Genomic DNA, 57,671 nt, shown 5'->3' with positions numbered 1-57,671 from the left:
TGAATGGCGGCAAAATGGCAAACAGATGGCAACCAATGTCGGCACTGACATGGTGCGGCCCCAATTCCCGCTCGACCAATTTCATGGCTGTAAAGATCGGGCGCTCCGGGCATCCTGTACAAAATCCGGGTGGGCGGGCATGAACCGCTTTCAGCAGCGAATCTTCCGGCACAAAATTGGCGCGTTGTTCCCCGACGGGCAAAGTGATCGCGGGAATGCGTACCTGACAAGCCGCTGCCGTGACTTCAGCCTTAATCTTGCCATAACGTTCAAGAAAAGCCCGAAGCCCCGCCAGCACGGTGGCGGTGTTGTATTCTCCTGCCATTGGCAGCAGATCTTTGCCGTGTAAACGGGTGGTAATGCCACGTTGATGCAGGATATTGGCAACATTCTGCTCCACAAAATTGGGCTGGCCCTCTTCCAACACTAAAATGGCCTGCTTGCCATGACAAAAGCGGTCAAACTCTTCGTCGATCAGCGGATAAGCGACATTCATCACATATAGCGGGATCTGGCTGTTTCCGAAAACATCGGCCAATCCAAGCAAATTCAAGGCTCGAATGACGGTGTTATAGCATCCGCCTTGCAGCGCAAGCCCTACATCATCCGCCCGTTCAGAAAAAAACTCATTTAGACTGTGTTGCCGGATAAAACTCACCGCAGCAGGCCAGCGTTGCTCAACTTTTTCTTTCTCATGCAGAAAGCTGGCGGGAGGCAGAACAATCCGGTTCAGATCGCGCACTGGGTGTTCCAACGCATCTTTGATAAAAAACGATGAGGTACGGTTCTGCGCACAGACAAATCGGCCATGTACGTGGCAGGCACGAATGCGCATCTGCAACATAACCGGCGTGTGGCTGGCTTCCGAAAGCTCAAACCCCATTTTCACTGCCTGAACAATTGAAGGTAAATTGGGGCGCGGATCGAGCAGCCAAATCTGGGATTTCATCGCAAAAGCATGGCTGCGTTCCTGCATGATCGAAGAACCTTCACCATAATCTTCCCCGACGATAATCAACGCGCCGCCAAGTACGCCACCCGACGCGAGATTAGCCAGCGCATCCGAGGCAACATTGGTGCCAACCGTGGCCTTGAAGGTGACGGCACCACGCAAGGGATAATTAACGGATGCGGCGAGTGTTGCAGCGGCAGTCGCTTCACTGGCACTGTTTTCAAAACGAACACCATATTCGGACAAAATATCTTGTGCATCTGCCAGCACATCTATCAAATGTGAAATCGGCGCGCCCTGATAACCGGCCACATACGCAACCCCTGACTCCAGAAGTGCTTTTGTCACGGCAAGTATGCCTTCACCACTGAAAACGTCGCCCTGACCCAGACGCAATTTTTTTACTTCTTCGACAAATGATCGCTCTGCCATGCTCACCTCGTGGTATCCGTTAATAAGATTCGCCTGTATTCGTTTCAGGTTTTTTAATTATTTTTGCCTGCCAGTGTTTCGCCTTTAATTACGCTTTTATGTCATTCAGAGTCTATGTAATTCAGAGATGGATTAACGGTCAATGCATGATTCGTCATGCAATTGTCATTTATGCAGTGGTTGGATAAAGCGTGCAGCAAGCGGACAAATAATCAGTAAAAACAGGCGGGAGATAGGATTATTCGAAATAAATATACCTATTCTTAAGCGGTGGCTCTCTAATTCAAACAACAACACATTTTATTAACATAAACACAATCACCTCACTGTTCGAAATATAAGCGCAACTTCACATTTTTTTCATTAAATTCAGCTCGAAATGGAACATCCACAATAAGCAACCATACTTACACGAAGCCATTTTGTTACCAAATGGTTAATTAAAAGTATCCGTTAATTAAAAGCATCAGCAAATCCATTGAGAGGCATCACCTCTATTTTGCCCTTAATAAGCGATGTGCTGATAAATAAAAAAAGATCCTTAAGGAGAATGCTAAATGAAAAAGGCATTTTTATTCACACCTGCGTTGCTGGCTATTTTAATCAGTCCCCTTTCCCAAGCTTTTATCGATGAAGATTTATGTATCATTGGGGATAGCTTAAGTGATACAGGAAATGTCAAAGCAATAGTAATAGCAAAGGCAAAGGCAGAGGCAAAGGCAAAGGCAAAGGCAGAGGGAAAGACAGAGGCAGAAGCAGAAGCAGAGGCAGAGGCAGCTGCAGAGGCAGCGGCAAAAGAACTCCAGGCGAGTTACACCACGGATGGGAACACATCAATGCTTTGGCATGAAGAATTTGCCGGCCGCAAATCAACACCTTCCTTATTAGGTGGCACCAACTATGCCGTGGGAGGCGCAACCGCTATCGAAAAATTTAACCTCAGCAACCCCAACAACACGACAGCAAATCAACTCATAAATTGTCAGAGAAATAGAACCACCCCAAACAGAATTTATGTTCATTACATAGGCGGAAATGATATCAAAGCCGCATTGGTGATGAATCAGGAGATGCTGTTTAACCTCAAAGACTTCTCCGCCTTTAATCCCGATTCGTTGATCAAAGAAAGTGCAGACGCGGCTGTAACACAAATCAACGCATTGACATCAAACAGCAAAAATTTAGTTATTGCCCCTACCATTCCTGATGTGGGTGCAACGCCAATATTGTTGGAAATGGTGTTGAAAGCCGGCATAGAAATGAAAGTCAATACCATTATGAATACCGAAATGGAGAAAATACCCCCATTTTTCCGTCCCTTAGCAGAAGCTATTATCCAAGCTAAAACAAAAGAACAAATAGAAAACATTTTAGGATTAGTCCACTTAAAGATTAATAAGGCAACTATCCCTAACGAAGAAGCCCGTCAATTAGCCCTCCAAAAAGTATTTGAGGAACTCGGCCAACAGGCTGGAAAAAAAGTTCAAGACATGACTGGGAAAAGTCTTAAAGATATTAACTTGGATCCCAAAACCATTGAGAAAGAGCTCGCCGAAGGCTATGCCAAAGCCAGTGCTGTGGCGACAGCCTTGACTGAGGCTTATAACAAGCGAGTAGACGACAATATCAACGGGAATATCTTACGTGTTGATTTTGATGGACTGCTGCGTGAGGCCATCGCTAATCCATTGATTTATGGCTTCGGCAATAACCTCGGTTATGCCTGTGGCTTGGGGGTCGCTGCCAATCAATGTTCTTCCGAACCGAAAGGCAGCGGCAAGCTCGGCCCTAAAGATTTTGATGGCAGCAAACAATTTATTTTCTCTGATGGTTTCCATCCATCGCCGTTGGCACACAAGATCATGGGCCAATCTCTGAAATCCTCCTACATCGCGCCAATACAGGTCATGACCTTGAATCAGGTCAACCGCTTGGCCGTCAATAACACCCGTCATTCCCTTGATGCGCATTTACAACAGCTGCGCAAAGGCGGTAATGAACAAGGGAAAATTGGCGTCTTCGGTGCTTATACCGGCAACCGCCATAACTCCTTTACGCTGGGTGGCGATTATCAATTGGCCGAAAACTTTTTGCTGGGCGCGCTGTATTCCAATGACAAATTCGATCGCTCGTCTACCTCCGATTTCAACTATAATGGAACGGCTCACGTCGTCACTGGCTATGCCTTATGGAATGCCTTTGACAACGCATGGCTGAACGCCGATTTCCATTATGCACGTACGAAATATGATGATCTGACCCGCAGCATCCAACTGGGTATGGCGACCCGCAGAGAAACAGGCGCAACCAAAGGTAACCAGTGGGGTGGCCGTCTTTCCGCCGGTTGGGATATTCCTGTGACCAACGCCATCAGCACCAGCCCAATTTTCCAGTTCGCTTGGGATAAAGGGGATATAGATGGCTATCGGGAATCCACCCAAAACAGTACTTCCATGCGTTTCGGTGACCAGAAGTACACGTCTAAAGTCGCTACATTAGGCTTACGTGTCGATACCCAATTAGGCCGTTTCAATCCTTATGCCTCTATCAAGTTCAATCACCAATTCGGGGATAACCGTTACACACTGCGCAGTGCCATTAAATCCACCAGAACGTCCTTTGTGATGGAGAGTGACCAACAGAAAAGAAACTGGCGCGAATATACTATAGGCGCAAACGCTAATCTGGTCGGTAATGTGCGTGGTTTTGCTTCCGCCACCCGCAATGAAGGCCGTTCGCAAGACCCTAAATATTATTTCACTCTGGGTATCAATGCCAGTTTCTGAATATTTAACGTTTAGTACGAAAAGGACGCCGTTTTATTGCTGAACCAATATCCCGGCCAGAGAGCCGGGATATTGAATCCAATAACGTGATATCAGTGATCACCAATTCATCAATCACCCAATTCACAAACCGCCATATTCTCTCTCATATAAATCAGCAATATCTTCTTGCTTGTGAGCAAGCAGCTCATAAAAAAGAGGAATAAAACGAATAAAAATAGAAATAATGATAATCGCTGATGCTGAAACTATTAATGCAGATACATAGCCATAATTGGATATTATAAACGGTGTCAACAATAAGCCAAGTGGATTACCAATCCCAATAAATGCATTATGAATAGTTTGAACTTTCACGCGATTTCTTTCAGGGATTGCAATAGAGCGGCTTGATTCAATACTGACATTGTTCATCACTATGGCTATACCGATAATAAATGCCAACACACTCCAAACACCAATATGATTAGTGAACGAAAATAATAAGAAACAGGCTCCTATAGTGAAAAAAGAAAGAATCACACTGCGAGATTTGCCGATAATGGGTTCGATTTTCTTTTGCAAATAACAGGATGAGAAAATAGCACCGCCCGCCGCACACCCTTCAATTAACCCAATCGTGACAGGCTCCCCGCCAACAACTTTTGTTATAAAGTAAGGAATGATAAATGACGAAAATGAAACCAGAAACATGTTGACTACCATTGAAGAAAAAGCCCACCAAGGCTCGAAGCGATAGCCAATAAATATCGCCATTGCGTTTTTCATGTTATTACTGGTAAGCGATGAATTTGAAGAAGCGGGAATACCTTTACAGTTTATGGAATTAAGAATAACCAAAGAAATTAATGATAGGAAAATAATAGCCCATATCATATTATCAAACCCGGCTAATTGATATGCTCCCATGCCAATAGCAATCCCAAATAAATTATTTGAGGCTTGAATCAGAAAAGTCTTTCTGAATGCTTCAATGATAAAGTTGTTATCCACTATCGTCGGGATAAAAGCATTCACAATAGGTGCAAAAAATGCCTCGACAAAGCCCACCCCAACAGCTATGGGCATCAGTGCCAGCAAGCTCACCGGCATGGATTTGAGGAGCATCGTTGCCAGCAACATACAGATAAATAATAATATTAATTGGATAAGCAGCCGTTTTTTGCCGAATTGTTCAAACTTATGTGCGAGAAAAAAACCGAATACACTTTTTGATAAGAAATAGATGGCAAGAAAACAGGACGATAACCAGACATTGTCGTTATGCAGAAGGTAAAGTGTCATAATAGAAATAAAAATGCGTGACGACAGTATATATATCGATTCACCATAGCGTATTTTCCAAAAGTCACTTGTCATTATGTTTTATAACTCCTGATATAGCTTTATTTCGATTAAATTGACCAAAATATTATTTCCGGTTGGTATAAGTTTAGTATGGTTTTTGAATGAATTATGGCGACATTTTTATAATTGAATTCAACATATGTTAACCACAAAGAGTCTATGTATTTTTTATCTATTGTCTATTGATTGTTTAAAAACACACGCAGTACATTCATGGCTAATTTCTCTAATAATAAATAAATTCAATATCATGTGAGAAAACAGCTTTTATTAACAATGCAATGCTTCGTAAGACAGATAATCTCAATGTATTCGCCCTCCATAGTTCCCTCTATTTATAATAAATATACGATGATAATAATTGTGAAAAACTATTTAGAAAGCATTTAAAAAAAATATGGATACTGTGAATAGACAACGAGATAACGTTAACTGCACTTTTTTATTTATTCATATTTATTTGATGGAGGCATCTGACATGGTGAACAACAGTACTTGGCCTCTCTATTCAGAACCCAAATCTTCTGATTCGAAATGCGCGGATCCCAAATATGCCGTGCCAAAAATTGAGTCTCATCTCAGTTCACCAGAACATTTGCTTTTTGCATCCAATGATCTTGATGAAATTAAATCGATGGTTGGACGGGTGATGCAACCTCATCAACTCAATATATTGGGCAACAATCAAAAGCTGGATGCCCGAATGCACTATATTCCGCTGGGGAGTTTTTCCATGAGCCGCTTGCGTTACGGCGCCAATGTGAACATCGATCCGGGGGAATTAGGTGACTTTTTTCTCGTTCAGATGCCGTTGGCGGGCCGCGCTTGCATTGAAAGCGGTCACCAACAACTTAATTCGACTCCGGATATGGCATCAGTATTGAGCCCCAATCAACAGACTTCCATGCACTGGCATGCGGATAATGATCAGTTCATGGTCAGAATTTCGCGCTCTTTGCTGGAAAGAACGTTAATCGGGCAGATTGGGCATCCGCTGGATCAGCCCTTGGTATTTGAGTTGGGGTTTGCATGGCGGCATTGTCAGGCATGGCGGTGTTTGATGCTTTATTTGTTGGAGTGCGCAACTCAGGTGCCTGATATCCTGCAATACAGGATGATCACCAATCAGATGGAACAATTGCTTTCCGTCACCCTGCTGTCCACACACCAGCACAATTACGTTGAAGCGGCTAACCGCCGCTGCGCTATTCGCCCACGGCATGTACGGCGAGTGCAGGAATATTTGCAGGCACATGCCCACGAACCCATTACGGTCGAGCAACTCGCCCAAGTTGCGGGAGTTAGTCTGCGTAGCCTTTATTCAGGTTTCAAAGAGTTTCTGAATATCAGTCCGATGCAGTATCTACGCGATCTGCGCATGGAACATGTCCGCACAGAACTGCTGACAGGAGAGGCTACCAGCGTTACCGGTGTTGCCCTGCGTTGGGGGTTCGCCCATATGGGACGATTCAGCGCAGAATATAAAGCTCGCTATGGTGAAACACCGAGTGAAAGTTTAAAACGTGGTTAATTTATTATCATCAAAACAGGTTACAGCTCGCTGTTTATCTCCAGAAAAAATCATTTGTTGCAGGATGGGCTCCTTCATGAGGATAAAACACATCCAATTGATTTAGCTGATAATCCCTGACGCAAAAGAAATCAGTCCCTCTATTCGTTACATGGTACCGGTTACGAATTTCACCTTGAGGGGCACAAACAGGCACAGTTAATTTATCAGCTAGATATTGCAGATATTGGCGAAAATGGTTATATATGCAGACAGTATATGCATCTGCAAAATGAGCACGATCTGCGGAGGCTATAAAAGACACAGCCACAAAAACAGCATCGAGCTTGTTATCCATGTTCATCCCTTGATTATTCTGCGTTAACTCTGGATCAGGTGTAATCCAAAGACCTTCATGCAATATTATTTCCCTGACATTTGAGTAAAACATCCAGGGAGTTATACTTGCATCCAGTAAATCATGACAACCCAGTACAGAGGTGAGAACTAGCACATTTGCCTTACCACCTGAATGATCAATAAAATAGCTAAGACTGAATGGGTGTGAGCCGAGCATTACTTCCGCCGCAGAAGTATGATTCTGGGGAGTATAATTACTATAGTCAGCAGGCCTAGGACGATCACCATAGTGATCCATTTGCTGATAAAAATCATGAAAAGACCTTCCCATCATTTTTCTCCTTAACTTACAAACTAAAGTTATATTCATCGTAAGGAAAAAGTAACATAACTTACATAAGTGATAGTTTATTTGGTTACAATCACAGTTTTGAAATTAATCCCTTTCCATGTCGATTATCTTCTGCATCCCTCCATATGAGTATTCACGATGTCAAATAAAAACGCTGCCATATTACTCAGCAGCGTTTTTTAGTTTATTAATCATGTTCTTATCTATTTTTCATCTATGTCTATGCAGTACTTAGTATTTGAATCCACAATGCAATATCAAAATGGCACCACCGCTTTCAAAAAAACCTGCGATCCTGCCGGACGGTTATTGGCAACAATATCCTTTTGCCATTTCAACGTCAGTAACCAGCCTTTATTATTGGCATAGCGAACGGAAGGGCCTAAACCGAATCCACTTTCTTTGCCCTGTGCTGAATTTGGCCCGTGATCATTGGTAATCTGCTGGAAAACATAGCCACCAACTCCCAGAACCAGACCGTTGCCAACTCCCCACCCCAATGCGTAATCCGCATGAATTGCCTGACCAGAGGTCGTGTTGGTCGCTTTGTTTTTAAAATTGATGTCATACATCACTTTAAGATCGGCATTGATGCCATAGGCAGGGGAATAACTCACCGCCATCGCCGGTTGCAGCCCCCAATGATTTTTTCCTACGCTGGCCGGATCTTGACGATTGTAGCGGCCTGTTGGCGCGTAGGTATCTAAACCAATAACATAGTCTAAATCAGGCTGCGGGTGATAACCCAAGACAGAGCCAACCGTGACATCCCCTATCCCCTTGTTGTTACTGGATTGACCATTTCCCTTGAGGGTCACATCCAATAAAGGCATGACCATATGGAAAGCCAGTTGTCCCCCTAAAATCTGTTTTTCAGTCACCCAAAGCGCCCTTGGGGCAAGGAAATTCACGTTAGCCTTAAAACCGGGAACCGGAAGCAGGGCACCATGATTTCCCCGCAATTCGGTATAGTGAATATTGCCGGCATAAAATGCCGTATGGAATCCCGGTGGTGGCAGTGCGCCTGACAAATAGTTATCCAAGCCATCGGGATAGAGACCGACACCCCCATTTTCTGTCGCCATTGCAGAAGTGCTCAACAGCGATAACGTGATTGCATAAAAAAACTGTCTGAATTTTGTTGCCATGCACTTTTCCTCTCAATAGGAGAATACACTTCGTATTTCAAACCGCCTCTTTGTTGGCTGCGCTCGCTTTTGGGGATGCGCCCCTTGCCACCGCGATGTAATTTGAAATCCATGTGGTGTATACGTAATAAATAAACTGTGAAATGTCTGGCTAATGTCGATTAACGTCGCGCAAGTTGACGGGCGACAAGATAGCCGGAAGTTCCGCCTAATCCGGGGCCGGGATGCGTTGAAGCCCCAATGTGAAATACATTGCTGACTGAGGTTTGATGCGCTTTTGCCCTTTGCAAGGAGGCAAAGGGGCGCAACCAGAAAAATTGGTCAGGTGAGCAAATACCTGAGTAGGGATCGCCTCCGACCAAGTTACAATTCAATGCCTGCAAATCCGCCGGGGAATAGGATTTACGCCCGACAATGGAAGATGAAAAACCGGGGATCACGGTTTCAAGACGCTCCTGTACACGATCCGCAACGGCCTCCCTAAGAGCCGCGTTCCATTTCCCGTCTGAAGGTATTGAGATTTCTCCCAAGGCATCCCCTTTTACATGAGTGGGCAATTCCTGCATTTGGATCCACAAGATCCACCCCCCTTCTGGGGCTCGGGAGGGATCAACTGCCGTGGGTTGCCCTATGGCCAGTGTCGGGTGACTCGGCAAATAACCATTGTTGGCCTGTGTTACCGATAGGCAGACTTGTTCCATGCTTTCAGTTAAGTGGATCAGTGGCACATGGAGCAGTTCCGGTTCACGCCATGCAGGCGGCGTGCTTAAAGCAAAGTGGATTTGCATTCCGCCACGTCCATAACGATAACTTCGCGCACGTTGCAGGACGGCATCAGGCTGGTCATCCAGCAACTGCCCATACAATTGTTGGGGGGTCACATTGCAAACCACCGCCTCGCTGGCGTGATAAACCTTCCCTGCCACCACAACGCCGGAAGCTCGGCGGCTTTTTCCTTTCCCTTGTGTGATGATCCGATCCACCTTGGCATTGGTGATAAGTTGACCGCCATGTTGCTCGATAATGGTGCTGAGGGCTTCTACAATTCGGGAACTGCCGCCTTTCACGACCGGCATCCCCCCGGCAACCACAGCAGCGAAGGTCAGTTTGCCTATCAGGGCGGAGCTGGCATCATCAGGCCCCAATCCGGTATGCAGTACCCACGGTGCTATCAACGCACGACTGAAATCAGACTGTAATTCACGTTCAGACCAGCGCCGGAACGTTTCCAGCGAATGACCTGAAAATTCAGCCAATCCATCAAGGCCCCGCTTTCGCCATTCAGAAAAGAGCAATTTGAACATTCCCAATCCATATGGATTTTGCCCCAGCAAACCAAAAGTCAGTGCGGCATCATCTTGGAAAACTTGTTGCGCCATGCGCTGCAATGCTGCGCCATCCCCCAAGGCAATGTTATCCAGCCGCAAGCCGGAACTGGCAATATCCCGCGTTAAGGCAATCCCTTTGCCGTTTGGTTGTATCAGCCCGGTTGAATAATCACTTTGCACGAACGCCAAACCCACTTTTTCCAAAGCCGGTTTCAATATCTGGTAAGCCGGGCTGCTCAAAAACAGCGGATACCAGCAAGAAAGCACATCGTGGGTGTAACCGGGAAAAAGTTCTTCTGTACGGATACAGCCGCCCAATATGGCATTCCGCTCAAGTACCAGCACAGATTTTCCCCACATTGCCAACAGTGCAGCACAAACCAACGAGTTGATGCCACTGCCGACGATGATGATGTGTGGTTGCGATCCGGTCATTATGCCGCCACTCCTGACAATGGATCGACCAGCGCCAGAACACGCAGTGGACTGCCTGAACCACCTCCGATTTTCAAGGGAGCCGCAATGAGCACCGTTCCGATGGGCGGCAGTTGATCGAGGTTTTTCAGGCATTGCAGGCCATATTTATTCTCTCCGTGCATTAAGGTATGGCAAGGATAAGCCAATGGCCATGCGTAGGATTGGCCTGCATCAGTATTGATGGTTTCTACCCCGAATCCCCGGATATCGCGCTCATGGATAAGCCACTCTACGGCTTCCTGAGTGGGGCCGGGGGTATGCGCACTACCGTCTTGCATATTGAGGAAGCGAACCGGATCTTCTGCCCGCTTCGACCAATCTGTTCTGAACAGCACCCACGCGCCTGCGGGAATGCGCCCATATCGCGCTTCCCACCCCTGCAAAAATTCAACGGTCAGAAGCCAGTCCGGATCCTGTGCCACCTGTTGGCTGGCATCCACCACCACCGCAGGAGCCACAAAGTTATGCAGGGGAATGGTATCGACACTGTTATCCGGGTGATCTTTGCCGCTTATCCAATGAACCGGGGCATCAAAATGCGTGCCGGTATGTTCACCACAACTAAAATTGTTCCAGTACCAGCCCGGCCCATTCTCGTCATAGTGGGAAATGCGCTCCATTTTGAATGCCCAGACTTGCCCAAATTGCTCAGGCAATTGCAGGGCCGGAAAATCCGGGGTTAATGTCTGGGTAAGATCGACAATCTTCACACTTCCCTGATTCAGCGCACAAACCAGCGCATTTAATGGATTTTTCATGAGTATTCTCCTGAGTGTGTTCCAACCCTATGAATAGGCAGACTAAAAGCAGCAGAATGGCTTTATATTCCGCGCATATCATGCAGCCCAGTGAACATACCGCCATGAAAAACCAGTGGCCTGCCTTCAATGCTGGCAACCCGCCTTACTTGCCCAATCATCAGTAAGTGATCCCCCACATGCGTTTGCTGATGGTTAGTACAAACCAGCGTCGCTATTGCGCCTCCGATTGAGGGGATCCCTTCCGGCGTCTCCTGTACCTCAATATCCTGAAATTTATTTTCTACCCTTGGATTCGCAAAGCGCAGTGCCAACTCCTGATGTTCACACCCCAGAATACTGACCGTGAAATATTCACAATCGCGAAATACTTTCAGGTTTGGCGAGTGGTTAACCAAACTCCAGAGGATCAACGGTGGTTCCAGAGAAAGCGAAGCGAATGAATTGATCGTCAGCCCTACATTGCGCCCATCGAGAGTACGGGTGGCAACCACGGCAACACCGGTCGGGTAATTCCCCAAGATTGCCCGCAGCGTCCTCGACTCAAACCCAGTGATTCCCCATTCGCAATCAAACCCAGGCATCTGGCTGTTCAATATATTGATACTCATAGCAACACCTCTACGCTCTGACTTTTTCAACTGTCTGTGAATGTGTCAGTGAGCATGCCAATGAATGGATGAATTCCTCACAGGCATGACTCTCTTTCCACCATGGAAACAAGACAGGGGGATGATTGAAGGCATTGGCGATAGTACTTGCAAGTGCAGGTAAGTGTTGGGCGGCTCCCAATAAATGGAGGATGTGCGGTTCTGGCGGGGCAAGCAGATTGTTCGTCCATTCCACGACACAATGACCATATTGCCAAAATTGTTCGAAGGTATCGTTCATCCATTCGGCCGTAAAAGGTCTGTCGCCACGGGCAATGATCGCTTCATAGTATACTTTGCAGGCTTTGGTGGCATTGTTGGAACCTTGCCCGGTCAGGGGATCATTGGTCACTACCGCATCCCCCAAACCAAATACCTGCCGGCCCGATGGCAAAGTCAGTACGGGTTTGCGTACCACTGGCGCAAAACACCCGGCCAGAATGCCATTTGCATCGGTCAGCTCTACATTTTTACAACGTTCAGCTTCCCACGGCAGGAAAGTCTCAAGGATGTGCTTGCTATAGGCCAGATGTTCCGGCGGTGTTCTTGCCTCTCGCCAGCCATCCATAGCTCCCCCCGGAATGCCTTCAAATACCATAATGTCGCAGGGGCCATTGAGGGTCAGAGCCGGAAACACGAAGTATTCCCCTACTCCGGGGATCAGATTAAAAGACACACGGGAATAGTCGGGTGTCGGCAGCATGCCATTCACATAAGTCAGAGCCAATGCCCGTTGAGGCTTGTCATAGGGAGAACGGGATGCATCGCGCTCCAGCAATTTCACGATTTCACCCTTGCCTCCCGCCAAAATAACCAGCTCATGGTTAGCGGCCAGCTCTTCCAGCTCCGTGACCCCGACATCGCGGATCTCCAGATTGCCGCCACGGGCCGCGAATTGCTCCATCCAGATTGGCATCTTGATTCGTTGATCAACGGCTTGCGCATACTTATCAAGTCTGGCACTCCATGCAATCAGCTTATCACCGGGCATTTCAGGATGAGGAACCGTGAAACCAATGCCTTCAACGGGCGGACATTCCGCCTCCCACTGGTTCAATCCTAAATCACGTTCAAATTGCAAAGAAGAATCAAACATACACTGACTCGACATCACCCGACCATTGCGAACATCATCAGGAGTGCGATTGGTGACGACTGTTACCTGATAGCCCTTGTCCAGCAGCCCAAGGGCCAGAGGCAGTCCGGCTTGACCACCTCCCACGATAGCTATACGACGCATAATATTTTCCTCTTTCATTTTATTCTGGGCTGTGGAATCGAAACGCTTGCGTTATCCCCTTTTCGGGCATACTTACTGTTGTTGCACAGACGTTGATGGCGCATTTTGTTGCGCGGGTTCCGGTGGATTCGATTCTGGTGAAATAAAAGGCTCCGCCAAGCGTGGAATGGCTGGTTTTGCCTGCTCCGGCCCCATCGTCGAATAGCCGCCATCAACGGCATAATCAGCACCAGTCACAAAACTCGCCAAATCTGACAGCAGAAAAGCCACCACTTGCGCAATCTCTTCTGGATCACCCACGCGGCCAAGCAAGTGATAATCGGCGGCGACCTCGTCAGTTTTCTGGCGATTTCCCTGAGTCAGCTCATCCATGACTCGTGACCAAGTCCAGCCGGGTGAAACGGAATTAACGCGGATATGATCAGGGGCGTAATCCATTGCCATACTGCGGGTAACTTGCAATAAAGTGGCTTTTGACGCGGGATATAACCAGCGTCCCGTTTGGGCAACTGAAGATGAAATACTGCTGAAATTAACGATGGCGCCGCCACCTGCGGCCACGAAATAAGGGCGTACAAACTGAGCTGCCTTGATCGCACTGACCACATTGATATTCAAAGCAGTCAACCAATCTTCTCGGTTGGAATCAGCACCATCATCCAGATAGGTTGCGGCGAGATTAATGAGGAAATTCAGGCTGTCATAATACGCAACCACTTCATGGATTCCCTCAGAAAGCTGTTTGTCGTCTGTAATATCAACATGCCAAAACCGAATGGATTCCGGTTTTTGACTGGCAGCTTTACGCCCTCCTTCCTGATCAATATCGAAAATCGCGACTTTGATTCCATATTCACTCAATACTCTGGCAACAGCAGCCCCAATTTTGGTGGCACCACCAGTGATAATGGCAACTTTATTATTTAAGCCTTTCATGAGTGATCACCTTTATTTATTTAATCAATGATTTTTAGGGGATCATCATTACGTAAAATAAATAAATTCAATTAGCCGCTATATGCAGAAAAGATCCATTAAGTGCAGATATGTCATGAATATTTGGAAGGGAATGGGAAGTTATCCGAATCGTGAAATGATTATCCAATAAATAGCTCAACGCAATGAATAATTCAATGAATTATAACGGGAGTGAAAATGACAACCTATTTATTTTGGCAAAGGGAAGTCTGGTATAAAAAATCAGGTGCTCCAAAGTGGGAGAGCACCTTTTTTATATTAAGGTAATGTTTCAATAAAAATAAAAAATTATTTCATCAATATATAATTCAATACATCAGAATCGTCATTTTATAAATAGTCACTTAAAAAACCATTAATTAAAAACGATAGCCTAACCCAATATTGAAGCCATTGATGCTATGGCTGCCATTGTCAACTAATTTTGCTGATGAACCTTCATAGCCAGCATATACACTCAGGTTCGGCATTGGGTTCACTTCTACGCCAGCACCGTAAGCAAAATCGGTTGATTTTTTATCTACCTTCACGTGACGAGATTTTATTGGGCCGTGTTTATTTGTAAACATGTCCTTAATATCTGCATCTATTTTTGTATGGGCAAACCCTATTAGACCATATATGCTGACATAATCATTAATGCGGTAAGCAGGGCCAGCCATCAATGAATAATATTTCCCATCAAGGTGCCCTCTGGCGGAATAATATGCCCCTTCGATCGCCTCATATTTACGCTTGCCACTGTGGTTCTCACTGCCTTTCATATACGTAAATGAACCAATGATGCTGACAGGGGAGTCCCATTCATAGCGATAATGGAGATTCACACCGCGAATATTTTTAAAGTTTTGCACTTTACTTTGAGCATATCCAACGGCAACAGTATGAGAATCTGCATAAGCGAGAGAGACATACATAAAACCTGATACAACCAATGTTGCCAGAAACGCTTTTTTCATCACCATCAGCAGTTACCTTTTGAGTTTATAAACCATTTTAAATATTAAAAACTTAGCCAAGGAATTTGGGTAAAACAAAACAACCTCGATTAATATTAGTTTATTTATTCAGTTGCCAACCATTACATATAGATATATTTCATTTTAAAAACCAAATAATGCGCCGTTTAAATCAGGTATCAAATTGATATCTATTAACATTTATTTTTGATATTGCCCTATCTCATTGCCATTTTGTAAATTAGCCAATAATTCGCCTTGTTTAACAAGCTAACAATAAAGCAGAGTATGATGTGTTTTCACTGATGCTTTCATAATGAAATCGCTTTATTGGGACTCTCCATATCAAAACAGCTTCGTTCACCGGCAAGCAATAAAGAACCACTATCTCAATAGAATCAAACGCATCACGGTATTTTCGCCGTCAGTATTTTTGCAGGCCGTATTTTGAGTTTCAGTCTCAAATGTAAGTATCTCGTCACTAAACTAATAGGAAATGACAATGAAATTAGAAACTTTGTCCATCCATGCTGGTTATTCACCCGATCCGACAACAAAATCCGTTGCAGTTCCGATTTACCAGACCACATCTTACGCTTTTGATGATACCCAACATGGTGCCGATCTATTTGATTTAAAAGTTGCAGGCAACATTTACACCCGCATCATGAATCCGACAAATGATGTATTGGAAAAACGCGTAGCCGCTCTGGAAGGGGGAATTGGTGCGCTGGCCGTTGCATCTGGCATGGCAGCAATTACCTATGCCATTCAGACCATCGCAACCGTGGGGGACAACATTGTCGCTGTCGCAAAATTGTATGGTGGGACGTATAACCTGATGGCGCACTCTTTTCCCAATATGGGGATAGAAACCCGTTTCGTTGATCATAACGATATGGCAGCCATTGAAGCGCTGATTGATGGGAAAACCAAGGCACTGTTTTGCGAATCCATCACAAACCCTGCCGGGCATATTATCGATATTCAAGGGATGGCTGATGTTGCACATCGTCATGGCATCCCCCTCATTGTCGATAATACTGTTGCCACCCCTTATCTATGCCGCCCGTTTGAACATGGCGCAGATATTATTATTCATTCCCTGACCAAATATATTGGTGGGCACGGCACTTCCATTGGTGGGATGGTCGTCGATTCCGGCCGATTCCCTTGGGCGGAGCATCAGGATCGCTTTGCCATTCTGAGCACCCCGGATGCGTCGTATCATGGGATAATCTATACCGAACACTTTGGTAATGCGGCCTTTATTGCCCGCTGCCGTGTCGGGCCACTGCGCAGCACGGGAGCCGCCCTGTCTCCATTCAATACCTTCCTGATTTTGCAGGGGCTTGAAACATTGGCTCTTCGTATGGAACGCCATACTGAAAATGCCCTGAAAATTGCCCAATATCTGGAGCAACATCCGCAGGTAGCCTGGGTTAAATATGCAGGATTGCCCACCCACCCAGAATATGATTTAGCTGTCCGTTATATGAACGGAAAACCCGCCTCCATCCTCTCGTTCGGCATCAAGGGTGGTGAAGAGGCAGCAACCCGTTTTATTGATTCCCTGCAATTGGTTGTACGTCTGGTGAATATTGGTGATGCCAAATCACTGGCTTGCCATCCGGCATCGACCACCCATCGGCAATTAAATGAAAAAGAAATGCTCAAGGCAGGTATATCGCGGGATCTTATTCGCCTATCCATCGGGATTGAACACAGTGACGACATTATTGCCGATCTAGCCCAAGCATTAGACGCAGCAAAATAATGCCAAGAAAGAAATAACGCGGAGGCAGAGGAATCGCGCGGATAGTTTGTTCCTGCCCGCTGCCCCGTAAAAAAATAAGGGCTGACTAAAAGCCAGCCCCCTATATCAAGCCCTAAATCAGTATCAAGCCTTAAACGTGATCCACGGCCTGACTCTCGCTACAGATTGAATTAATCCCGCTTGTTCTTGTATCTCAATCACTGGCGTAATGGGTTTATAGGCTGCTGGGGCCTCTTCACGCAAGCGCTCACTTTTCAACGTAATACACTGCCAAGGCAAGTGACCATGTTGTTGGATGTTCGGCAACTTACCGCGCATTTCCTGACGCCGGACTGAGCGCCCTGCACCGTGAGAACATGACCACAGCCAATCGGGATGACCTTTTCCCAATACCAAATAGGAATAATCCCCCATTGAACCGGGAATAAGTGCCAGCTCCCCTGCTCGCGCTGGTGTGGCTCCCTTGCGATGAAGATTCATTCCCTGCTCAGGAAAAATAATATTGTGTGAAAGATCCACAATCAATTGGCTTTTGTCCTGTGTAAATACCTGCTGCCACGCGGAACGAACCAACTCCGTCAATACAATGCGATTCGCCCACGCATAACGCGCCGCCACCCCCATCGCCAGAAAATATTCCTGAGCATGTTCTGCGGTCAAACCAAACAGCCCCGAGGCCGGATATTTTTCTGTCGCAGGCCATAGCATCTTGGCTTTATCTGCCCAACGTTTGCCGACGTAAAAACCCACATCACGTGAACCGGTATGGATCATCATTAATACGTCGCCTTCACGCAAACCTGCTGCATAAGCGGCATGCCTGTCCAAAATAGTATCGACAATTTGCAACTCAACAAAGTGATTGCCTGAACCCACCGTGCCCAAACTGGCCGGGCGAATAATTTCCCGCTTTTCAAAAAAGGCATCAGGGGCGTATCGGCTATGTGCCTTGACGGCCTGCGTGCTCAACACCGCATTTAACTCGCCAGACATTCGTTTGAAATCGGCTTGTTGCCAAATTCCCCGACATGGCAATTCCTGTAACCAAGCCTCCAGGCCGTCATCAAACAAGGCATGAAATGAAGCCGGTGTCACCGGCACATCGCGTTGATCCAACAACAATTTATTTTTCAATTGCCGGATCAGTTCTGCTTTTTCTGTACTTGCTTCTTCATAATTCAGCCCCGTTTTGAGCAGACGCATGCCACAATTGATATCTGTACCAATTGCAGCGGGGATCACTAAATCCTCGGTGGTTGCCACAATACTGCCAACCGGAGCGGTTGTTCCCGGGTGAAAATCCGGCGTTGCCCGAGCCTTGCAAACCTTGGCGGCACTGCCCGGCACATGCACTGAAGCCAGATCGAGCAATTGCTGTACCGCTTTTTCTTCCAATGGCAACGATTCGGGCAGCAATACTTCTGCTGTAACTTGATTTCTATTGAGACGATAAACGTTGTTTTCGTAATGAGTTTCGATTCCCTGACGGGATAGACGTTTTTGTAATCGCTTAAATGTAGACATGTTAGCTACCTAGAAAAACAAAAATTCGCTTCTTCCGTTTTGAAGGGGAAGAAGTGTTGTTTTTCCTGCAGCAGCACAAATTCAGGAAGGTTTTAGAGGCGGCATTTTAACCACAATGGTGGAGGGTTGTAAATGAACAATCTACTTATTCGTATTAGCCATCACTCATTCTAACATTGTTGCTGAACTGGGCGGAATTTAACTGGCAGTCTACTTTGTGTCAGAATTAGGCGTTCATAGAGCAGGGTTGCACTAAGAGGCTAATCCAACTAGGAGGGCATACGAAAAGTTTGGGAATAACTCACCAGCATAAAAGAAGAATAAAGTATCATACCAACATGGCAGCATCTGCATAAATACGCCGCTATTTTTTCTATTGGGTGCAATAATGAGGCATTTATATCATTTCTTGTAAAAATGCATTAAGTTGACATTAATAAGCAACGGCTCGTTTGAATAACTCGGTCATCATGTCATAATTCATACCGACTCCACGTCTGTTGGCACAGAGCCATTCATCGCGTTCAATTTCACTCCACTCAATAGTGTAATCATTATAGTTTGCAATAAAATCGAATAGTATTCTTTGGGTTCGACCATTACCCTCCCTGAAAGGATGTAGCATATTGAATTCACAATAGTGCTCGGCTAATTTTTCACAAAATGGTTCCCACATCAAACCCGATAGCCACTGATCTTTTTCTAATGCAGAAAACAATCTCTTTGCTTCTGACTCTAGAAAAGACGCATTACAGAAACGGGTTTCTTCCTTTATTATGTCACAACGCCTCAGCTCTCCTGCCCACTCATAGATATCGCCAAACAAAGTTTGATGTATTTCTTTCATAGTTTGTAGGCTATAAGGTGGATCTCGAAAATTAATTTGTTCAGAAGCTTTTGCTGTTAACTCAGATTCTAACCCTTCAAGAATTGTAATATCTTGAATATTGAATAAATTTATTAATACATTAGTACCCTTATAACAATAAGGATCTCCATAGGTGGTTAAATACTTGTCCATGTATCCTCGCCATAAAATTAATTAATATTTTTTAGATACTTAGCTATTATTTCTTCTTTAGATAAGTTTGATATATTTGCCGGTATGGAAATTCCTTCCAACTTAGAAGATGCAGAAAAATTACGGGCTTTGTTCTGTTCAAAGCGCTCCCTAGCCCCAATGAGTTGTGGCTGTAAAAAACTTTTCAATGCCAAAAATTTCTCTTCAAGCGTTTTCCATGAGTGAGCTTTAATAGGGTAATTTAACTTTTTCGCAAGAAAGACTTTTAGCTCAGAAAAAGAATGTTGTTCCCGTAAACTATCCCATGAATCAAGTTCTCTTACATTGCCCTCTAACTCTGCCAACACTGATCGCAACTTACCCCAGCTTTCAATTTTCAGGGAAATACCCAAAAATTTTTTTATTTGGCTAACAGCAATTTTTAGCGAAACATTGCGTATTACAGAGTTATCCTCACGATAGAACCATATTCGCAGTTCGTTTAGCTGTAATATATGCACAAATTCCCCTTATGTTTAGTATCATCATTCATAGCCAATTTAGCGCTCATATCCGGAACGAAGAGTATCCATTTTAGTACGGCCATGAGGTTTGGAATAATCGCCATCTATAACTTCAACTTCTAACCCATTTACACAAGGTTTAATTCGGTTCTCTATCCACTCTGTTATTGAGCTATTTCCAGCAGCTTTCCTTTCATAATCGTAGTCATCAACCAGCGTCCCTCTTGGAGCCCTGATTATTATTATAACCTCCTATTTTTCCTGAACTTTAGCTTCAAACTCTGCGATTGATATTTTTCCCATCATTGCCTCTTACATTGCTTTTTTAATCTATTAAACATCTATAATTCTGCACTAAGTCAAAATTAATTCAATGTTAATTACTGGTTAATTATTGGGTTTCAACCTATAAAATGACACAAACATATAAGGCTTAAACATACGTCTTCTTACTTGAATCAAACAGTAACGCTAGCTTTTTAATACAAACGCTGGATAAAAGTATCCCCATAAGAGGAGTAAAACGGTGCAAATCCCCAGAAATGGTCGCTTGCACCGCTTTAAACCGCGTATTTTCAGGCTATTCCTTCTTTCTGATAATCCGGCGGCGTTTATTGAATAAATCCGGCAATATCTCCTGCGATACACAGTTCCAATCAATTTTATCGGTATCAACCCCCTGCTTAGCGAAATAGTCTGACAACGCCAACTGGCATTGCTGGAGGATTTCGATGGGGCAAGTTCCTTCTAATTTTAGCGACAATTCTGTCTGCGTAAGGCGATAATCACTCGTCAGCGGCAATGTATTGGCAATAATCCGTGAACAAGGGTCAGCGAAAATACTGACGTTTTTCCCGTCATAGGCAGGCAGAATCAATTGGTCATCATTTCGCCCTTCGATCCGCTCTATCGCCAATGCAGGATTACCGCAACCACAGGGGGTTTTCTTCGCAATTAAAATATCATCAAGCTGGTAACGCACGATTGGCTGGGTTTCCCGGGTAAAGTCGGTAATGATCGGATTAAAGCGCAATTCATCAATCCATTTCTGCTCAATATGCAGGAATTCTTCATTTAGATGTAATGTGCCATGAGAACAACTGCACGCTAAAAAGCCTTCGGTTGCCTGATAGATTTCCCCCACTTCCTTGAATACCGTCTCCAGCAATTGGCGATCTTGCGGCTCCAATACCTCTGCCACAGAGATAACTTTCGCCGGCGACAATGACACTTCACCTTGCTGGATCTTCAATGCCAGCGCCCGCAGGACTTGAGCCGGAGCCACGATTATTGTTGCATCGTACTCTGCCAGTGCTTGTACCTGACGATTAAAATCAGCGAATAAATCGAAAAAGCGGAAAGATATCCAGCGGTTCTGAATGCTGTCATAAAGATTATTGCCCGCCCGCAAAAACAGCGCGACTCGCTCGCCGTGAAAGAGACCGTTTGGCAGCACTTTAGCCAGCATGGTGCCAGCCCAAATGCTCCGTTCTTTAGAACTGGCGACAAAAAGCCCGCGCTGCCCTGATGTCCCCGATGACATACCAACGCTGAATTGCCCCACCATGGGCTTGAAATCACGCGATTGTTCACTCAGTCTGGCACATTCAAGCAGTTCCTCACGTTTAAGCCCTGCGGTATTCATCCGGTCAAAATTTTCCATCATGATAGCTTTGTTCATGAGTGGAAATTCCGCCAGCGGTAAGTCACCATAGGCAGAAAAATACGGGCTTTTCGCCAAAATTTTCTGCCTGAACTTCGCCAATTCTCTCGTTTGATGCTGCTCAAGCTGCTGTCGGTCAAAAAATTTCCATCGTCTTTTAGCCCGCCAATAGTACCAAAGCGTTTTCAATATCATTCCAAATCTCCCTCATGACATAGCTGGATCGGAACCTGCTTTTGGTCAATTTGGTGCAGCTTGTTCAATGTTTCGTAATAAGCACGGCTGTCATCCATAATGATATTCGCCAATTTTGCCGGCCCACGCAGTTCGCGGTAATTAGTGGGAGACCAAGCCGCATCTCCCGCCAATAATACCCAGCCTTGTTCCGTCAATACGCAAAGGCCGAGATGCCCTGCGGCATGACCGGGCAATGGAACAATCAGCATCTGCCCCTGACTATCAGGCACCGCATAACCCTCTCCCAATACCGCCAGCTCTTCTGGCAAGGAAGTCGTCTCAAAGCCTTCATAAAAACAAGCTCTGGATTCGAAATCTTCCGGGATTAATCCCCGCACAAATGCATTTTTCAGTGCTGAAAAACCCTGCAAGTTACGGGTTTTCTGCCAGCCATCCCCCGAACAGATAAATTTGCTCTGCGGGAAATCACGCAATCCAGCAATATGATCACCGTGGAAATGAGAAATGATAATGCCCTCAATATCACGCGCCTGGATGCCTTCCTCTTTCAGTTGCATTACCAGTGAATCCTTGGTTTCAAAATACACAGGCGTTACGGTACGATATAACTGAATAATCCCACTGCGGGTATGATCGTAAAAATGGCTGGCATATCCGGTATCAAGCAGCCATCGCCTGTCATTGCACTCCAGCAACCAAGCGCGGGCTGGAAATTTACATACGCGAAAACTGGCACCCTTCAGTGCCATACAGCCAGGATGTGTACAATATCCCACTTCAAAAACACGCATCTTAACCATGTGAATTCGCCTGCTTATCTACCTGTTTTAACCAGTTGGCTGTCAGATGAATGCCTTCCTCTATGGTATAAATCGGTGAATAACCCAGTTCTTCCTTCGCTTTTGAATTATCCAGAGTCATAGAGTAATAGGCAGCCCCGATACTATAGCGGGTCAGCAATGGCTCTTTCTTGGTTATCATGGAGATACCTTCCAATACGGCAGCAATGCCAAACAGCAATGGATAAGGCAGTGACTTTATTCGATAACCAAAATTCATCTCGTCAAATAACAGCCCCAATGTCTGCGCCAATGGCTGTGGCTGCTGGTTAGTGATGTTGTATATCTCCCCGCTTTGCAGCCCTTCACGATGAGTTGCCAATGACATGGCATGAACGACATTCATGACATAAGTGATATCCAAAACATTCTTTCCGCCCGCAGGTAAAGCCATGACGCCGTTACTGGCCTTCACCTGTGCCAACAAACGCGGCAACAATACGCGATCATGCGGGCCGAACAGCCCACGAGGGCGCAAGATAATATAGGTTGTTTCAGGATAACGCGGCACCGTCTGGCGGATGCATTCCTCTGCCAGAAACTTCGTTCGGGCATAATCATTGGCGAAATTCTGACTGCGCTGATTTTCGGTAATCTGCTGTTGGTGCGAAAAATCAAAATACACGGCGGGTGTAGATATATGCACAAACCGCTTGATACCACATATTCCCGCCGCCTGCGCCAACATGTACGTCGCAGTCAAATTGATGCATTCAAACTCATCAGGATCGCCCCACGGTGATGATTTAGCCGCACAATGCCAGACTGCATCGCAATCTGACATCAGCTCAACCGCGTCATCCACCGTCAGCGTTGCCAATTCAGCACAGCGGAATTCTGCGCCCAATTGCGTCAATGCCTCTCCCACCCGCTCGTCACGCCCTGTTGCCACAACCGTTTCCCCGTTCGATAACAGGTAATCCACGGCATTGCGCCCCAACCCGCTTGTTGCTCCAGTGACAAGAATTTTCATGGTTTCAAAATCATCTCACTCAACGAAAGCCCGGCAGCAGTACCAAGTAACATCACATAATCACGGCCATAATAGCGATCTGCCATAATTGCTTCGTGCAGTGCACTTGGAATTGAAGCTGCAACCTGATTACCGCGATGACGGTAAATGTTCATGAATTGCTCATCGCTGATATTCAGCCGTTTGCGGATATGTTCCAAGCCTAAGTGGCTGGCTTGGTGAGGTATGACTGTATCTATTTCGGGCATAGTCAGATTGGCGCTTGAAAGTACACGAGCCGTAAAATCTTCAATGAGTGAAGCGGTCAGCTTGAATAGTGGCTTGCCTTGCATCTGGAACAGGAAATCGCTGTCGTCCATTCCTGTGCGAAGATTCTTGCGGGTTCCTCCGCAACGGACTTCACACAGCTCAAGACCTTCTGGATACGTTTCATGTTTGTGAGTCACGATCCCGCTCTGGCCATCCCCCCTTTCAACAATCATACAGGCCGCGCCATCACCAAAAATCAATGCCGATTCTGGCTGCTCCCAATCAAGGCCACGAGAAGGCATTTCTGCCGCCACAATGGCAATGCGCTTATATTGCTTGGTTGCCAGCAATCCGCCAGCGACATTCAAGGCGGAGACAAAACTGACGCAACTTGAATTAATATCAAAGCAAGCCGTTCCTGCTTTTAATTGGCTCTCTTTTAAAACATGTGCAGCGGAATAAGGTAAAGTCTGAATGGGTATTGCCGAAGCAAAAATAAGAAGATCAATAGAACCCGGAGAAATTTGATGATTTTGTAAAGCTGCATGCAATGCTTCTGCTGCTAATTTAGCCTGAGACATTTCATAATCAGCATGATAACGATATTCAATTCCTGAACGTTTTTGGACAAAGCCATCTGGTTTATTTAACTTAATATCTAAATCGGATGAATATACTTTACGGTCTGGCAAAGCAGAACCAGAAGCAATGATCTTTAATGGGATCAATTCGTTTGGGTTTTTCATTGTGTTATCACTTCCGAATGTTAATTTTATGTTTGAATTTATTATCAGAATATAAGGTGAGTTCTGAATATAGGATCAAGAGTAAATGAGTATTTATCAGATAGTCGATTAAACAGGAAGTTTATATTTATGATACATCACATTAGAAAAATGAAACACCTTCCACAGCCATATGAAAAACTTACATTTTTATTTTCACACTCTCTCTGTGTCATAAATTTTTTTTAATAAAATAAAAGCGCCATGAGATTTAATTATGGCGCTTGTTGAATTTATGTGAAATAAAAATTAATGTTTATTAACAAGTTAATTAATATTATTTATTCACTTGAAATAGTTTTTTTGAGATTTTATTTCCAAAGTAAATCAATTGGATGCCATTGTTAAATAAAACATTATTCAATCATTAATCCAATATTTGGAGTCAATAATTTCATTAAATGACATAAAATCACCGTTCATTAAAAATATATCCATCACAAATAGAGTCGCTAAAACTATCCCTTTAAATAAAACGATGGCATCCAAAATAATAAATACAGAGATTTTTCAACTGCAATAAGCGCGAATAGCAATAATTCGTAAAATTATTAAGTACAAAATACTGATGGCAATCGCGGTTAATATTCCAGCAACGAGGTCTATCAATAAATGTCGCCGCAATTGAATAATCGAAAAACCGATTAACACGCCCCACGTTACCCACAATAACCGCCAAAATTTTTGCTTCCTCTGCCACAGCGCATATACAGATAACACCGTCAGTGACGCATGCAGTGAAGGCAAACAGTTTTGAGGTGAATCTATTGCGATCAGATACCTGAGCACATGGTCAGATATCCTCTCTCCGGTAACCGATGGGTAGTCCAGCGTGGTGGGATATAACAAATAAACCACTCCAGACAGCAGTGCACAACCCTGCATCACAAACATCAGCCAACGGACGCGAAATAAAGGACAAAACAGATAAGCCAACGGTATCAATAAAAAGAAAGAGAGGTAGAGCCAAACACCACTGGAAGAAAATATAATCCACTCATCAATGAAAGAAGGTGGCAATATCTTTGCCTGACTATAACCATGCATCTGGTAATTTGCGGTAAGTTTATAAATTATCCCAACCGTTCCCCATCCCAATAAACAGCACAATAGACGATATCCCAATCGCTCAATATGCCAGTTCATTCTGACCTCCTATTCTGAACAAGTAGCAACACGTACAGGCAATCATTCCCTTATCGGGAATTAGAGTAGGCTATTCTTTAACAGATAATCGGGAGAACAGAAAGAGAATAATTTTTAATCATCACTAACTAAATTTGATTATCATTAATCAAGCAAGTTACATGCCTACAATCAAAGAGCTACAGACTGCAATTGCGGACATAACTATATGGCAAGAGGAAGATCAGTGTTCACCGTAAATGCCGCAAATGTAAACATTTTAACTACCTATAAAAACAATGTGTTACACACTCCATTTAACAGAAGAAGGGGTATTATTTTTCTTGCAGAAACATAAATTCAGGAAAGTTTAGCGGCGCTATTTCATCGATAAAAACTAACATTTAAAAAATGATTATTCCGAGAAAACAATATAGTTTATTATATTTGGATAAATAGTCCTGGCTCGTGAAAGTTTTACGTCATACCAACTAATTCCTTTTATTTTTCAAATTCCAGCTTTATTTGTAATAAATAAAACAGATGAAATAGCGCATTAACATAGGTAAAAATAATGAAAAAAATACTTTTATTTTCTCTATTAGCCATGATTTTATCTGGCTGTGGTGCACCTGAGGAAGGATATTACATCGTCGACAAAGTTGATGTCTCAATTCATGAAAAAGATGATCCTCCTCATGTCACAGAAATAAAACAAGCCATTAGCGATAAAATTAGCGACTTTAAAGATGACATTTACTTTTATCTCACCCCGACAGAAATTTCTCACTTCATCAGCATCACTCCTGAAAAAGTCGATATAAAAGAAAATAAAATAAAATTTGGCGGTAATACATTTCATCTTAAGAAAACCTTTTCAGGTGCTGAATTGAGTACTGATACCGAGGGTCACTGTGGTTTTTATAAGTGTCAACTCACCCTAAATTTAAAGCAGGTCAATCCAGATAACCCGAAATTGATTGATATTCAAAATCGATTTAAGGCCATTGATATTAAGATGAAAAAATTCTATGATTCACAGGAAAAAAAGCTTAATGAATTAGGCTTCAACGATTTCCCCGGTGAATTGATTTATGAAGATAAATTAAGCATCAAGCTCCCACCTGCCGAGCTTGCCTCTTTCGAGAAAGTTATTTCTGGTATTTATTACCGTAATATAGGCGAGTTATATATTGATAGAAAAAATGAAAATAGCAACATCTATCACTTTAAAAATGAAACAACCCAACTTTACAGTGATTTGTTTATTATTAAGGCACCAAAAGATAAATTTGATTACTCTTCCTGGTTAAAAATACAAGATAAAGTTTTGTACAATGATGAACACGGTGCTGTTTATTACAATATGTACGGAAATCTAGAAGCTTTTTATTATCAATATGATGATGAGTCTCAACAATATTTCATTGGTCTCGCTAACGCCCCTAACCTAGGCACCATCAGAGATGCATATGTGATGTTGCGCACCATGAATCCTCAATATCAAGGTGAGTTATCCAATATGCAGGACATGTCACTATCGCAATCAGAGTTTGAAGCGAAGTATCGCTTAAAAATTGCTGACTATTTTGATAAGGACAAAATTCTTAAATCTCTTATCACGGAAATGAATCTAGATGCCCCTCAGCCAGGAGCCAAAAAGAGAGCCAGTTTTAATGCGATAAGAGTGAAATTCCCCTCTAACACTTTAGGTGCAAAAATCTATTATTACTTCCATAAAAAAACCATGGGCGACATTATTGCTGAATTCAAGCGTAAAAACCCGCAAGGCAAATGGATTAATAAGCATGTTTTTGTTTACAGTATTTCCCCATCCGATGCGAGTGGCTACAGTTATTTTATTGATCACAACGGCCTGATTTATGAAATTTTTGTCAGTACTGATATTTACGGTGACGTCGCCAGAATGACGTTTCACTATGTATTGCAACAACTCGATCCGGCTAAACTGACAGTGCCTCCACCAGCCGAAAAAACTCATGAAAAAAATAAAAAGTGAAGTGATAAATACAGGAAAAGACATCTAATGAATGCCAATATATATCAAATAATAGTATTAGCAGCATATGGCAATGCTTATCTGTCAGAAAATTACTGTGCTCACAATTTTTCTGACCATTCAGCATTTAAATATTGCAAATTCGTTAAATTTGTTGATCTTGTAAAATCTGATAATAAATATTCCGAAATAAATTTCGCCGAAACGCCTATTTCTTGGTTTGAGCAGTTAAAATCAAGCGGTGTCATGCAACTACGTGTTTATCATGTCCCTATCAATAACAATGGAAAAAAGGCTGATCGCAAATCTGCAATATTCATTGGTGGTGATGGTCGTTGGCTGTTAGAGGCTGTTAAAGAAACTCATTCAGATTTCTGGGAATCTCGGTTAGAAGTAGGAAATACGCCAGAAGATAATCTGTTGCGCTTTACCTATGGCCGCATACACAAAAATGAATATAATCCAGAACGGCATTATCCCAACTTACCGGGCATAAACGATATCAAACAGAAGCTTGATAGCCAGTTAAAAAAAGTCAGTGAATTTGCCTACAAAAATGGTCATGCTAATTTTGGCAGTTGGTTTGATCGCGGGATAAAAGCATTATCCGAAAAACCTGATCGCAATATTAATGGCGGTGAAATATTTCCTGAAAATTATGCTCCCGAAGAATGCAGTCAACTGATGCATGCGTGTTTGGAAGCATGGGTTTTCGGTGGAATGGGAACATGGAATGATATTTCCTTTGATGATAAAACCACGCAATTGAAATATGAGTTACTCTCAGACAAGCTATTCGAACTGATTAAAATATCATTGCTTATTGCATCAAACCCTTGGCCAAGACCAGCAGTTACAAAAGAATAAAAAGGGGAGCAAGTGCTCCCCCAATAACTCAACTGAACGTTAGATCACTGGCCTGCTTTTAGTTTCTGGAAATACTCTTCATACAGAATATTGGCATTGCCCACATCATTCTGCCATTCCCCTTTCTCAATAATCGCATTATCGGGATACAGGGATTTATCTTCCGTCATTGCTTTTGGCAGCAGTTTCTTCGCCGCCAGATTGGGTGTCGGATAACCTATCTTCTCAGACACTTGTGCCGCAATCTCCGGACGCAACAGGAAGTTAATCAACTTCATCGCACCTTCGACATTTTTGGCATTGGCAGGGATAGCCAGGCTGTCCATCCAGAAAATACCGCCCTCTTTCGGCCAGACAATCTCAACCGGCGTGCCTGACTGGCGAGCGACATAAGCAGAACCCGGCCACATCATGCCCACATCCACTTCACCTTCCATAAATGGATTCGCGGGGTTATCTGAGTTAAATGCCAGTATATTTGGCATCAACTTTTGTAACTCTTTATAGGCTGCCTCAATCTCTTTCGGATTGGTGGTGTTGCCGGAATACCCCAATTTCAGCAACGCCATTTGGAAGACTTCACGAGCATCATCCGTCAACACTAAACTATTTTTATACTCAGGCTTCCAAAAATCAGCCCAGGAAGTAATGGATTTCGGATCAACATTATCGCTGTTAACACCAATTGCCGTTGCTCCCCACATATAAGGAATGGAGTAATCGTTATTCGGGTCAAAAGATTTGTTCAGCAATTTAGGATCAAGATTATGGAAATTGCTCAGTTTGCTTTTGTCGATTTTTTGCAACATCCCTTCTTTACTCATTTTTGAGATAAAGTAAGTGGATGGAACCACTAAATCATAAGCGCCGTCTTTATAAGTTTTCAGCTTGGTGTACATGCTCTCATTGGATTCATAGGTGGAATAAATCACCTTAATCCCAGTTTCTTTAGTGAACTGGTTGAGCAAACCAGGCGGAACATATTCAGTCCAGTTGTAGAAATACAGCGTCTTGCCATCATCTGCGGCAGCGGCATTCACCGAACCAATGCTTAATAATGCCATCATCCCAGCGGCTAACAGACAGAACCACTTTTTCATGTTGTTTTTCATGCAGTGTTTCCCCTCGCAGTTGGTGCGTAAGTATCACATAGGTTCAGTGAACCTACCCTCGAAAAAGCGGCTATTATAAGAGCCGTATTTTGTAGGGTAAAGCCACTTGTTATGGGATAAGCTGATGAGTAAGACAATTCATCTATTTTAATTACAAAATTCCATAACAATACATGAAAAATAGACAAATAGAGGGCAATAGCTTCATGAATGAACACACTATCGCACACGGCCTCAAACAATCAACTATGGCTATAGCTAGTGAAGAACAACCTGAAATATTACAAAAAAGAGATATGGATGCTGAATTTTCTGAAATTATCGACCTGTTTGATGCATCAAACAGAGAGCTAACAGATAAATAATGAAGTACGTTGCTACAAAGTCAGAAAAAGCGTAGCCAACCCGTGACTACGCTTAAACTGGCATCAAGACTTACCCGTGCGATCCCGCATCACAAATTGGCTAATCAAGACCAAAATCAATGACATAAGCAGGAGAATCGCTGCCAATGCGTTCACTTCCGGCGAAACCCCGACTTTTACCATTGAATAGATTTTCAGTGGCAGGATTTCATAGCTCGGCCCTGTCACAAACGAGGAAACAACCACGTCGTCCATCGACAGGGTAAAGCTCAATAACCAACCCGCCATAACAGCTGGCATCGCCAGAGGCAGGATGATTTTACGCAGGATAGTTAACTCACTGGCACCCAAGTCACGGGCCGCTTCCAACATTTTGACGTCAAAGTCTTTCAGACGGGAGTAAACCGTCACGACCACAAACGGCAGGCAAAATGTGATGTGCGAGAACAGCAGTGACCAGAATCCAAGCGAAACACCGAGCAGCATAAACAGCACCAGCAATGAAATCGCCATCACGATATCCGGTGACATCATGACCACAAACAACATGCCGCCCACGAATTTTTTGCCACGGAACGAATAGCGGTACAGGGCAACAGCGGTCAGGGAGCCAATCAGTGTCGCAAACGTGGCGGAAGCTACCGCCATCGTCAGAGAGTGCCCGGCTGCTTGCAGCAAGCTGTCATTGGAAAACAGCAGACTGTACCATTCAGTGGTAAAACCCTGCCAGCTAATGCCAAAACGCGACTGGTTAAACGAACTGACCAGCAGGATAATAATCGGGATATACAGGTAAGCATAAACGATGGTCATAAAGCCACCGCGCAACAGGCGTCCGATCATTCCAGTTCCACCTTCTTGTTCAGCAGCTTAGCCGCACGATAATAGACGAACAGCATCAAGCCCATCACCAGCGTCAGGCAGATGCTGGTTGCAGCCCCAAACGGCCAGTCGCGGATATTGAGGAACTGGCTCTTGATCACGTTCCCGATCAACAGGTTTTTCGCTCCGCCCATCAAGTCAGCCACATAAAACAGCCCCATTGCAGGCAGTAAGACCAACAGACAACCGGCAATAATGCCCGGCATCGTCAATGGAATGATAATGCGGATGAACGTCTGCAATTTGCCTGCGCCTAAATCCCGTGCTGCTTCCAGACAGGGTTTATCCAGCTTCTCGATACTGGAATAGAGCGGCATTACCATAAATGGCAGCAGGATATAAACCAATCCCAGCACAACCGCTTCAGGGGTGTACATAATGCGCAATGGTTTATCGATAATCCCTATCCACAGCAGAAAATCATTCAGATAGCCGCGGGTACTGAGGAACATCTTCAAACCATAAATACGGATTAGCGAGTTTGTCCAGAACGGCACGATCAGCAGGAATAGCATGAGCGGGCGCAGTTTCTTCGGCATACGCGCCAGAAAGAAAGCGAACGGATAGCCAATCACCAGACAGCACAGCGTCGCTACAATCGCCATATTCAGCGAATGCAGCAACACTTCGGCATACAGCGGATCGAATAATCGGGTGTAGTTATCCAGCGAAAAGACCATCTGTACCAGATTGGCATCATCACGGGTCAGGAAGCTGGTTCCGATAATCATCAAGTTCGGCAGAAAAACGAACAGCATCAGCCAAGATACCATGCCCGTAATGACGATATTCTGGAATAGTTTACGCGTCTTCTTCATCGACCAGCACAACCTCCCAGCTTTCTACCCAAGTAACGGCGATCTTCTGGTTCAGGGAATGGTCAACATCGGGATCATCTTCATTGAAGAATTCACTGACCATCACCATTTTGCCATTTTCCATTTCGACCACAGAATCCAGTGTCATGCCTTTATAGTTACGTTCACGAACATAACCAATTAATCCGGATAACTGCTCACCATTATTGATTTCTTCAACGCGCAGGTCTTCCGGGCGCAACAACACTTTCAGTGTCTGCCCGGCAGTCACTGGCAACGCAGTGAAAATATCGCATTCATGGCCTTCAACATTGGCGCGTATCCGCTGCTCATCAATGCGATGCAATACATTAGCATCAAAGATATTGATTTCGCCGATAAAGCGAGCAACGAACAGGTTTTTCGGCTCTTCATAAATCTCACGCGGAGAACCATCCTGCTCAATACGACCGTCACGCATTACTACGATCCGGTCTGACATGACCAACGCTTCTTCCTGATCATGGGTCACGAAGATAAAAGTAATGCCGAGCTTGCGCTGAAGTGCCTTCAGTTCATTTTGCATCTGCTTGCGCAACTTGTAATCGAGCGCCGACAGCGATTCATCCAGCAACAGAACTTTCGGTTTATTCACAACCGCGCGGGCAATCGCCACACGTTGCTGCTGACCACCGGAAAGCTGTGCGGGTTTGCGCTGGGCAAACTCTTCAAGCTGCACCATGCGCAATGCTTCCTCAACACGCGGAGCAATCTCTTTTTCCGGTGTTTTTTGCATGCGAAGCCCGAAAGCGACGTTTTCAAATACGGTCATATGGGGGAACAGGGCATAACTCTGGAAAACCGTATTTACATGACGGTGTTCGGCAGGAATATCAGTAATATCCTGTCCTTCCAGTAAAATTTGGCCGCTGTCCGCATCTTCCAGCCCGGCAATCAGACGGAGTACTGTGGTTTTGCCACAACCGGATGGCCCAAGAATGGTCAGGAACTCGCCATCATTGATTGTCAGATCGAGCTGTGAAATAACTTGTTTGCCGTCGAAGCCTTTGCTCAAGGCTTTCAATTCCACAAGTGGAGTCAGAGAGGTATTCTCAGTCATTTATGCTATCATCTATCCCTTGGAATAATGCAGATAGAACCGCCACGGGAAAAGACTGTGTCAGCCAGCAGGAGGCATCATATCTCCGCTGAAGCTCAAAGCCAGTGGCGCCGGTTGAAATTACGAAGCGCGCATAATAAACGCAGTAAGCCCAAATTGAAAGCTGAAACACTGACAATATGTCATTTTTTATTATCATTTCATGGACGATAACATTAAGACACTATTTTTAAGCCAGTTCTCCCTGTTTGAACACCATTTCTTGATGATTATTTTTCACACAAACCCAACCCTTTGTTTTTAAAAATAATTTAAAAGCAAAAAAATGGCCCATCGCCATTTATGCTTTACCAATCCATTCGTCCGCCAATCCCGATATTTTGGATTGTTGTTATTGATATTATTATGGGTATTGTTATGAATGTTGATATGGGTAATGTTATGACGTTCTGACTCCCTTCGAGACGCCTTTTATTTTTAAGAATAAATGACTTTTTTCATATTGAATCCCATTATTTATATTATTTTTTATTGTTTTAATAACTAAATTTATTAGTTTTTGTTTTAAGCATTCACCGCTACATTTATAAATAAAATAAAAAACAGAAAATTATAAAAATAACGCCAGTATGTTATTTCTGGCGTTATTTCATAGATATTGATGTAATCTTAGAACATAAAACACAATAGCGATAATGATTTATTTTCCCAATACGTCATTATTTGTGAACTGATCCCCTTATCGCGTATTATCACCTGCCAGCTGAACTAGCTAGCCTTCAAGTAAACAATCTCATTGGATGATGATAGGTTGATACGTATTTTGCAGGCCCGGAAGATTGAAATTATCGCGCCCTGTAAAGTGGAATCTAACATAGTTTTTCTTGGCATCCGCCTCTGGTTCCCCTGAATCTTCTGAACCCGTCTCATTGGTAACGATGAATCCCTGAAGCTCCAACATGAAGGTATTATTTTCCTTCCAGCATGCCTGACCAAAATCTGCATATGCTGTTTTGCCGGAGAAGTCCCATGATAATTTTTTACCTGTCCTATCAATGATGACATGCCGCATAAATTCATCCGAATGAATCTGACATACACCGCCTGTATCCAAAGAAAATAGTGTCAGTGATACATCATGAGGAGGAACTAAACCTGCTTCGGGTTTCCCATTCTGTGCAAGAACAAGTTCTTTAAATGTTGCCGAACCAACAACGGGCAGCAGAACATGCTTCGCCTGTGCCGGCTTGTTATATACAGGCACATAATCACATTGAGCCGGATGTTTTCCATCAACATATGTCTTATTCAAACAAACGACAATTGCTTTATTTTTATCTCCGTCCTTTTTAACAGGGGCTATATTTTCCAATGTTTCAGGAAATTCTTTATCATTGTCCGTGTCAACAAGCCCTGTATCATTAGTGTTAATTAATACAAGGTACCTGTTGCCTGAAGGAGGGCTGTATATACCCGTTGTCACTGCGTATATTTTATATTTCGAGATATTATTATAGATTTCACATTCTTTCGCTTTATTCCTTCCATACAAAACATCTGTATTGACTTCAAAGTATCTGACATCTTTGCCGCTGACTTTTTTGTAACCTGATGCGATTTGTTTCTTCTTGCCATTATCGAGTTTTGCATAAACCATCAGAGTCGCAAAAACCGTGGCAGCATAATTATAATCAGGATAGTATTGAGTCCCGCTTATGCTGGCAGTAACTTTCGTTCTATCATGTTCATAATGGAATGCCGGCCAACTGTGATAACTTGACGGTGTATCTTTATTGTCTGGGATCTCTATACTATTTCCATTTTTGTGGGCAGCCTTTTGTTCTTGTTTTAAAAGCTCAATCTCCTTGAACCATTCAGGATCGCTCGCTTTTGTAATGCCATGTAAGCGCAATAAGGCAATATAACCCCGTTCATGTTCAGGTATGGTCAAATCAATAGCACGAGGTTTATTATTTCCTTTCTTGACAAGTAAAAACTTTTCTAAATCCTCCTGTTCTTGTATCGATAAATCTTCAATTCCAATATTCGCATAACAATACGATGCCATTGCGAGTAATAGAAAAGAAGATGCTATAAAACGTTTAATTATAGACATAGATTCTTCCTTATATAATAATTAGTTAAAGATATCAGCCTAAAACCCCTGACTTCATTTCAATTAATTTAATGACAGAAAACAAATACGATTCCCATAAAAAAACCATTGCATTTAACATTCATTTTTAAATGAAACCATCACAGAAACAAGGTTAATTTAAAATAACAGCGTGAAACATTTAAAATAGAAAAATATTTGTTAACTAACTTGCGCATATAAATAAATCAATTTATATGAATCTTAATTAAAACAAAATTTAAACAATGTGTACAGAATGTTTGCCGTTATTTTTGAATGGCCTTACTCGGAGTTACTACTCAGCCAAAGCGAATATAATCTAATAATCAGGATATTATCCTTTCAATAATTCCCTACTCTATTTTATTTAAATCTTTAGACGAGTATTACAATCCCAGAGCAATAGATTATTCTCCATGCATAACAGGTTATCAATGTCGCCCATTTATTGTAAGCGGTAACAGCATGTTGGAAAATAAGCTCACCAACAAGCAGTCAAAATTTAGGGGATTATTTCCGTGGGCAAGATACCAACATCTGGTAAAGAGCTTGGTGAGCACATGCAACTCACCAAGCTCCTGATTCCATTGAAATACACTCAATTAACCCACAGGAAAATTAATAAGCACAGCGCTTAAAATCCCTAAAATAATCAATGTAAAATGGGCAATCATTAAATCACTTTGTTTAATGTAGTAAGCAAACCAAAGCCCTGTAAGACTTAACGTGAAACTCATGCCAATAAACATGGCAATGCCGTAGTTTGCCCACAGTAAAAACTTATCTTGGGGGATGTTCTCCACCATGATTGCCTCGAAAAAATAATAGACGGCAATGAACAACAATAATGATGCGATTATATTAAATGCAATCAATGCAACAGTGCCAAGCCAATGGAACCATTCATTGGAAACCCGTCGGCTTAATAGTTTTGTTGGAATAATCGGTTTTTCCTCAAGCGGAATCATATTCATCGTGCGTCCAACTGTTCTTTTGGCACCAACAAAATCTTTTAGTAACCCCCACGATTCCAGAAAAGTCCAAATAGCCAGTCCCAGCACCACAACTAATTTAATTAAGTTAATACCACTTAGAGTTACCATGTTTCCCTCCTTTCTTTGCTATTTGTTGCATAAACAAATAGCCTTTAATTTTTTATTAGATTAGGCATATTATGCGATATATAAAAATACTACTAATACATGACATTCATCACAAAAAATTGATTTAATGTTAAAGGTGGTGTTTTCAAGATAATGCTACGTGTATATAGATGAGAAATAATTCCATATTGTTTCAATCACCAGATTGATAATAAAAACCCTCACACAATTAGAAATAATTAAGATCACTATCACCATTTAAGAAAATAATTCAAAACCTTACTTTACACTCTCTCTGTTTATCGATATTTTCTCAAAAAAACAAGATATAGAATTACCCATTTATATATTTAAATATCAACAAGCAATTGATAACAATGCCAAATTATTGCTGATAAAGATGTTATTTAAATTCTTAACTATTTTATATCGGTACTTTCTGGCATTAGTACAATCTCAGTATAAAACCATTTGGCTTATCCGATGATGAAAATAATGTTAATTCATGCGGTTTCATTTTTACCCAAAAAGCTGAATCGTTTCAATTAATAGAATCGAACCCAAGTTGCAGCGCTACCAACCAGGCAACAGCTTAAAAATGAAGTGACTAGTGAGGTTAAAGTCGATGTTTAGTTTATCATTCCAAGATATTCATCTGGCGGCACAGGCCGATAGCAAAGAAAATGCCATTTACCAAGTTGCCAATGCCCTGAACACGGCAGGTTATACCCAAAAAGGCTATGTAAAAGGGATGTTGGAACGTGAGGCTCATTCTTCAACTTATCTGGGTAACGGCATTGCCATTCCACATGGAACTCACGCAACACGCGATGATGTGATCAACACTGGCGTACAGGTAATGCAATTCCCGAACGGCATTCCGTGGGATGATAATCAAACCGTCTATATCGTTATTGGTATCGCCGCAAAATCCGACGAACACCTCAGCATTCTACATCAGCTGATCCCCATCATCAGCGATGAGCAGCGCGCAAGCCAGATGACAAAAGCAACTTCAGCGGATGAGCTATATCGTTTATTGATGCATTCACAACCGCCCGGCCTGCTGGACAAAACTACAATCACTCTGGATGTTGATACACACGACCTGACAATCTTGCAGGCGCTGAATATCGCCCATTTGCAAAAAAACAACGCGGTAAGTGCGGAATTTATTGCCGATGTCTTCGCTAAACCACCGATATACCTTGGGCAAGGGATCTGGTTAAGTGACAGTTCACAGGGGAACTTGCGCAATGCTGTCGCCATTGCCAGACCCAAAATCCCTTTTAGCTTTGATAAACAATCCGTAGGCCTGCTTCTGACCATCGCCTGCATAGATGATCAACTGGACAATCTGTTCAATCATCTCAGTACGCTGCTACAACACGGCGAGGGAGAACGATTGTTACGCGCACCGGATAGCACCGCAATCATTGCCTTACTGACAACGGGCACATCACAAGAGCCACAAGAAACAGGCGCACTGACCGCCGATTTCATCCTACCTAATGAACATGGATTGCATACTCGCCCCAGTGCCCTGCTGGTCAACATCATCAAACAATTCAGCAGTCAGGTCACCATCACCCCACTTGATGGCAATGGCGTTCCCATTGATGGCCGCAAGCTGATGCAAGTTGCAGGATTGGGTGTAAAACAAGGCGAGCACATTCGCTTTAGCGCCATCGGCTCTGATGCCAAGGACGTTCTCATCGCTATTGAATCCTTTATCAACAACAACTTGGGCGAGGAAATGGCATGAGTAAAAAAGTAGCAACCATCACCCTGAACCCCGCTTATGATTTGGTCGGGTTAACCGGAGATATCAAAACCGGTGAAGTCAATCGCATCCAGACCGCCGGATTATACCCAGCCGGCAAAGGCATCAACGTTGGCAAGATCCTCAGGGCACTCGATATTGACGTTACCGTAGGCGGCTTTCTGGGCAAAGATAATCAAACCAGCTTCCAAAAAGTCTTCACAGAGTTGGGGATCTCCAACCGATTCCAGATAGTTGAAGGACGAACCCGCATCAACGTCAAACTTACTGAGCAGAGCGGGCTCGTCACCGACTTTAATTTCTCTGGGTTCAGCGTCAGCAAAGAAGAATGGCAGCACTTCGCCGAAACCTCCCTCAAATGGCTCCGCGATTTCAACATGGTCTGCGTGAGCGGCAGTCTGCCAGCGGGTGTCGAACTGGATGATTTCATCGATTGGATGCAACGGTTGCGTGAAGTCTGCATATGCGTCGTATTCGACAGCAGCCGGGAAGCCCTGACGGCCGGGCTCAAGGCCCGACCCTGGATGGTCAAACCGAACCGTCAGGAACTGGAAATCTGGGCTGGCAGGCCGTTACCGACACAGCAAGATATCATCACCGCCGCCCATGAACTGCGCGCCGCCGGGATTTCTCATGTCATCGTCTCACTGGGAGAAGAAGGCGCAATACTGGTCAATTCAGCGGGAGCGTGGTTCGCCAAACCACCGCATTGTGAAATCGTCAGCACTGTCGGCGCAGGAGATGCAATGGTCGGTGGCCTGATTTACGGCCTGATGATGGGGCAACCCATCGAGCACACGCTACGTCTCGCTACAGCGATATCGGCCATGACCGTCAGCCAAAGCAACGTTGGCAATATCAACCGCCAACAACTCGCCCAATTGATGGCAAAAGTAGAGCTGACTTCATTAAAAAAACCGTCGATCCAAAAACAGAACCCGAAAAATAACAAGAAGGACATCGCATGAAAACGCTCATTATCAATAACGATAAACAGGGACAGGCACGCGCTTACCTCGCCAAACACACACTGGAAAACGCAGCCACCAGGCAGGAAATGGCCTTCACCTCAGTTCTGGACGATGCTGAATTAGTGATTATCATCGGTGAAACTGCACCAACCTCCCTCAACCTACACGGCAAAAAAATCTTTATCGGCCGGGCAGAACAAGCGATCCGCGAACCAGACACGTTTCTTCTCCAAGCCAAAACCAAGGCTACTGTTTATCAGCAGCAAAACACCTCCGATGCCACGTTGCAAAAACCCGTCAATATTGTCGCCATCACAGCCTGCCCGACAGGAGTTGCGCACACGTTTATGGCAGCCAAGGCTCTGGAGACAGAAGCACAAAAACGCGGCTGGCAAATCAAAGTGGAAACCCGAGGCTCGGTAGGAGCAGGCAACACCCTTACCGAGACAGAAATCTCAGGCGCAGATTTAGTCATCGTAGCGGCGGATATCGACGTCGACCTCACCCAGTTCTCCGGCAAACGCCTCTACCGAACTTCCACAGGCGCAGCCTTGAAAAAAACCGCCCAAGAGCTGGATAAGGCACTAATCGAAGCCGAAATATATACCGCCAAAGGCAACGCTGCCGTATCCGATCATTCCGGCTATTCCACAAAAACCAATAACAAAAAACAGGAAAGCCTCGGCGCCTATCAACACCTGATGACCGGTGTTTCCTACATGTTGCCGATGGTCGTCGCGGGTGGCTTGTGCATTGCATTGTCATTTGTGTTCGGTATCGAAGCGTTTAAAGAGCCCGGCACGCTGGCGGCTGCACTGATGCAAATCGGCGGAGGCTCCGCACTTGCCTTGATGGTTCCTGTACTCGCGGGTTACATCGCCTACTCTATCTCCGGCCGCACCGGGCTGACACCCGGCCTTGTCGGCGGCATGCTCGCCGTCAGCACGGGAGCCGGATTTCTCGGAGGGATCATCGCCGGCTTCCTCGCGGGATACATTGCCAAATTACTGACCACCAAACTGCACATGCCGCAAAGCATGGAAGCATTGAAACCGATTTTAATCATTCCGCTTGTGGCAACGTTAACAACCGGCTTAATCATGATTTACGTTGTGGGTAAACCCGTCGCCTCGATTATGGAATGGCTGACTCACTGGCTGAAATCAATGGGCACTACCAACGCCGTTATCCTCGGCGCAATCCTTGGCGGCATGATGTGTACCGATATGGGCGGCCCGGTCAACAAAGCCGCTTATGCATTTGGCGTCGGCTTACTTAGTGCCCAGACTTATGGCCCGATGGCGGCAATCATGGCAGCAGGAATGGTGCCACCGCTGGCAATGTGGCTGGCAACCGTGATGATGCGGAGCAAGTTTGATCAAAGCGAGCGCGAAGGCGGCAAGGCGGCGTTGGTACTGGGGCTGTGCTTTATTTCCGAAGGTGCCATTCCATTTGCGGCAAAAGATCCGGTCAGAGTACTGCCGAGTTGCATTCTGGGCGGCGCAGTAACAGGGGCACTTTCAATGTACTTTGGCATACAACTGATGGCACCGCATGGCGGGCTGTTTGTGTTGCTGATACCGGGAGCAATTACTCCAGTGTTGACTTACTTGGGGGCGATTCTGGCCGGTACTGTATTGACTGCTGTGGTTTATGGGCTGGTGAAAAGAGAAAATGTTGAGGTAGTTGGCTAACGTTTACTGCGTTGCAGGAGTTGCGGTTATCTGCAACTCCTTCATTGAAGATAGGATAATGATATTATTGGATGCATCAGAGACAACTTGAGTTTCTGAAAAATTTCGTTATCAAGAGTATATGAACTATCAAAACTCATAAAATTCAGAATAGAAAATGATAAATGGAAACTCAATTTGAACAAAAAAGAAAGAAAGGATATGGAGCTAACAAATTGGAATAACAGGTGTATATACTCTTGTGGTATTTTTCAATCTATACAGGAAAGAGTAGATAGAACACTAAATGAAAGTATTAACGAACAAGAAAAATATCATTGCCTTGCAGTAAATTTCAGGGGAGATCCTGTAGGAGTGCTGATATTGACCATTACAGAAAAAAATTACTCAATGCCCCCAAATTTCGGCCTGATATTCCTCTTATTTTAGACATTGCCACAGTCTCTGGTATTAGAGGAGGAGGAATTCCACTCATCGAGCGTGCTGTGAATGTATCTTATCCATTGGGAAAAAATGAAGTAGTCCAATTGTCTCCAATTGAGAAAAGCGAAGGTTCTTATAACTATATGGGATTTAATAAAATACAAGCCAATAGGCTGGTTTTTATGGTCTTAAAACCAGCTGAAAGCATTAAATGGCGGTTAATAGAAGGACGCTATCGTTTTATGTGGAATGCGTAGCTAATATATAAAAATCAAGATCATAAACAGGGTAGTTTCTTACTTATTATGGGTTCTTTAAACAAAAAACACCCTGTAACCCGCAGTATCATTAATACTACAGTCGTAATTTCCCTGTAATCATCAGGTTATCCCGGTTTCACTTACACATTGACATGGGCAAAAAATATCTGGTACATCAAGCACAACACTAAAGTGCAGCTTATTCGGCTAAAGCCCTGCCCAAATCGTTAAGCATGACCTGAAATATCAAACGGAGAGATTATGAAAAACTCAACAACATCCACATTGGAAGGCTATACCATCACAGATTATCTGGGTGTCGTCACAGGAGAAACGATTCTTGGGGTCAATATTGTGAAGGACATTTTTGCCGGGATCAGAGATATCGTCGGCGGGCGCGCAGGCGCTTATGAAAAAGCATTGAAAAATGCACGGGAAGTCGCCTTTTCAGAAATGAATGCACAAGCTCAAACCTTAGGTGCCAATGCGGTTGTCGGCATTGATATTGACTATGAAACTGTCGGGAAAAATGGCGGTATGTTGATGGTTACCGTATCGGGGACGGCGGTTAAGATTGTTTAAAGGAAACATACAGAGTTTGTGAATTAAGCCATCGGTAAGGTGGTTTAATTTTTCAGCTCTCTCTTGTATTGGTGTGGCGACCCAAAAAAAGCGAAATGGCTGTATAAAAAACTATAATTTAAATTATATTGATTCCCAAATCGCTTTGCCTTCCCATTTTTTCTCAATGAACTCGATGAATTTTCTGACTTTGGGAGAAAGGTGGTGCCTTGTCGGATATATTGCGCAAACAGGTTCTTCATCTCGGCAAAATGGTTCTAAAACAGGTATCAATTCTCCTTTCATTATTTGTTCCCCAACTAAAAATGCACCGACCTGAATCAAACCAAACCCCGCTAATGCTGCATCTCTTAATGCTTCAACATTATGAAAGAGTATTCTGCCTTTTAGCCGATAATCATGATGCTGACTATTAATTTTATAGTGCCATGGAACGGGCGTTCCTTGATGTAAAAACAGCAAGGTATCATGATCTAGCAAATCCTCCGGATATTCTGGAATACCTTTCTTTTTTAGATAATGCGGGGAAGCACAAGTAATCAACCTATGTGGAGCAAGAACTTTGCGTATAAGGCGACTGTCATCATTTCCGCCGATACGAATGGATAAATCAATACCATCACGTACCAGATCACTGTAACTATCAGAAAAAGTCACTTCAGCTTCCACTTCTGGCCATGTTGATAAAAAATCGAAAAGAATAGGAATCATATGCATACGCCCGAAAGAAACGGGAAGATCAATACGTAAACGCCCTTGGGGTGTTTGATTTCTCTTATTTAATGTATTTTCTATTTCTTCTACTTCGGCAATAATTTTTAAAGCGTGCTCATAAAATATCAGCCCCTCTTCACTCAAATTAATACTGCGGGTGGTTCTATATATAAGGCGACTGGAAAGTTGTTCTTCTAAACGATTAATACTTTTTCCTACCGCAGAACGTGAAATTCCCAGTAATTGGGCTGCTGTAGTGAAACTACGGACATCCGCTACTTTCACAAATATAAGCATGTCAGAAATATTATTAATAAGAATTCGATTTGACACAATTTGTCCCCACAGTTACCACGGAAGCCTAGTTTATCACCATAATATATTTAGATATATTCATAATATCCTGTGTAATAAATTATTTTTACTAAAAAACCAGCCATAATGCTGAAGGAAATAAAATGATATCTGCTAAAAACAATAGCCATGTTGTTGCACGGCCGTGGTTTGCTGTTTCATCCATAGGATTGTCAACATTCGCAGTTGTAACCACAGAAATGTTACCCGTAGGGCTTTTAAAACCTATAGCAGAAACACTTGGTATATCCGTGGGCATTGCCGGATTAATGATTTCATTACCTGCGTTGTTTGCGGCTTTGTTCGCACCCTTGATTATTCTTGCTTCCGGTGGAATGGATCGTCGAAAGATCTTGTGCCTGCTTATGCTTTTGCTTGTTATTGCAAATATAGTATCTGGAATATCGACTAGCCTAACTTTTCTCCTAACTGCACGCATTGCTGTGGGATTCTGCATGGGAGGGATTTGGGCCATAGCCGGAGGTTTGGCGTCACGCTTAGTTGCCCCTTCTTCGGTCGGATTTGCCACATCGATTATTTTTGGTGGAGTTGCCGCAGCTTCTGTCTTTGGTGTGCCGATAGGCGCTTTTATTGGTGATGCATTTGGCTGGAGAATATCATTTTTCTGTATTGCTATTTTTGCGGCTATCGTGTTGCTTCTTCTTTATCAATCACTGCCTTCTCTACCGATATCAGATTCAATAACGTTAAAGAAATATGCTGAAGTGGTCGTGAATAAAAAAATTATTATAGGGCTTCTGATAACACTTTTCATAGTAAGTGGTCATTTTATGGCATATACCTTTGTACAACCATTACTTCAAGTTGTTGCTGAATTTCCAAGTTATTGGGTTGGCCCTATTTTGTTTATGTATGGGATTTTTGGAATTATTGGTAATTTCATTGCTGGTATTATTTCCGCCAGAAATATCATTCTCACTATAATTTTAATTTCGATTGGCTTAACAGCTTCGATTCTTCTATTCCCGATATTAGGAACTTCTTACATTGGCAGTTCAATAGTGATATTGCTTTGGGGTTTATCTTATGGAGGAGTCTCTGTCTCATTAATGACTTGGATGATAAAGTCATCTCCTAAATTAATAGAAATTTCCACATCTTTATATATTTCATTTTTTAACATTTCAATCTCTTTAGGCGCGTTTTCCGGTGGTTATCTGGTCGATAAATATGGATTATTGAATAGCACATTGATAGCAGGATTCATTGTCTTAATTGCATTTATCCTTATTATTTTTAATATGAAAACATTCGCAAAAACAATTGCAGGCCGTTAAAAATAGCCATTTAACACAATTGGTTATATAAGATTATCAAATTCATTATATAAACTTCATCGTTATAAGCAGGGTGAATGCTACTTTTTATGGAAGTTTTGAACACTAAAACACCCTGTTACCTGCTGTGTTGCTATTTTAGAAACAATCGCCCCTTTATGCTGAATCACAACCCCAGCCAACTGATGCCCCATTAACGCGGCATTCTCAATAGATTCCCCATTCAGCAGCCCGGCAATAAAGCCGGCATTAAAGGCATCCCCCGCCGCAGTGGTATCAATTACTGTCGCAATCGGGGGTGCCGCAATATGCTGTATTTCAGTCTGCTCACGTAAATCACGATAAAAACAGCCCTGCGCCCCCGCTTTGATAATGGCTTGTTTGACGCCCATTTTTTGCAGACGATTAAAAATTTCACTCACCAAATTAGCGCCAGTCGAAACATCTCCCCAAAGCTGGATTTCATCATCATCAGTCACTAAAGCGATATCAGTGATGGCATAGAGTTGCTGATAACTCTCGCGGGCTTGTGCTGCGCTTTCCCATAATGCTGGGCGATAGTTGCTGTCGAAGAAAATGGTTTTGCCTTGAGAAGATAACTTTTGCAGGTCATTGAGCAGCCGTTGGCGATCTTCTTCGGGTAAGATCGCCAAACTGATCCCACTGAGATAAAGCGCACCCATTTTCTCCAATTGTTGGTAAATCTTAGGGTAATCGACATGTCGCAATAGATAACGAGCCGCGGAGTTATTGCGCCAATAAAGAAACGTGCGTTCACCCTGTTCATCAAGCTGTATCAGGTACAAACCCGGTTGATGCGCGCTATCGGTTAACACCAAAGAGGTGTCAATGCCTTCTTGCCGCCAGCGAGTGATCATGCCGTAGCTCAAAGGATCAACGCCCATTGCCGTGACAAAATGAACATCCAGCGAACCTTTTCCCGCTCTGGCAAGGTAAACCGCGCTATTCAGTACATCGCCACCGTAACTTTGGGTCATTGCACCAAATGGCTCGCCATTCAGCTCAATCATACATTCGCCGATCAAGGCAATTTTTACGGCTCGCATCTTTTAATCCTTACCTGACTTATTTATTCAACGGTTTTCATCTTGGACTGAAAGGATTGCAACTGCCCGACGCGCTCCGACCCCCAGTAATTGTTGATACGCATGGATGATATTTTCGACAAAATCACGGTTTTTAATCAGTTTATTACCGAAGATCGATTCAATCGCCAATAACTCCTCAACCAATTTCTTAACCGATTCTTTAACGGCGGCAACAGGAAGCCCATGCCGATCATAAATCGCGGCAAAAACCGCTTTTAGTGGATCACGCACATCGATGGGCTGGCCTTGCTCATCCACCCCACTGACATAACGCATCCATGCTGCAATACCTAATGCCAAGTGTCGGTAATCGCTGCCTTTCTCAATGTGCCATTGAACCGAATCGAGCCAACGTTGTGGCAGTTTCTGGCTGCCGTCCATCGCAATTTGCCATGTTTGATGTTTTAAAGAGGAATTGCTAAACCGCTCGATCAATTTCTCCACGTAACTGGCTAAATCTGTATTTTCCGGCATCGATAGCGTTGGTGCTTGTTCATTCAGCATCAATGCATGCACAGCCCGACGATAATCCGGATTTGTCATGGCATCGGAAATATGTGCATAACCCCCCAAATATCCCAAATAGGCAAGGAACGAATGAGCACCATTTAATATGCGTAACTTCATCGTCTCAAAGGGGGTAACATCTTCCACAAACTGCGCCCCAACCCGATCCCAATCCGGACGCCCATTGGCAAAATTATCTTCAATGACCCACTGGCGGAAAGGTTCACAAGCAACGGCACAAGCGTCTTTCCATCCCAACAATTGGACGATTTCGGTTAACGTTTCCTCTGACACTGCCGGCACAATGCGATCAACCATCGTACAAGGAAATGTCACGCGCTGTTCAATCCACTGCGCCAGTTTTTCATCCTGTAAACGCGCTAATTCCAACACAGCTTGGCGAGCAATCTGCCCATTTTTCCGCACGTTGTCGCACGACAAAATCGTGACTGGCGATAACTGGCGTTCAAAACGCAGCTTTAATGCCGCAGTCATATAACCAATCGCCGAACGTGGAGAAGTTGGACACGCCAAGTCAGCAATAATCAATGGATTATTTTGATCCAACTGCCCTGTCGCAGCATCAATGCAATAGCCCTTTTCCGTCACAGTCAGAGAGAAAATAGCCACATCCGGACGGGCCATTTTTTCAATAATGGCCTGCGCACCATCAATTAATGGATGCATCGCCTCTTTTACCGAACCGATGATGTTTAATGTCGTTACACCCTGATTTTTTTCTGCAACGGTATAGCGCATTGACTGCTTTTTTAGGTTTTCAACCAGCAAAGCGCCCTGCTGTGACATCAAATTAACTTCACAGTATCCCCAATCGCTGCCCGTTTGCTCCAATAGATGGTGTGTATACAGAGCCTGGTGCGCACGGTGGAATGCACCACAACCCAGATGTACAATACGTGTGGTCAGCCGCTCTGCTGTCCAGTTGGGAAACAGAGCGGGCTTTATGTTGTTGATAAGATTATTTTCCATCATGCACCGCCTTATTTATACCCGTCGTCTTTCAAGCTACCTCTTTATTGGCTGCACTCGCTCACCCCGGTCACATAGTTATCTATGCTCCCGGGGACTCACTCCTTTGCCGCCTCGATGCAACTTGAAATCCATTGGGCATAGTATGAAACGCACGGTGAATACCCAGTTCAAGGCCGCGCAATTCCGCCAATCCTTTAAGGCGACCAATCGCCGAATAACCTGGATTCACTTTCTTTTTCAAATCATCCAGCATTTGATGCCCATGATCGGGACGCATCGGGATAAGGTGATCTTCACCCGCCAGCAACCGACGATGTTCTTCTTCTGCGATCACTTTGATCACAGCATACATATCCACATCACCGGCAAGATGGGACGCTTCGTGGAATGTTCGCGGGTTTTCTTCACGCAAGATGGAACGCAGATGCAGAAAATGAATCCGGGAACCAAACAATGTGATCATTTTCACCAAATCATTATCTGCGCGCACCCCGTACGTTCCGGTACACATCGTGTAACCATTGGCATGGCTATCCACGGTTTCGGCTAGCCAGCGCATATCATCCAATGTAGAAACAATGCGCGGCAGACCTAAAATCTCGCGGGGTGGGTCGTCGGGATGAACTGCCATTTTGATCCCAACTTCTTCTGCAACTGGTATGATTTTTCTCAGAAAATAGGCAAAATGATCACGCAATTTAGCCTTATCAATATCTGAATAACGCCTCAGTTGCTGGCGAAATTCGTCCAAGGTATAACCTTCTTCCGCACCGGGCAGCCCTGCAATGATCGTCTTTATCAATTTTTGTTTTTCTGCTTCGCTCATTGTTGCAAAGCGAACCTTAGCCTGAGTAATTTCTTGCTCGTTATAATCTTTTTCTGCCCCTTCACGTTGCAGAATATAAATATCGAAAACGGCAAATTCTATTTGATCAAAACGCAGCGCCTTTGAACCATCAGGCAATTGATATTCCAGATCCGTGCGAGTCCAATCCAGAACTGGCATAAAGTTATAGCACACCGTTTTAATCCCACTGGCAGCGAGATTACGCAACGTCTGCTGATAATTGGCAATCCACTTATCATATTTTCCCGTGTGCGTTTTAATCTCCTCATGAATAGGCACGCTTTCCACCACCGTCCACTCAAGCTGATGAGATTCAATCAACGCCTTACGCTCTTCTATCTCCTCAATGGGCCAAGTTTCACCGTTGGGGATATGATGCAACGCCGTCACTACCCCCGCGACGCCCGTTTGACGGATATCAACCAATGAAATGGGATCTGTCGGGCCATACCAACGCCAAGTTTGTTTCATGATTGACCTCTGCGGTAAACCGCCTTTGCCATCATCCAGGATATGCCTATTGAAGCGCCAATTCACAACAGAACAATTGAGGTAGTGATGGCTGAATTAAGAATAATTAATGTGCTTACTCGAATAACTAATTAATAAAAGTAAATTAAAGGAGATACAAATCAGATAAATAAATCTATAACTTATTTTTTTGATAATAATCAATTAAATGAGTTTTATATTTATCTCATCCGTTAGCAATGATTTACTGTTCGCGCACAAATAAATATAAAAAAACTAATATTTATTACAGAAAAGAAAATGGAAAAATAAAAAATTTTTGAGTACAGCAATTGGAATTGGCGCGAGATTTGCTCTGAGTTCAATGCCGGGTTTTGCCGTTACAACACTTAGGCTCAGTCATAATCAGAACCACAGCTATGCGCTTCATAAGAACTTGATCCAATTCGCCAACGAAGTCAAAGAAAAAATCGACAGAGAAATACATATTCGCATCTATCCTGATGCACAACCGGGCAACCAACGTGAATCACTGAAGTTGATGCTAAGCGGGAGCTTAGATTCTGTCAAATCCAATACCGCAGAACTGGAGCTAGCAATATCACTAACAAGTATGCGCTGTTCATAGCAAAGCAAATCATAATTTCTTTACTCAATAACCGCCTTATCCTGATAACTCCATTCCACCACTCTTTTAACCAATTCCTCCGTAGCATCAATATATCTACTTTTGTCTTTCTCCCGATCAAGAATAAGCGGTATTTCCGTGCACCCCATAATAAATTTTTCAACGCCAATATCTTCAAGCTGTGTTATAACCGTTTTCATTAGCCTATAAGCTCGTTCTGCATCCCCTCCCTTATAAGAAAAAATACTTTCCATAATAGTACTTTGTTGAATCTCATCAGGGATGACAACGTTTATATTTTCTCTTTCTAATCTATTTTGATAAAGCCCGGCTTTTATTGTTCCACTGGTAGCAAGGATAGCTACATTATTTATTCCTTCATTTACAATTTTATTGCAAGTGCTATCAATTATGCTCAGAAATGGAACTTTGGTTGATTCATTTAATTCTTTATACCAATAATGCGCAGTATTGCATGGCATAATAATACATTCCGCACCTACTGATTCTAATATTCTCAATGCAACTAACATTTTATTTAATGGTGATTCGCCGCCAGAAAGTATGCTCGCCGTTCTATCAGGAATGTCGGGAAATGAAACAGCAATAACAGGAATATGCTCTTGATCACAAGTTGCCGGTGTATTTTTAATTATTTTATCCATTACATCAACTGTTGCAGCCGGCCCCATGCCGCCAAGAATGCCAATTATTTTTTTCATATGCCACCTCATAAAATAATCGTTATGATGGCATAGTGATGACAATTAGTAATTGCAATATTTCCATGTGCTATGCTTTATTTGCATACATTATTTTTATGCCTATTAGTAAATAATTGGATTTTATTTATGCTTAATAATATTGAGTTGAAATGGTTATATGATGTTGTCATGTTAGAGGAGCTACGCAGCTTTACGCTTGCCGCAGAGCGAAGGAATATTTCGCAATCTTCTTTTAGCAGAAGGATTAAAGCGCTTGAGAATGCCGTCGGATTTGAAATTTTCAACCGCAATTCGAATCCTTTGCAACTTTCTTTACAAGGAAGGGGCTTTATTGTTTATGCCAGAAATTTACTTAGCGATATAGAACATCAAATTGGGAAAATAAAAGGAGGAGAAATATCTAAATATAAGATTAATATCGCAGCAGCCCATTCGATTTCTATCTCTCTTTTACCCGAACTGATTTCTGGTTTCTCTGAAAAACCCGATAAGGTGTTTAATATTGAATCCATTGATGTTGATGAAGCCGTTAATAATATTAAAAATGGTAAAAGTGACTTTATTCTCTCTTTTTTTAATGGCGATTTAATGACTTCCCCGTTTCTTTATCACAAGGTGCTGGATGCTCGGTTATACCTTGTTTCCGGCTGCGATCCCGGTGGAAAGCCGTTGTACCAGCTGGGAAATGCACCTTTGCCACTGATGAAATACGCCGATGAGAGCTATATGGGCCGTCAGGTGAATCAATTATTGGAAAAAAATTTCAGTGATCAGTTTACTTATTTTTGTGTTTCTTCCATGAGTGAGCTGCTCAAACGCATGATTTTGGATGGTCACGGTGTTGGCTGGCTACCTGATTATTCAATACGTGACGAATTGAGAAAACAAAAGTTGTGCCTGCTGGAGCCAAAACAGGCGTCAATAAAAACGGGCGTTTTTATTTATCGGACGCACTCTCGGCTTAATCCGTCGTCGGAGCGGTTTTGGCAATATATGAAAAAAAGGTGGGCAGCCTAACCTGACCACCAGCCTGTCACCAAGTTAACTTGCTGTATTCGACCTATGATTAATCCACTCCATGATTACAGCAAGTACCTTCAAACTTCTTGGCGGGAAATTTCACCTTGCGGCATTTCCTGTTCGTCGCTGCCCTGCCTTTCTTCCAATTTGGCAATGACGGCTGTGGAGATACTGTTACCAACAACGTTCGTTGCGGTGCGCCCCATATCAAGGAATTGGTCAATGGCAAGGATCAGCAAAATGCCTGCTTCAGGTAAACTGAACATGGGCAGTGTCGCCGCAACAACTACGACCGAAGCACGCGCAACACCCGCCATACCTTTACTTGTGATCATCAGCGTCAGCATAATCAAGATTTGTTCTGCAACACTTAAGTCGATGTTATAAGCCTGAGCGATAAAGAGCACAGCAAAGGATTGGTACATCATCGAGCCATCAAGGTTGAAAGAGTAGCCCAACGGTAATACGAAACTGGAGATCTTTTTCGGTACGCCAAATTGATCCAGTGCGTTCATGGTCTTGGGATAGGCAGATTCACTGCTTGCTGTTGCAAAGGCCAATGCCACCGGCTCCCGAATCAATTTCATCAGCGAGAACATCCCATTGCCAAGGAAGAAAAAACCTACCGCCGACAAAATAGCCCAAAGTAAAAGTAAGCCAAGGTAGAAAAGCCCAATCAGCTTGCCGTAATCATAAAGCAATCCCAGCCCCTGTACGGTAACCGCAGAAGCTATGGCTGCAAACACAGCTATAGGTGCGAATGACATCACGTAGTCTGTGATACGAAACATAATGCGAGCCAAATCTTCGATCAAGCTCGCGATAGGGCTTGTTTTCTGACTTTTCTGGTTGATGTATGACAGTGCCGCACCAAAAAATATTGAGAAAACCAGAATCTGCAAGATTTCATTATTTGCCATTGCAGAGGCAAAGCTACTCGGGAATATGTGGCTGATAAAGCTTTTCAGTGAAAACCCGCTGGTGTTGAGACCGGTATTTACTTCTTCCTGCGGTGCAACTGCCACATTAATCCCAACGCCGGGCTGGAACAGATTCGCCATCAACATACCAATACCGAGCGAAACTAGCCCTGCGATAATAAACCATATCATCGCCTTCACCGTGATCCGCCCGACAGAGGTTGAGCCGCCTATTGATAACAAGCCGGTCACAATTGTCGCAAATACGAGGGGTGCGATGATCATTTTAATCAAACGCAGAAAAATATCAGTGATGATATTGATATAGGAAGCCACTTCTTTGGTTTGGTTAGCATCAAGGTAATAATGAAAAACCCAACCGGTAATAATGCCAAGCAGAATGGCGACAATAATTTGCCGCATGAGCCTTTGTTTGTTCATTATAAATAACCTCTTATTTTTTGTAGATTTTAAAGGCCAGCCGGTATAAATATTTACATTTTTTTAACCTTGTATGAAATGCAAATAAGAAATGCAGCATGCATAAAATGCATCGCTAAATTTAAATGCAAATTAAACACTATCTACTTGAAGCGGAACTTTATTGATTAACAGCAAGTCACAATTGATAATATCTTAAAGAATCAGGGGGAATTATGGGGCAATATCGGCACACCTGGACATCAGTCCATAATATGTCTGAGAACCAAAGGATTGAGAATACAACCCAATTGCAGGTATATGATGGAGGTGCACGGATATGTAATGGGGATAAATTCCAGTATTTTTTTGACAATCCGAAAAGAATAAAAGGGCCCAGGCTCAATATTATGGGGCATTCAGCTCTTGGCTGCCCAATTTTTAGGGGAAAACTGCCAGGTTCTAAGAACATGAGTGCGGAAAATTTTACTAAATCAGTAAAAATTTTATTGAAAAAATATCCGGAAGTTAAAAGCATCAGATTAATTGCATGCCATGCAGGAAAAAATCATCTTGCTCAAATAGTGGCCGATGAATTACGTATCCCCGTAAAAGCGTCTTTGGGAACAGTAAATTTCTCCGAGTTGTTAAATACGGCTCCTCTTCGTCATTGGATAGATCGCCCTGACTACAATAAAAAAAATACATCGGAAAAATATCAACAACATCTAGAAAAAGAAGTTGATTATGGTAGATTCGAGTGGTTTCACCCAAAAGTATATCAAACTTCATATTTGGATGATTTAATAGGCATTGAATTTCCTGCTATTCAACCTGATAAGAGCGCTCTAGAGCGTGAATGGGATACGTTTACTAATAACCGGATATCCAGCGCCATTAATTCTACCAAAACTACAGAATGGGTTAAATTCGATGAAGATTAAAATAACAGGTAACACTACATCGAGTAACCAAATTATTTTTTGAATAATAATGCTCTTAATTTTTTTTCATTAATTTCTGGAAAGATAAATTTTATTTCCAGTGATGGAATGGATTATAAAAAAATCACCATCAATTAAGAAAGCCGAATTCTATTTTATTGATAGCCAACAAAGCTATTATCCAGATGCAGCTTTGTTGGCTGCGTTCCTTCGCTTTCCTTTTCTCCAATTTTTCCAATCGGCTATCACAGCCAGCGCCAATAACCATCACTGTAACTGTGGATACATCCCCGGCCCAATCGGCAACCCGGCAAAATACCACCCGATCAGCAGCAGTATCCAGACAGCATAAAATACCAGCGGATAAGGCAGTATTAAGGTGTAGTAAGTACCGAGTTGGGCATTTTTATAGTAACGCTGGAGAAACCCTAAAAAGAGCGGCAAAAACGGTGACAGCGGCGCCAAAGGAAATACGGCAGAATCAGAGATCCGGAAGATTATTTGCGCAAAGGCGGGATGAAAACCCAACAAAACAAACATCGGTACGAAAATAGGTGCCAGTATCGACCAAATGGCAGAACCGCTCGCGATAAACATGCATAGTAAGGAAGATAAAAACATCAACCCGATAAAAGCAGGAACACCCGTCATACCTAAAGTTTCCAGCACATCGGTTAACCCTATCGCAATAAATTTACCCATGTTGCTCCAGTTGAAAAAAGCAACAAATTGAGACAGAGGGAAAACCATGATGATGAATCCGGCCATATTTTTCATCGGATCAACCAGTAATTCAGGAATATCGTTGGGCTTTTTTATCTGTTTGGTGGATATGCCATAAGTAATCGAAACCACGAAGAAAAACAGAATAATGACCGGTACGATCCCTTTTATAAATGGCGATGGAATGACGGAACCCGTTTGAGGATCACGCAGCAATCCTCCCTCTGGGACAACCAGCAGCGCCATAATAACAATGAAAATGAGTGCAGACAGGCCAGTCATCAACAAGCCACGGTTTTGTTGCGGAGTCAGTTTCTCCAGCTTTTCGTCATTCTTGCCTTCCCATGCTGGTAAACGCGGTTCAACAAATTTATCCGTTAAAATCGCCCCGGCAACTGTCAGCACAATCACGGATGTCGCCATAAAATACCAGTTATCAATCACACTGACCTGTAAATTGGGATCAAGTATTTTAGCCGCTTCCGTGCTGATCCCGGATAGCAGAACATCTGTGGTGACAATCAACAGGTTCGCAGTGAATCCTGAAGCCACACCCGCAATCGCAGCCAATAAACCCGCTACAGGATGGCGTCCTACCGCAATGAAAATCAAGGCTCCCAACGGCGGCATAATAACCAGCGCGGCATCCGAAGAAATATGGCTGAAAAAGGCGATAAACAGCACCATGTAACTGGCGTAGCGTTTGTGGATCCCGGCCGCCATTTTATACATAAGGGCTTGCAACAGGCCGACTTTTTCTGCAAGACCGGCCCCAATTACCAATGCCAGTATTGCACCGAGCGGTGTAAAACTACTGAAATTTTTAACGATGTTGGGCAATATCCACTGTATTCCTTCCGCACCTAACAGGTTTTTAACTTTGACCAGCTCGCCATTGGTCGGATTATTCACGGCCAAATCAAACCAAGAAAAAACCGCCGTCGCGACCATTAAAATAAAGGTTAAATAAACGAATAAAACAAAAGGATTTGGGATTTTATTTCCAATTTTTTCTATCCACCCAAGAATACCTTCCGGGCCTTTATTGGCAGGAATAATTGTATCACTCATGATTTTCAGCCCTCAAAATCAGATAGGTGCAAGGCGATGGTTGCTAAAGTTTTCACTGCTGTTGCCATCACGTTCTCATCAAAATCGAACCGTTCATTGTGATGACCGGCACTCAACTCCGTCCCGAAAATAAGGTAGGTGGCTTGCCCGCCGCGTTCTTTTATCCGCTCCATAAAATAGGTTGCGTCCTCCGAACCCGCGGGCTGCTTGCGGCTTCTGACGACAGATGAAAGTTCAGGGACATATCGCTGCGCCTGCTGATAAATGAAATCGACCCAACGGGGGCTGGGCTGGCTGCTTTGAGCCGCTCCCATTAATTCCAGTTTATATTCAACCTCCTGCATTTTTGCTGCCCCGGCGATAATATTGAGAGCCTGGTTGTAGACAAATTCGTTGATTTCATTGGATTCACCCCGCGTTTCTACTTTCATTAAAGCATGGTCAGGGATCACATTGCGCCCTATTCCTGCCTGTAGCACGCCCACGTTAATTCGGGAACTGCCTTCACTATGATGCGGAATTGCATATAGCCCCAAAGCGGCTTGAGCGGCGGCCAATAACGCATTTTTTCCCTCTTCCGGCTTACCGCCAGCATGGGCAGCGACACCAGAATAGGTCACATCTATCTTGGTAGTTGCAAGAAAATTATCACTGCCACAGACCAGCTCCCCCTGCGGCACATCAAGGCCGATATGGATAGCGATAAAGCAATCGACATCATCAACAACGCCGGCTTCTGCCATTGATTTCGCGCCACGGGTTCCTTCCTCCGCGGGCTGAAAAATCAATTTAATTTTTCCGGTCAATTGGCTTTCGTGCTTTTTCAATATATTGGCAAGCCCCAAACCAATTGCAGTATGCCCATCATGCCCACAGGCATGCATCATATGGGCATTACAAGAGGAAAAACCGTCAGCATAAGGACGGTGCGCATGGGTTTGTTCCTCATTCTGCTCCAGCGCATCCATATCAACCCGAAAAGCCAGCGTCGGCCCCAGTTTTCCGGTATCAAGTGTCGCGACAATGCCGGTAAATCCTCCTGAAAAATGTGGCAACCATGCAGCCAATGCCCCCTGCTTAATTGCTCGCTGCTCTTGCTCCTGCAATGCCTGTTCTGAAGGTAATCCCATTCGTGCATCGGCCTTAATAACCTCTTTCCCCATTTTCAGGCTATAGCCCAAACGGTGTAATTCCTCTGCAACAATCGTCGCAGTCCTGAATTCAAACCAACCAGATTCGGCAAAATGATGGAAATCCCGACGCCAATTTTTTAATTGCCCAGTTATTTGCTGAATAGATTCACTTAATAAATTACTCATAATAATATCTCTTTTATAAAGTTTGGCTTTTAAATTCCGGCCTCATTGACTACGCTGTAATTTAAAGCCAATGGATAATGAAATTTATTTATCCATTGCGGCTTTAAATTAATTAAATAACTTAATTTAAAGTTTATTTTCTCGGCTTATCATTTAATTAAATTTTTAACCAATTAACTTTGCACAGCTTTTATTTTTCAGCTTTCAATTTAGTCAATAAAACCCATTTAAATAAGATGCAATTAACTTTGCCTATATAATTAAAAGTTATCATAAGGGATAAATATGGCTACTCCTATAAAACTCAATCAACTACGCACTTTTGTTGCAATTAACCGTTATGGCAGTATCAGGGCGGCGAGCCGTTCTCTTTCACTTTCACAACCGGCTTTAACTAAATCAATGCGGGAGTTAGAAGACTCCTTGGGGGCAACTTTATTCATACGCAGCAACCAAGGGATCTATTTAACTGAATGTGGAACAAGTTTTTTGCAACGCGCCAATTTGATACTTGAAGAACTTCGAAGAGCAAAGGAAGATATTCAGCAAAGAGTTGGTTTGCTTGACGGGGTTGTTAATGTTGGCATTGCGGGAAGTATTACACGTACCATTATGCCTAAAGTGATCACACAATTTCATCGTGATTATCCTAAAGTCAAATTAAGAATTGTTGAAGGACAACTATTAACGATGCTGCCTCTACTCAGGCAAGGCGAATTGAATTTTACAGTGAATACCTATTATCCCGGCAGCTTGGACGCTGAATTAAATTTCGAAAAACTGATGGAAAAAGAGTACAAAGTGATTGTCCGGAAAGGCCATCCCAAAGCGAATGCAACTTCTTTAGAAGAGTTAGTGGGCTGCAATTGGACAATGCCAACACCGAAAGGCACCTATTATTGCCGGTTATTTGAGAGCTTCTCATTACTGGAAACGCCACCCGTTTTTAGTGTTACCTGTGAAACGTTGATGGCTTGCATGAGTTTGGTCGCTGCCAGTGATTTTGTCACTATTGTGGCAGTGGATGTGGTTGCCGAGGCACAGTTTGACCAGCAATTTGTGGCTTTAAACCTTGAAGAACAACTCCCGTTTGCCATCTTTGGCCTGATTCAACGCAAGGATACAAAGCTTACTCCCGCAGGAGAACATTTGGCGAGGCTTTTTCGGATGTATTGCCGTTAAACGGGCTTGTCATAATTCAGGGCGGGAGAGATCGTTTTTGAAATTAGGCTGCGTGACTTTATAATCTATTATGAACCCAAAATGCTCAGTTTAAATTTATTAAAATTGCCCAAATCGAAACCATTCATGCTCTCGCTTTGCTTATCTTTACCGATAGTTTTATTGATATTTATTCAATTTCCATAATACGTTGTTTATAGTCAGATATTTTGTGTTTTATAAAATTGCAAGTCTCATTTATTACTATTTTAGTTATTACGAACAGTAAAATGATTATTTATTAAATTGGTGAAGACATTATTCTTCACCTTTAGTTTTTATATCAGTTCCCATTTATCAAACTGTTGCTTAATTTCCTTGACGGAAGAAAGTTTAA

50 protein-coding genes (2 of these 50 cut by a window edge) are annotated in these 57,671 nt (G+C 43.4%); 16 read left to right on the top strand and 34 right to left on the bottom strand.

Annotated features, from left to right (window positions below; translation table 11 throughout):
- Window positions 1-1,384: the 5' portion of a thiamine pyrophosphate-dependent enzyme gene (locus FE392_RS06280; RefSeq protein WP_319929367.1), read on the bottom strand. It extends 803 nt beyond the left edge of the window; only the first 1,384 of its 2,187 coding nucleotides appear in the window; it begins with the start codon at window positions 1,382-1,384; its stop codon lies beyond the left edge, outside the window.
- 557 nt (window positions 1,385-1,941) lie between these two features.
- Between FE392_RS06280 and FE392_RS06275 the strand changes: the two genes are divergently transcribed.
- On the top strand, window positions 1,942-4,170 hold the full coding sequence (locus FE392_RS06275; RefSeq protein ID WP_319929366.1) for an autotransporter domain-containing protein: 2,229 nt from the start codon (window positions 1,942-1,944) through the stop codon (window positions 4,168-4,170).
- A 4-nt stretch (window positions 4,171-4,174) separates the two neighbouring features.
- Here the strand turns inward: FE392_RS06275 and FE392_RS06270 are convergent, their stop codons facing one another.
- Together FE392_RS06270 and FE392_RS06265 are read right to left on the bottom strand one after the other, a co-directional pair.
- Window positions 4,175-4,297 carry a hypothetical protein gene (locus tag FE392_RS06270; protein ID WP_319929365.1) on the bottom strand — a complete coding sequence of 41 codons (123 nt, stop codon included), beginning with the start codon at window positions 4,295-4,297 and terminating at the stop codon, window positions 4,175-4,177.
- On the bottom strand, window positions 4,294-5,277 hold the full coding sequence (locus tag FE392_RS06265) for an MFS transporter (protein ID WP_319929364.1): 984 nt from the start codon (window positions 5,275-5,277) through the stop codon (window positions 4,294-4,296). Before FE392_RS06265 ends, FE392_RS06270 begins: the two co-directional genes overlap by 4 nt.
- Window positions 5,278-5,995: 718 nt before the next feature.
- On the opposite strand from FE392_RS06265, the gene FE392_RS06260 reads away from it, so the two are divergent.
- Window positions 5,996-7,048 (top strand): AraC family transcriptional regulator, encoded by a 1,053-nt coding sequence (locus FE392_RS06260; protein WP_319929363.1) that lies wholly within the window; start codon window positions 5,996-5,998, stop codon window positions 7,046-7,048.
- 34 nt (window positions 7,049-7,082) lie between these two features.
- Here FE392_RS06260 and FE392_RS06255 read toward each other — a convergent pair whose 3' ends face one another.
- The 8 genes from FE392_RS06255 to FE392_RS06220 all read right to left on the bottom strand — a co-directional run bounded on the left by FE392_RS06255 (window position 7,083) and on the right by FE392_RS06220 (window position 15,277).
- Window positions 7,083-7,721 (bottom strand): hypothetical protein, encoded by a 639-nt coding sequence (locus FE392_RS06255; RefSeq protein ID WP_319929362.1) that lies wholly within the window; start codon window positions 7,719-7,721, stop codon window positions 7,083-7,085.
- Window positions 7,722-7,996: 275 nt separating this feature from the next.
- Window positions 7,997-8,887 carry a SphA family protein gene (locus FE392_RS06250; RefSeq protein WP_319929361.1) on the bottom strand — a complete coding sequence of 297 codons (891 nt, stop codon included), beginning with the start codon at window positions 8,885-8,887 and terminating at the stop codon, window positions 7,997-7,999.
- Window positions 8,888-9,048: 161 nt separating this feature from the next.
- Window positions 9,049-10,650, bottom strand: coding sequence for a phytoene desaturase family protein (locus tag FE392_RS06245; RefSeq protein WP_319929360.1), 1,602 nt, complete (start codon window positions 10,648-10,650; stop codon window positions 9,049-9,051).
- A complete protein-coding gene (locus tag FE392_RS06240; RefSeq protein WP_319929359.1) occupies window positions 10,650-11,450 on the bottom strand; it encodes a cyclase family protein in 801 nt (266 codons plus the stop codon). The genes FE392_RS06245 and FE392_RS06240 overlap by 1 nt, the downstream gene beginning before the upstream one ends.
- Before the next feature lie 62 nt (window positions 11,451-11,512).
- Entirely contained in the window at window positions 11,513-12,061 is a 549-nt protein-coding gene (locus FE392_RS06235; RefSeq protein ID WP_319929358.1) for a flavin reductase family protein, read from the bottom strand.
- 10 nt (window positions 12,062-12,071) lie between these two features.
- Window positions 12,072-13,340: a styrene monooxygenase/indole monooxygenase family protein gene (locus FE392_RS06230; protein ID WP_319929357.1), complete on the bottom strand. Its 1,269-nt coding sequence runs from the start codon at window positions 13,338-13,340 to the stop codon at window positions 12,072-12,074.
- Window positions 13,341-13,412: 72 nt separating this feature from the next.
- The gene (locus FE392_RS06225; protein WP_319929356.1) at window positions 13,413-14,276 is read right to left on the bottom strand and encodes an SDR family oxidoreductase; all 864 of its coding nucleotides are present in this window, start codon (window positions 14,274-14,276) and stop codon (window positions 13,413-13,415) included.
- 401 nt (window positions 14,277-14,677) lie between these two features.
- Window positions 14,678-15,277: an Ail/Lom family outer membrane beta-barrel protein gene (locus tag FE392_RS06220; RefSeq protein ID WP_319929425.1), complete on the bottom strand. Its 600-nt coding sequence runs from the start codon at window positions 15,275-15,277 to the stop codon at window positions 14,678-14,680.
- Window positions 15,278-15,779: 502 nt separating this feature from the next.
- Here FE392_RS06220 and FE392_RS06215 point away from each other — a divergent pair.
- Complete coding sequence (locus FE392_RS06215; protein WP_319929355.1) at window positions 15,780-17,054, top strand: bifunctional O-acetylhomoserine aminocarboxypropyltransferase/cysteine synthase; 1,275 nt, start codon at window positions 15,780-15,782, stop codon at window positions 17,052-17,054.
- A 123-nt stretch (window positions 17,055-17,177) separates the two neighbouring features.
- Here FE392_RS06215 and FE392_RS06210 read toward each other — a convergent pair whose 3' ends face one another.
- The 8 genes from FE392_RS06210 to FE392_RS06175 all read right to left on the bottom strand — a co-directional run bounded on the left by FE392_RS06210 (window position 17,178) and on the right by FE392_RS06175 (window position 25,955).
- Window positions 17,178-18,578: an RtcB family protein gene (locus tag FE392_RS06210; protein WP_319929354.1), complete on the bottom strand. Its 1,401-nt coding sequence runs from the start codon at window positions 18,576-18,578 to the stop codon at window positions 17,178-17,180.
- A gap of 433 nt (window positions 18,579-19,011) precedes the next feature.
- Window positions 19,012-19,599, bottom strand: coding sequence for a Fic/DOC family protein (locus tag FE392_RS06205; protein WP_319929353.1), 588 nt, complete (start codon window positions 19,597-19,599; stop codon window positions 19,012-19,014).
- 17 nt (window positions 19,600-19,616) lie between these two features.
- Complete coding sequence (locus tag FE392_RS06200) at window positions 19,617-20,099, bottom strand: YhfG family protein (protein WP_319929352.1); 483 nt, start codon at window positions 20,097-20,099, stop codon at window positions 19,617-19,619.
- 583 nt (window positions 20,100-20,682) lie between these two features.
- Complete coding sequence (locus FE392_RS06195; RefSeq protein WP_319929351.1) at window positions 20,683-21,960, bottom strand: F390 synthetase-related protein; 1,278 nt, start codon at window positions 21,958-21,960, stop codon at window positions 20,683-20,685.
- Window positions 21,957-22,763, bottom strand: coding sequence for an MBL fold metallo-hydrolase (locus FE392_RS06190; protein ID WP_319929350.1), 807 nt, complete (start codon window positions 22,761-22,763; stop codon window positions 21,957-21,959). Before FE392_RS06190 ends, FE392_RS06195 begins: the two co-directional genes overlap by 4 nt.
- Window positions 22,756-23,775, bottom strand: coding sequence for an NAD-dependent epimerase/dehydratase family protein (locus tag FE392_RS06185; RefSeq protein ID WP_319929349.1), 1,020 nt, complete (start codon window positions 23,773-23,775; stop codon window positions 22,756-22,758). The genes FE392_RS06190 and FE392_RS06185 overlap by 8 nt, the downstream gene beginning before the upstream one ends.
- Window positions 23,772-24,770, bottom strand: coding sequence for a 3-oxoacyl-[acyl-carrier-protein] synthase III C-terminal domain-containing protein (locus tag FE392_RS06180; RefSeq protein WP_319929348.1), 999 nt, complete (start codon window positions 24,768-24,770; stop codon window positions 23,772-23,774). The genes FE392_RS06185 and FE392_RS06180 overlap by 4 nt, the downstream gene beginning before the upstream one ends.
- 549 nt (window positions 24,771-25,319) lie before the next feature.
- Complete coding sequence (locus FE392_RS06175) at window positions 25,320-25,955, bottom strand: phosphatase PAP2 family protein (protein ID WP_319929347.1); 636 nt, start codon at window positions 25,953-25,955, stop codon at window positions 25,320-25,322.
- Window positions 25,956-26,508: 553 nt separating this feature from the next.
- Between FE392_RS06175 and FE392_RS06170 the strand changes: the two genes are divergently transcribed.
- Window positions 26,509-27,954, top strand: coding sequence for a putative periplasmic lipoprotein (locus FE392_RS06170; protein WP_319929346.1), 1,446 nt, complete (start codon window positions 26,509-26,511; stop codon window positions 27,952-27,954).
- Window positions 27,955-27,981: 27 nt separating this feature from the next.
- Window positions 27,982-28,821, top strand: coding sequence for a hypothetical protein (locus FE392_RS06165; protein ID WP_319929345.1), 840 nt, complete (start codon window positions 27,982-27,984; stop codon window positions 28,819-28,821).
- A 44-nt stretch (window positions 28,822-28,865) separates the two neighbouring features.
- On the opposite strand, the gene potD is transcribed toward FE392_RS06165, so the two are convergent.
- Window positions 28,866-29,921 carry a spermidine/putrescine ABC transporter substrate-binding protein PotD gene (potD, locus tag FE392_RS06160; RefSeq protein ID WP_319929424.1) on the bottom strand — a complete coding sequence of 352 codons (1,056 nt, stop codon included), beginning with the start codon at window positions 29,919-29,921 and terminating at the stop codon, window positions 28,866-28,868.
- A gap of 218 nt (window positions 29,922-30,139) precedes the next feature.
- Here potD and FE392_RS06155 point away from each other — a divergent pair, with 218 nt between their 5' ends.
- Window positions 30,140-30,298: a hypothetical protein gene (locus FE392_RS06155; protein WP_319929344.1), complete on the top strand. Its 159-nt coding sequence runs from the start codon at window positions 30,140-30,142 to the stop codon at window positions 30,296-30,298.
- Window positions 30,299-30,361: 63 nt separating this feature from the next.
- On the opposite strand, the gene potC is transcribed toward FE392_RS06155, so the two are convergent.
- From potC to FE392_RS06130, 5 genes are all read right to left on the bottom strand, one after another.
- Window positions 30,362-31,141, bottom strand: a complete 780-nt coding sequence (potC, locus tag FE392_RS06150; protein WP_319929343.1) for a spermidine/putrescine ABC transporter permease PotC — start codon at window positions 31,139-31,141, stop codon at window positions 30,362-30,364.
- A complete protein-coding gene (gene potB / locus FE392_RS06145; RefSeq protein ID WP_319929342.1) occupies window positions 31,138-31,998 on the bottom strand; it encodes a spermidine/putrescine ABC transporter permease PotB in 861 nt (286 codons plus the stop codon). The genes potC and potB overlap by 4 nt, the downstream gene beginning before the upstream one ends.
- Entirely contained in the window at window positions 31,982-33,097 is a 1,116-nt protein-coding gene (gene potA, locus FE392_RS06140; RefSeq protein ID WP_092508036.1) for a spermidine/putrescine ABC transporter ATP-binding protein PotA, read from the bottom strand. Before potA ends, potB begins: the two co-directional genes overlap by 17 nt.
- A 793-nt stretch (window positions 33,098-33,890) precedes the next feature.
- Window positions 33,891-35,213: a hypothetical protein gene (locus tag FE392_RS06135; protein WP_319929341.1), complete on the bottom strand. Its 1,323-nt coding sequence runs from the start codon at window positions 35,211-35,213 to the stop codon at window positions 33,891-33,893.
- 623 nt (window positions 35,214-35,836) lie between these two features.
- Complete coding sequence (locus FE392_RS06130) at window positions 35,837-36,337, bottom strand: DUF2165 family protein (RefSeq protein WP_319929340.1); 501 nt, start codon at window positions 36,335-36,337, stop codon at window positions 35,837-35,839.
- A 625-nt stretch (window positions 36,338-36,962) separates the two neighbouring features.
- Here FE392_RS06130 and fruB point away from each other — a divergent pair.
- The 5 genes from fruB (at window position 36,963) to FE392_RS06105 (ending at window position 42,050) form a co-directional block, all read left to right on the top strand.
- A complete protein-coding gene (gene fruB, locus FE392_RS06125; RefSeq protein WP_319929339.1) occupies window positions 36,963-38,102 on the top strand; it encodes a fused PTS fructose transporter subunit IIA/HPr protein in 1,140 nt (379 codons plus the stop codon).
- Window positions 38,099-39,088 (top strand): 1-phosphofructokinase, encoded by a 990-nt coding sequence (gene fruK / locus FE392_RS06120; protein ID WP_319929338.1) that lies wholly within the window; start codon window positions 38,099-38,101, stop codon window positions 39,086-39,088. Before fruB ends, fruK begins: the two co-directional genes overlap by 4 nt.
- Complete coding sequence (gene fruA / locus FE392_RS06115; protein WP_319929337.1) at window positions 39,085-40,785, top strand: PTS fructose transporter subunit IIBC; 1,701 nt, start codon at window positions 39,085-39,087, stop codon at window positions 40,783-40,785. Before fruK ends, fruA begins: the two co-directional genes overlap by 4 nt.
- A 317-nt stretch (window positions 40,786-41,102) precedes the next feature.
- Window positions 41,103-41,465, top strand: a complete 363-nt coding sequence (locus FE392_RS06110) for a hypothetical protein (RefSeq protein WP_319929336.1) — start codon at window positions 41,103-41,105, stop codon at window positions 41,463-41,465.
- A gap of 264 nt (window positions 41,466-41,729) precedes the next feature.
- A complete protein-coding gene (locus FE392_RS06105) occupies window positions 41,730-42,050 on the top strand; it encodes a heavy metal-binding domain-containing protein (protein ID WP_319929335.1) in 321 nt (106 codons plus the stop codon).
- Between the two features lie 123 nt (window positions 42,051-42,173).
- Here the strand turns inward: FE392_RS06105 and FE392_RS06100 are convergent, their stop codons facing one another.
- Window positions 42,174-43,061: a LysR family transcriptional regulator gene (locus FE392_RS06100; RefSeq protein WP_319929423.1), complete on the bottom strand. Its 888-nt coding sequence runs from the start codon at window positions 43,059-43,061 to the stop codon at window positions 42,174-42,176.
- Window positions 43,062-43,222: 161 nt separating this feature from the next.
- Here FE392_RS06100 and FE392_RS06095 point away from each other — a divergent pair, with 161 nt between their 5' ends.
- Window positions 43,223-44,416, top strand: coding sequence for an MFS transporter (locus FE392_RS06095; protein ID WP_319929334.1), 1,194 nt, complete (start codon window positions 43,223-43,225; stop codon window positions 44,414-44,416).
- Between the two features lie 80 nt (window positions 44,417-44,496).
- On the opposite strand, the gene FE392_RS06090 is transcribed toward FE392_RS06095, so the two are convergent.
- The 3 genes from FE392_RS06090 to uxuA all read right to left on the bottom strand — a co-directional run bounded on the left by FE392_RS06090 (window position 44,497) and on the right by uxuA (window position 48,343).
- Window positions 44,497-45,483 (bottom strand): sugar kinase, encoded by a 987-nt coding sequence (locus tag FE392_RS06090; RefSeq protein ID WP_319929333.1) that lies wholly within the window; start codon window positions 45,481-45,483, stop codon window positions 44,497-44,499.
- A 27-nt stretch (window positions 45,484-45,510) separates the two neighbouring features.
- Window positions 45,511-47,022, bottom strand: a complete 1,512-nt coding sequence (locus tag FE392_RS06085; protein ID WP_319929422.1) for a fructuronate reductase — start codon at window positions 47,020-47,022, stop codon at window positions 45,511-45,513.
- An 82-nt stretch (window positions 47,023-47,104) separates the two neighbouring features.
- Window positions 47,105-48,343: a mannonate dehydratase gene (uxuA, locus tag FE392_RS06080; protein ID WP_319929332.1), complete on the bottom strand. Its 1,239-nt coding sequence runs from the start codon at window positions 48,341-48,343 to the stop codon at window positions 47,105-47,107.
- Between the two features lie 319 nt (window positions 48,344-48,662).
- Here uxuA and FE392_RS06075 point away from each other — a divergent pair, with 319 nt between their 5' ends.
- Window positions 48,663-48,971 (top strand): type 2 periplasmic-binding domain-containing protein, encoded by a 309-nt coding sequence (locus FE392_RS06075; protein WP_319929331.1) that lies wholly within the window; start codon window positions 48,663-48,665, stop codon window positions 48,969-48,971.
- Between the two features lie 20 nt (window positions 48,972-48,991).
- Here the strand turns inward: FE392_RS06075 and cuyB are convergent, their stop codons facing one another.
- Window positions 48,992-49,693: a cysteate racemase gene (gene cuyB / locus FE392_RS06070; protein ID WP_319929330.1), complete on the bottom strand. Its 702-nt coding sequence runs from the start codon at window positions 49,691-49,693 to the stop codon at window positions 48,992-48,994.
- 129 nt (window positions 49,694-49,822) lie between these two features.
- Here cuyB and FE392_RS06065 point away from each other — a divergent pair, with 129 nt between their 5' ends.
- The gene (locus tag FE392_RS06065; protein WP_319929329.1) at window positions 49,823-50,713 is read left to right on the top strand and encodes a LysR substrate-binding domain-containing protein; all 891 of its coding nucleotides are present in this window, start codon (window positions 49,823-49,825) and stop codon (window positions 50,711-50,713) included.
- 80 nt (window positions 50,714-50,793) lie between these two features.
- Here FE392_RS06065 and FE392_RS06060 read toward each other — a convergent pair whose 3' ends face one another.
- On the bottom strand, window positions 50,794-52,077 hold the full coding sequence (locus tag FE392_RS06060; protein ID WP_319929328.1) for a dicarboxylate/amino acid:cation symporter: 1,284 nt from the start codon (window positions 52,075-52,077) through the stop codon (window positions 50,794-50,796).
- Window positions 52,078-52,292: 215 nt separating this feature from the next.
- On the opposite strand from FE392_RS06060, the gene FE392_RS06055 reads away from it, so the two are divergent.
- A complete protein-coding gene (locus tag FE392_RS06055) occupies window positions 52,293-53,000 on the top strand; it encodes a hypothetical protein (protein WP_319929327.1) in 708 nt (235 codons plus the stop codon).
- Window positions 53,001-53,267: 267 nt separating this feature from the next.
- Here the strand turns inward: FE392_RS06055 and abgT are convergent, their stop codons facing one another.
- Together abgT and FE392_RS06045 are read right to left on the bottom strand one after the other, a co-directional pair.
- Complete coding sequence (abgT, locus tag FE392_RS06050; protein ID WP_319929326.1) at window positions 53,268-54,794, bottom strand: p-aminobenzoyl-glutamate transporter; 1,527 nt, start codon at window positions 54,792-54,794, stop codon at window positions 53,268-53,270.
- 5 nt (window positions 54,795-54,799) lie between these two features.
- Entirely contained in the window at window positions 54,800-56,113 is a 1,314-nt protein-coding gene (locus FE392_RS06045) for a M20 family metallo-hydrolase (protein WP_319929325.1), read from the bottom strand.
- Between the two features lie 285 nt (window positions 56,114-56,398).
- On the opposite strand from FE392_RS06045, the gene FE392_RS06040 reads away from it, so the two are divergent.
- Entirely contained in the window at window positions 56,399-57,295 is an 897-nt protein-coding gene (locus FE392_RS06040) for a LysR family transcriptional regulator (protein ID WP_319929324.1), read from the top strand.
- A 317-nt stretch (window positions 57,296-57,612) separates the two neighbouring features.
- Here FE392_RS06040 and FE392_RS06035 read toward each other — a convergent pair whose 3' ends face one another.
- On the bottom strand, window positions 57,613-57,671 hold the 3' end of the coding sequence (locus tag FE392_RS06035) for a P-loop NTPase family protein (RefSeq protein WP_319929323.1). 466 nt of this gene lie beyond the right edge of the window; 59 of the gene's 525 nt are visible here — the last part of the coding sequence; the start codon falls outside the window, past its right edge — the gene reads right to left on this strand; it ends in the stop codon at window positions 57,613-57,615.

Source organism: Xenorhabdus santafensis, from assembly GCF_033949405.1.
Classification (GTDB): Bacteria; Pseudomonadota; Gammaproteobacteria; order Enterobacterales; family Enterobacteriaceae; genus Xenorhabdus; species Xenorhabdus santafensis.
Note: the sequence above shows the minus strand (reverse complement) of the source record. Positions and strands in the feature narration are given on the sequence as shown.

Bases quoted from the DNA above. Each gene is read 5' to 3' on its own strand.
- FE392_RS06170 (WP_319929346.1), top strand. From the start codon at position 26,509: ATGAAAAAAATACTTTTATTTTCTCTATTAGCCATGATTTTATCTGGC.
- FE392_RS06040 (WP_319929324.1), top strand. From the start codon at position 56,399: ATGGCTACTCCTATAAAACTCAATCAACTACGCACTTTTGTTGCAATT.
- FE392_RS06240 (WP_319929359.1), bottom strand. From the start codon at position 11,450: ATGAAAAATCCATTAAATGCGCTGGTTTGTGCGCTGAATCAGGGAAGT.
- potB (WP_319929342.1), bottom strand. From the start codon at position 31,998: ATGAAGAAGACGCGTAAACTATTCCAGAATATCGTCATTACGGGCATG.
- FE392_RS06220 (WP_319929425.1), bottom strand. From the start codon at position 15,277: ATGAAAAAAGCGTTTCTGGCAACATTGGTTGTATCAGGTTTTATGTAT.
- FE392_RS06085 (WP_319929422.1), bottom strand. From the start codon at position 47,022: ATGGAAAATAATCTTATCAACAACATAAAGCCCGCTCTGTTTCCCAAC.
- FE392_RS06060 (WP_319929328.1), bottom strand. From the start codon at position 52,077: ATGAACAAACAAAGGCTCATGCGGCAAATTATTGTCGCCATTCTGCTT.
- fruB (WP_319929339.1), top strand. From the start codon at position 36,963: ATGTTTAGTTTATCATTCCAAGATATTCATCTGGCGGCACAGGCCGAT.
- abgT (WP_319929326.1), bottom strand. From the start codon at position 54,794: ATGAGTGATACAATTATTCCTGCCAATAAAGGCCCGGAAGGTATTCTT.
- FE392_RS06155 (WP_319929344.1), top strand. From the start codon at position 30,140: ATGAATGAACACACTATCGCACACGGCCTCAAACAATCAACTATGGCT.
- FE392_RS06265 (WP_319929364.1), bottom strand. From the start codon at position 5,277: ATGCTCCTCAAATCCATGCCGGTGAGCTTGCTGGCACTGATGCCCATA.
- FE392_RS06165 (WP_319929345.1), top strand. From the start codon at position 27,982: ATGAATGCCAATATATATCAAATAATAGTATTAGCAGCATATGGCAAT.
- FE392_RS06260 (WP_319929363.1), top strand. From the start codon at position 5,996: ATGGTGAACAACAGTACTTGGCCTCTCTATTCAGAACCCAAATCTTCT.
- uxuA (WP_319929332.1), bottom strand. From the start codon at position 48,343: ATGAAACAAACTTGGCGTTGGTATGGCCCGACAGATCCCATTTCATTG.
- FE392_RS06250 (WP_319929361.1), bottom strand. From the start codon at position 8,887: ATGGCAACAAAATTCAGACAGTTTTTTTATGCAATCACGTTATCGCTG.
- FE392_RS06045 (WP_319929325.1), bottom strand. From the start codon at position 56,113: ATGAGTAATTTATTAAGTGAATCTATTCAGCAAATAACTGGGCAATTA.
- FE392_RS06130 (WP_319929340.1), bottom strand. From the start codon at position 36,337: ATGGTAACTCTAAGTGGTATTAACTTAATTAAATTAGTTGTGGTGCTG.
- FE392_RS06255 (WP_319929362.1), bottom strand. From the start codon at position 7,721: ATGATGGGAAGGTCTTTTCATGATTTTTATCAGCAAATGGATCACTAT.
- FE392_RS06185 (WP_319929349.1), bottom strand. From the start codon at position 23,775: ATGAAAATTCTTGTCACTGGAGCAACAAGCGGGTTGGGGCGCAATGCC.
- potD (WP_319929424.1), bottom strand. From the start codon at position 29,921: ATGAAAAAGTGGTTCTGTCTGTTAGCCGCTGGGATGATGGCATTATTA.
- cuyB (WP_319929330.1), bottom strand. From the start codon at position 49,693: ATGAAAAAAATAATTGGCATTCTTGGCGGCATGGGGCCGGCTGCAACA.
- fruA (WP_319929337.1), top strand. From the start codon at position 39,085: ATGAAAACGCTCATTATCAATAACGATAAACAGGGACAGGCACGCGCT.
- FE392_RS06175 (WP_319929347.1), bottom strand. From the start codon at position 25,955: ATGAACTGGCATATTGAGCGATTGGGATATCGTCTATTGTGCTGTTTA.
- FE392_RS06090 (WP_319929333.1), bottom strand. From the start codon at position 45,483: ATGCGAGCCGTAAAAATTGCCTTGATCGGCGAATGTATGATTGAGCTG.
- FE392_RS06135 (WP_319929341.1), bottom strand. From the start codon at position 35,213: ATGTCTATAATTAAACGTTTTATAGCATCTTCTTTTCTATTACTCGCA.
- fruK (WP_319929338.1), top strand. From the start codon at position 38,099: ATGAGTAAAAAAGTAGCAACCATCACCCTGAACCCCGCTTATGATTTG.
- FE392_RS06190 (WP_319929350.1), bottom strand. From the start codon at position 22,763: ATGGTTAAGATGCGTGTTTTTGAAGTGGGATATTGTACACATCCTGGC.
- FE392_RS06235 (WP_319929358.1), bottom strand. From the start codon at position 12,061: ATGAGTATCAATATATTGAACAGCCAGATGCCTGGGTTTGATTGCGAA.
- FE392_RS06230 (WP_319929357.1), bottom strand. From the start codon at position 13,340: ATGCGTCGTATAGCTATCGTGGGAGGTGGTCAAGCCGGACTGCCTCTG.
- potA (WP_092508036.1), bottom strand. From the start codon at position 33,097: ATGACTGAGAATACCTCTCTGACTCCACTTGTGGAATTGAAAGCCTTG.
- FE392_RS06275 (WP_319929366.1), top strand. From the start codon at position 1,942: ATGAAAAAGGCATTTTTATTCACACCTGCGTTGCTGGCTATTTTAATC.
- FE392_RS06055 (WP_319929327.1), top strand. From the start codon at position 52,293: ATGGGGCAATATCGGCACACCTGGACATCAGTCCATAATATGTCTGAG.
- FE392_RS06095 (WP_319929334.1), top strand. From the start codon at position 43,223: ATGATATCTGCTAAAAACAATAGCCATGTTGTTGCACGGCCGTGGTTT.
- FE392_RS06210 (WP_319929354.1), bottom strand. From the start codon at position 18,578: ATGTCTACATTTAAGCGATTACAAAAACGTCTATCCCGTCAGGGAATC.
- FE392_RS06105 (WP_319929335.1), top strand. From the start codon at position 41,730: ATGAAAAACTCAACAACATCCACATTGGAAGGCTATACCATCACAGAT.
- potC (WP_319929343.1), bottom strand. From the start codon at position 31,141: ATGATCGGACGCCTGTTGCGCGGTGGCTTTATGACCATCGTTTATGCT.
- FE392_RS06065 (WP_319929329.1), top strand. From the start codon at position 49,823: ATGCTTAATAATATTGAGTTGAAATGGTTATATGATGTTGTCATGTTA.
- FE392_RS06205 (WP_319929353.1), bottom strand. From the start codon at position 19,599: ATGGACAAGTATTTAACCACCTATGGAGATCCTTATTGTTATAAGGGT.
- FE392_RS06225 (WP_319929356.1), bottom strand. From the start codon at position 14,276: ATGAAAGGCTTAAATAATAAAGTTGCCATTATCACTGGTGGTGCCACC.
- FE392_RS06180 (WP_319929348.1), bottom strand. From the start codon at position 24,770: ATGAAAAACCCAAACGAATTGATCCCATTAAAGATCATTGCTTCTGGT.
- FE392_RS06245 (WP_319929360.1), bottom strand. From the start codon at position 10,650: ATGACCGGATCGCAACCACACATCATCATCGTCGGCAGTGGCATCAAC.
- FE392_RS06215 (WP_319929355.1), top strand. From the start codon at position 15,780: ATGAAATTAGAAACTTTGTCCATCCATGCTGGTTATTCACCCGATCCG.
- FE392_RS06100 (WP_319929423.1), bottom strand. From the start codon at position 43,061: ATGCTTATATTTGTGAAAGTAGCGGATGTCCGTAGTTTCACTACAGCA.
- FE392_RS06195 (WP_319929351.1), bottom strand. From the start codon at position 21,960: ATGATATTGAAAACGCTTTGGTACTATTGGCGGGCTAAAAGACGATGG.